General features: G+C 67.1%; 57 protein-coding genes and 1 tRNA gene (2 of these 58 running past the window's edge). 30 read left to right on the plus strand and 28 right to left on the minus strand.

Annotated features, from left to right (window positions below):
* Both ACPVPU_RS02705 and msrB read right to left on the minus strand, forming a co-directional pair.
* Positions 1–1,712: the 5' portion of a PBP1A family penicillin-binding protein gene (locus tag ACPVPU_RS02705; protein ID WP_448659384.1), read on the minus strand. Its footprint begins 421 nt before the window's first position; the window shows 1,712 of its 2,133 coding nt (coding positions 1–1,712); the start codon lies at positions 1,710–1,712; its stop codon lies beyond the left edge, outside the window.
* A 63-nt stretch (positions 1,713–1,775) separates the two neighbouring features.
* The gene (msrB, locus tag ACPVPU_RS02710; RefSeq protein WP_448659386.1) at positions 1,776–2,177 is read right to left on the minus strand and encodes a peptide-methionine (R)-S-oxide reductase MsrB; all 402 of its coding nucleotides are present in this window, start codon (positions 2,175–2,177) and stop codon (positions 1,776–1,778) included.
* Between the two features lie 83 nt (positions 2,178–2,260).
* Here msrB and ACPVPU_RS02715 point away from each other — a divergent pair, with 83 nt between their 5' ends.
* Together ACPVPU_RS02715 and ACPVPU_RS02720 are read left to right on the plus strand one after the other, a co-directional pair.
* The gene (locus ACPVPU_RS02715) at positions 2,261–2,581 is read left to right on the plus strand and encodes an antibiotic biosynthesis monooxygenase (RefSeq protein ID WP_448659387.1); all 321 of its coding nucleotides are present in this window, start codon (positions 2,261–2,263) and stop codon (positions 2,579–2,581) included.
* On the plus strand, positions 2,578–3,858 hold the full coding sequence (locus ACPVPU_RS02720; RefSeq protein WP_448659388.1) for an MFS transporter: 1,281 nt from the start codon (positions 2,578–2,580) through the stop codon (positions 3,856–3,858). The genes ACPVPU_RS02715 and ACPVPU_RS02720 overlap by 4 nt, the downstream gene beginning before the upstream one ends.
* Positions 3,859–3,862: 4 nt before the next feature.
* On the opposite strand, the gene ACPVPU_RS02725 is transcribed toward ACPVPU_RS02720, so the two are convergent.
* A complete protein-coding gene (locus ACPVPU_RS02725; protein ID WP_448659389.1) occupies positions 3,863–6,151 on the minus strand; it encodes a CDC48 family AAA ATPase in 2,289 nt (762 codons plus the stop codon).
* 322 nt (positions 6,152–6,473) lie between these two features.
* Between ACPVPU_RS02725 and ACPVPU_RS02730 the strand changes: the two genes are divergently transcribed.
* A complete protein-coding gene (locus ACPVPU_RS02730) occupies positions 6,474–7,358 on the plus strand; it encodes a LysR substrate-binding domain-containing protein (protein ID WP_448659390.1) in 885 nt (294 codons plus the stop codon).
* A 60-nt stretch (positions 7,359–7,418) separates the two neighbouring features.
* On the opposite strand, the gene ACPVPU_RS02735 is transcribed toward ACPVPU_RS02730, so the two are convergent.
* A complete protein-coding gene (locus ACPVPU_RS02735) occupies positions 7,419–7,874 on the minus strand; it encodes a peptidylprolyl isomerase (RefSeq protein WP_448660394.1) in 456 nt (151 codons plus the stop codon).
* Positions 7,875–8,068: 194 nt separating this feature from the next.
* Between ACPVPU_RS02735 and mgtE the strand changes: the two genes are divergently transcribed.
* Together mgtE and ACPVPU_RS02745 are read left to right on the plus strand one after the other, a co-directional pair.
* Positions 8,069–9,478 (plus strand): magnesium transporter, encoded by a 1,410-nt coding sequence (gene mgtE / locus ACPVPU_RS02740; RefSeq protein ID WP_448659392.1) that lies wholly within the window; start codon positions 8,069–8,071, stop codon positions 9,476–9,478.
* Positions 9,479–9,510: 32 nt separating this feature from the next.
* Entirely contained in the window at positions 9,511–9,915 is a 405-nt protein-coding gene (locus ACPVPU_RS02745) for a DUF1489 family protein (protein ID WP_448659393.1), read from the plus strand.
* Between the two features lie 13 nt (positions 9,916–9,928).
* Here the strand turns inward: ACPVPU_RS02745 and msrA are convergent, their stop codons facing one another.
* The 4 genes from msrA to pabB form a co-directional block, all read right to left on the minus strand.
* Positions 9,929–10,531 (minus strand): peptide-methionine (S)-S-oxide reductase MsrA, encoded by a 603-nt coding sequence (gene msrA, locus ACPVPU_RS02750; protein ID WP_448660395.1) that lies wholly within the window; start codon positions 10,529–10,531, stop codon positions 9,929–9,931.
* A gap of 125 nt (positions 10,532–10,656) precedes the next feature.
* Entirely contained in the window at positions 10,657–10,803 is a 147-nt protein-coding gene (locus ACPVPU_RS02755; RefSeq protein ID WP_448659394.1) for a hypothetical protein, read from the minus strand.
* Between the two features lie 165 nt (positions 10,804–10,968).
* Positions 10,969–12,168: a pyridoxal phosphate-dependent aminotransferase gene (locus tag ACPVPU_RS02760; RefSeq protein WP_448659395.1), complete on the minus strand. Its 1,200-nt coding sequence runs from the start codon at positions 12,166–12,168 to the stop codon at positions 10,969–10,971.
* A gap of 49 nt (positions 12,169–12,217) precedes the next feature.
* On the minus strand, positions 12,218–13,993 hold the full coding sequence (gene pabB, locus ACPVPU_RS02765; protein ID WP_448659396.1) for an aminodeoxychorismate synthase component I: 1,776 nt from the start codon (positions 13,991–13,993) through the stop codon (positions 12,218–12,220).
* 78 nt (positions 13,994–14,071) lie between these two features.
* Between pabB and ACPVPU_RS02770 the strand changes: the two genes are divergently transcribed.
* Positions 14,072–14,734, plus strand: coding sequence for an MBL fold metallo-hydrolase (locus tag ACPVPU_RS02770; protein WP_448659397.1), 663 nt, complete (start codon positions 14,072–14,074; stop codon positions 14,732–14,734).
* Between the two features lie 50 nt (positions 14,735–14,784).
* Here the strand turns inward: ACPVPU_RS02770 and ACPVPU_RS02775 are convergent, their stop codons facing one another.
* Positions 14,785–15,219 (minus strand): MAPEG family protein, encoded by a 435-nt coding sequence (locus tag ACPVPU_RS02775; protein ID WP_448659398.1) that lies wholly within the window; start codon positions 15,217–15,219, stop codon positions 14,785–14,787.
* Between the two features lie 228 nt (positions 15,220–15,447).
* On the opposite strand from ACPVPU_RS02775, the gene rpmF reads away from it, so the two are divergent.
* The 5 genes from rpmF to ACPVPU_RS02800 all read left to right on the plus strand — a co-directional run bounded on the left by rpmF (position 15,448) and on the right by ACPVPU_RS02800 (position 18,452).
* Positions 15,448–15,627, plus strand: a complete 180-nt coding sequence (gene rpmF / locus ACPVPU_RS02780) for a 50S ribosomal protein L32 (RefSeq protein ID WP_326523280.1) — start codon at positions 15,448–15,450, stop codon at positions 15,625–15,627.
* 31 nt (positions 15,628–15,658) lie between these two features.
* Positions 15,659–16,690 (plus strand): phosphate acyltransferase PlsX, encoded by a 1,032-nt coding sequence (gene plsX, locus ACPVPU_RS02785; protein WP_448659399.1) that lies wholly within the window; start codon positions 15,659–15,661, stop codon positions 16,688–16,690.
* Between the two features lie 5 nt (positions 16,691–16,695).
* Positions 16,696–17,658, plus strand: a complete 963-nt coding sequence (locus ACPVPU_RS02790; protein ID WP_448659400.1) for a beta-ketoacyl-ACP synthase III — start codon at positions 16,696–16,698, stop codon at positions 17,656–17,658.
* Between the two features lie 107 nt (positions 17,659–17,765).
* Positions 17,766–18,095, plus strand: a complete 330-nt coding sequence (locus ACPVPU_RS02795) for an integration host factor subunit alpha (protein WP_448660396.1) — start codon at positions 17,766–17,768, stop codon at positions 18,093–18,095.
* Positions 18,096–18,101: 6 nt separating this feature from the next.
* Positions 18,102–18,452, plus strand: coding sequence for a MerR family transcriptional regulator (locus ACPVPU_RS02800; RefSeq protein ID WP_448659401.1), 351 nt, complete (start codon positions 18,102–18,104; stop codon positions 18,450–18,452).
* Positions 18,453–18,465: 13 nt separating this feature from the next.
* On the opposite strand, the gene ACPVPU_RS02805 is transcribed toward ACPVPU_RS02800, so the two are convergent.
* From ACPVPU_RS02805 to ACPVPU_RS02820, 4 genes are read right to left on the minus strand one after another with little or no spacing between them, the layout of a single operon-like run.
* On the minus strand, positions 18,466–19,005 hold the full coding sequence (locus ACPVPU_RS02805) for a SixA phosphatase family protein (protein WP_448659402.1): 540 nt from the start codon (positions 19,003–19,005) through the stop codon (positions 18,466–18,468).
* Positions 19,002–21,746, minus strand: coding sequence for an ATP-dependent DNA helicase (locus tag ACPVPU_RS02810; protein ID WP_448659404.1), 2,745 nt, complete (start codon positions 21,744–21,746; stop codon positions 19,002–19,004). Before ACPVPU_RS02810 ends, ACPVPU_RS02805 begins: the two co-directional genes overlap by 4 nt.
* 49 nt (positions 21,747–21,795) lie before the next feature.
* A complete protein-coding gene (locus ACPVPU_RS02815) occupies positions 21,796–22,185 on the minus strand; it encodes a hypothetical protein (protein WP_448659405.1) in 390 nt (129 codons plus the stop codon).
* A gap of 51 nt (positions 22,186–22,236) precedes the next feature.
* The gene (locus tag ACPVPU_RS02820) at positions 22,237–23,127 is read right to left on the minus strand and encodes a bestrophin family protein (protein ID WP_448659406.1); all 891 of its coding nucleotides are present in this window, start codon (positions 23,125–23,127) and stop codon (positions 22,237–22,239) included.
* A gap of 105 nt (positions 23,128–23,232) precedes the next feature.
* Between ACPVPU_RS02820 and ACPVPU_RS02825 the strand changes: the two genes are divergently transcribed.
* The gene (locus ACPVPU_RS02825; protein ID WP_448659407.1) at positions 23,233–24,810 is read left to right on the plus strand and encodes a lysine--tRNA ligase; all 1,578 of its coding nucleotides are present in this window, start codon (positions 23,233–23,235) and stop codon (positions 24,808–24,810) included.
* Positions 24,811–24,813: 3 nt separating this feature from the next.
* On the opposite strand, the gene ACPVPU_RS02830 is transcribed toward ACPVPU_RS02825, so the two are convergent.
* Positions 24,814–26,292: a DUF389 domain-containing protein gene (locus ACPVPU_RS02830; RefSeq protein WP_448659408.1), complete on the minus strand. Its 1,479-nt coding sequence runs from the start codon at positions 26,290–26,292 to the stop codon at positions 24,814–24,816.
* Between the two features lie 75 nt (positions 26,293–26,367).
* On the opposite strand from ACPVPU_RS02830, the gene nhaA reads away from it, so the two are divergent.
* Complete coding sequence (nhaA, locus tag ACPVPU_RS02835) at positions 26,368–27,627, plus strand: Na+/H+ antiporter NhaA (RefSeq protein WP_448659409.1); 1,260 nt, start codon at positions 26,368–26,370, stop codon at positions 27,625–27,627.
* 16 nt (positions 27,628–27,643) lie between these two features.
* On the opposite strand, the gene ACPVPU_RS02840 is transcribed toward nhaA, so the two are convergent.
* The gene (locus ACPVPU_RS02840; protein WP_448659410.1) at positions 27,644–28,579 is read right to left on the minus strand and encodes a ribose-phosphate pyrophosphokinase; all 936 of its coding nucleotides are present in this window, start codon (positions 28,577–28,579) and stop codon (positions 27,644–27,646) included.
* 111 nt (positions 28,580–28,690) lie between these two features.
* Here ACPVPU_RS02840 and ACPVPU_RS02845 point away from each other — a divergent pair, with 111 nt between their 5' ends.
* The 8 genes from ACPVPU_RS02845 (at position 28,691) to ACPVPU_RS02880 (ending at position 35,177) form a co-directional block, all read left to right on the plus strand.
* On the plus strand, positions 28,691–30,016 hold the full coding sequence (locus tag ACPVPU_RS02845; protein WP_448659411.1) for a glutamate--tRNA ligase: 1,326 nt from the start codon (positions 28,691–28,693) through the stop codon (positions 30,014–30,016).
* Positions 30,017–30,106: 90 nt separating this feature from the next.
* Positions 30,107–30,778, plus strand: a complete 672-nt coding sequence (locus ACPVPU_RS02850) for an energy transducer TonB (protein ID WP_448659412.1) — start codon at positions 30,107–30,109, stop codon at positions 30,776–30,778.
* 66 nt (positions 30,779–30,844) lie between these two features.
* Positions 30,845–31,210 (plus strand): hypothetical protein, encoded by a 366-nt coding sequence (locus tag ACPVPU_RS02855; RefSeq protein WP_448659413.1) that lies wholly within the window; start codon positions 30,845–30,847, stop codon positions 31,208–31,210.
* Positions 31,211–31,244: 34 nt separating this feature from the next.
* Entirely contained in the window at positions 31,245–32,189 is a 945-nt protein-coding gene (ribD, locus tag ACPVPU_RS02860; protein ID WP_448660397.1) for a bifunctional diaminohydroxyphosphoribosylaminopyrimidine deaminase/5-amino-6-(5-phosphoribosylamino)uracil reductase RibD, read from the plus strand.
* 15 nt (positions 32,190–32,204) lie between these two features.
* Positions 32,205–32,810, plus strand: a complete 606-nt coding sequence (locus ACPVPU_RS02865; RefSeq protein WP_448659414.1) for a riboflavin synthase — start codon at positions 32,205–32,207, stop codon at positions 32,808–32,810.
* A gap of 70 nt (positions 32,811–32,880) precedes the next feature.
* On the plus strand, positions 32,881–34,170 hold the full coding sequence (ribB, locus tag ACPVPU_RS02870; RefSeq protein WP_448659415.1) for a 3,4-dihydroxy-2-butanone-4-phosphate synthase: 1,290 nt from the start codon (positions 32,881–32,883) through the stop codon (positions 34,168–34,170).
* A gap of 51 nt (positions 34,171–34,221) precedes the next feature.
* Positions 34,222–34,644: a 6,7-dimethyl-8-ribityllumazine synthase gene (gene ribH / locus ACPVPU_RS02875; protein ID WP_448659416.1), complete on the plus strand. Its 423-nt coding sequence runs from the start codon at positions 34,222–34,224 to the stop codon at positions 34,642–34,644.
* Positions 34,641–35,177: a GNAT family N-acetyltransferase gene (locus ACPVPU_RS02880; RefSeq protein ID WP_448659417.1), complete on the plus strand. Its 537-nt coding sequence runs from the start codon at positions 34,641–34,643 to the stop codon at positions 35,175–35,177. The genes ribH and ACPVPU_RS02880 overlap by 4 nt, the downstream gene beginning before the upstream one ends.
* A gap of 44 nt (positions 35,178–35,221) precedes the next feature.
* Here ACPVPU_RS02880 and ACPVPU_RS02885 read toward each other — a convergent pair.
* From ACPVPU_RS02885 to ACPVPU_RS02900, 4 genes are all read right to left on the minus strand, one after another.
* A tRNA-Thr gene (locus ACPVPU_RS02885) sits at positions 35,222–35,296 on the minus strand.
* 86 nt (positions 35,297–35,382) lie between these two features.
* A complete protein-coding gene (gene infC / locus ACPVPU_RS02890; RefSeq protein ID WP_448659418.1) occupies positions 35,383–35,919 on the minus strand; it encodes a translation initiation factor IF-3 in 537 nt (178 codons plus the stop codon).
* 134 nt (positions 35,920–36,053) lie between these two features.
* The gene (gene thrS / locus ACPVPU_RS02895) at positions 36,054–38,051 is read right to left on the minus strand and encodes a threonine--tRNA ligase (protein ID WP_448659419.1); all 1,998 of its coding nucleotides are present in this window, start codon (positions 38,049–38,051) and stop codon (positions 36,054–36,056) included.
* 132 nt (positions 38,052–38,183) lie between these two features.
* Positions 38,184–38,795, minus strand: coding sequence for a hypothetical protein (locus ACPVPU_RS02900; RefSeq protein ID WP_448659420.1), 612 nt, complete (start codon positions 38,793–38,795; stop codon positions 38,184–38,186).
* 148 nt (positions 38,796–38,943) lie between these two features.
* Between ACPVPU_RS02900 and ACPVPU_RS02905 the strand changes: the two genes are divergently transcribed.
* Positions 38,944–40,182, plus strand: coding sequence for an MFS transporter (locus tag ACPVPU_RS02905; protein WP_448659421.1), 1,239 nt, complete (start codon positions 38,944–38,946; stop codon positions 40,180–40,182).
* Between the two features lie 178 nt (positions 40,183–40,360).
* Here ACPVPU_RS02905 and ACPVPU_RS02910 read toward each other — a convergent pair whose 3' ends face one another.
* Positions 40,361–41,179: an LD-carboxypeptidase gene (locus ACPVPU_RS02910; RefSeq protein ID WP_448659422.1), complete on the minus strand. Its 819-nt coding sequence runs from the start codon at positions 41,177–41,179 to the stop codon at positions 40,361–40,363.
* Between the two features lie 149 nt (positions 41,180–41,328).
* Between ACPVPU_RS02910 and ACPVPU_RS02915 the strand changes: the two genes are divergently transcribed.
* The 6 genes from ACPVPU_RS02915 (at position 41,329) to ACPVPU_RS02940 (ending at position 45,783) form a co-directional block, all read left to right on the plus strand.
* Positions 41,329–42,747 (plus strand): UDP-N-acetylmuramate--L-alanine ligase, encoded by a 1,419-nt coding sequence (locus ACPVPU_RS02915; RefSeq protein WP_448660398.1) that lies wholly within the window; start codon positions 41,329–41,331, stop codon positions 42,745–42,747.
* Between the two features lie 63 nt (positions 42,748–42,810).
* Entirely contained in the window at positions 42,811–43,224 is a 414-nt protein-coding gene (locus ACPVPU_RS02920; protein WP_448659423.1) for a hypothetical protein, read from the plus strand.
* The gene (locus ACPVPU_RS02925; protein WP_448659424.1) at positions 43,221–43,430 is read left to right on the plus strand and encodes a helix-turn-helix transcriptional regulator; all 210 of its coding nucleotides are present in this window, start codon (positions 43,221–43,223) and stop codon (positions 43,428–43,430) included. The genes ACPVPU_RS02920 and ACPVPU_RS02925 overlap by 4 nt, the downstream gene beginning before the upstream one ends.
* Positions 43,427–44,290, plus strand: coding sequence for an alpha/beta fold hydrolase (locus ACPVPU_RS02930; RefSeq protein WP_448659425.1), 864 nt, complete (start codon positions 43,427–43,429; stop codon positions 44,288–44,290). The genes ACPVPU_RS02925 and ACPVPU_RS02930 overlap by 4 nt, the downstream gene beginning before the upstream one ends.
* Before the next feature lie 48 nt (positions 44,291–44,338).
* The gene (locus tag ACPVPU_RS02935) at positions 44,339–45,052 is read left to right on the plus strand and encodes an alpha/beta hydrolase (protein ID WP_448659427.1); all 714 of its coding nucleotides are present in this window, start codon (positions 44,339–44,341) and stop codon (positions 45,050–45,052) included.
* Positions 45,049–45,783, plus strand: coding sequence for a tetratricopeptide repeat protein (locus tag ACPVPU_RS02940; RefSeq protein ID WP_448659428.1), 735 nt, complete (start codon positions 45,049–45,051; stop codon positions 45,781–45,783). Before ACPVPU_RS02935 ends, ACPVPU_RS02940 begins: the two co-directional genes overlap by 4 nt.
* 9 nt (positions 45,784–45,792) lie before the next feature.
* Here the strand turns inward: ACPVPU_RS02940 and rlmN are convergent, their stop codons facing one another.
* From rlmN to ACPVPU_RS02955, 3 genes are read right to left on the minus strand one after another with little or no spacing between them, the layout of a single operon-like run.
* Complete coding sequence (gene rlmN, locus ACPVPU_RS02945) at positions 45,793–47,001, minus strand: 23S rRNA (adenine(2503)-C(2))-methyltransferase RlmN (protein ID WP_448659429.1); 1,209 nt, start codon at positions 46,999–47,001, stop codon at positions 45,793–45,795.
* 42 nt (positions 47,002–47,043) lie between these two features.
* Positions 47,044–47,529: an invasion associated locus B family protein gene (locus ACPVPU_RS02950; protein WP_448659430.1), complete on the minus strand. Its 486-nt coding sequence runs from the start codon at positions 47,527–47,529 to the stop codon at positions 47,044–47,046.
* Positions 47,526–48,164 carry a histidine phosphatase family protein gene (locus tag ACPVPU_RS02955; RefSeq protein WP_448659431.1) on the minus strand — a complete coding sequence of 213 codons (639 nt, stop codon included), beginning with the start codon at positions 48,162–48,164 and terminating at the stop codon, positions 47,526–47,528. The genes ACPVPU_RS02950 and ACPVPU_RS02955 overlap by 4 nt, the downstream gene beginning before the upstream one ends.
* Before the next feature lie 141 nt (positions 48,165–48,305).
* On the opposite strand from ACPVPU_RS02955, the gene ACPVPU_RS02960 reads away from it, so the two are divergent.
* On the plus strand, positions 48,306–48,962 hold the full coding sequence (locus ACPVPU_RS02960; RefSeq protein WP_448659432.1) for an outer membrane protein: 657 nt from the start codon (positions 48,306–48,308) through the stop codon (positions 48,960–48,962).
* Between the two features lie 174 nt (positions 48,963–49,136).
* Complete coding sequence (gene dnaN, locus ACPVPU_RS02965; RefSeq protein ID WP_448659433.1) at positions 49,137–50,249, plus strand: DNA polymerase III subunit beta; 1,113 nt, start codon at positions 49,137–49,139, stop codon at positions 50,247–50,249.
* 43 nt (positions 50,250–50,292) lie between these two features.
* On the opposite strand, the gene ACPVPU_RS02970 is transcribed toward dnaN, so the two are convergent.
* From ACPVPU_RS02970 to ACPVPU_RS02990, 5 genes are all read right to left on the minus strand, one after another.
* Entirely contained in the window at positions 50,293–51,465 is a 1,173-nt protein-coding gene (locus tag ACPVPU_RS02970; RefSeq protein WP_448659434.1) for a dipeptidase, read from the minus strand.
* A gap of 79 nt (positions 51,466–51,544) precedes the next feature.
* Complete coding sequence (locus tag ACPVPU_RS02975; RefSeq protein WP_448659435.1) at positions 51,545–52,021, minus strand: dihydrofolate reductase; 477 nt, start codon at positions 52,019–52,021, stop codon at positions 51,545–51,547.
* Positions 52,018–52,812, minus strand: coding sequence for a thymidylate synthase (locus tag ACPVPU_RS02980; RefSeq protein ID WP_448659436.1), 795 nt, complete (start codon positions 52,810–52,812; stop codon positions 52,018–52,020). The genes ACPVPU_RS02975 and ACPVPU_RS02980 overlap by 4 nt, the downstream gene beginning before the upstream one ends.
* A gap of 41 nt (positions 52,813–52,853) precedes the next feature.
* A complete protein-coding gene (locus tag ACPVPU_RS02985; RefSeq protein WP_448659438.1) occupies positions 52,854–54,026 on the minus strand; it encodes a murein hydrolase activator EnvC family protein in 1,173 nt (390 codons plus the stop codon).
* On the minus strand, positions 54,023–54,348 hold the 3' portion of the coding sequence (locus tag ACPVPU_RS02990; RefSeq protein ID WP_448659439.1) for a 23S rRNA (pseudouridine(1915)-N(3))-methyltransferase RlmH. It continues 97 nt past the right edge of the window; the window shows 326 of its 423 coding nt (coding positions 98–423); its start codon lies off the right edge, out of view; it ends in the stop codon at positions 54,023–54,025. The genes ACPVPU_RS02985 and ACPVPU_RS02990 overlap by 4 nt, the downstream gene beginning before the upstream one ends.

Consider the following 54,348-nt stretch of genomic DNA (forward strand, 5'->3'; position numbering starts at 1 on the left):
CCGACGGCCCGGGCATCGTCGCGGCCCATCCAGACGCCCGTCGTCAGGCCGCTCGAAAAGCCGAGGAACCACCCGTCCTTGTTCGACGTGGTCGTGCCCGTCTTGCCCGCCACCGGCCGGCCGATCTGCGCCGCCTTGCCGGTGCCGGTGTTCACCGCCGTCTGCAACAGGTCCGTCATCTGCGCCGCGACGAACGGGGCGACCAGCACCCGCGACGTATCCACTTCCTGCGTATAGATGGTGACACCGTTGGCGGTCACCCGGGTGATGCCATAGGGGGAAACCGCGACCCCGTTCTGCGACACGGAGGCAAAGGCGCGGGTCATGTCGATCAGCCGGACATCGGCGGTGCCCAGCACCATGGCCGGCTGGGTATTGATCGGCGTGGTGATGCCGAACCGGCGGGCCATGTCGGCGACGGTGCCGAAACTCACTTCCTGGCCCAGCTTGGCGGCGATGGTATTGAGCGAATAGGCAAAGGCGGTGCGCAGCGACACCTCGCCGACGAAGCGGCCATTGCTGTTGCGCGGGCTCCATCCGTTGATGGTGACGGGTTCGTCCACCACCATGTCGTCGGCCTTGTACCCGGCCTCGAGCGCCGCGAGATAGACGAACAGCTTGAACGCCGATCCCGATTGCCGCTGCGCCTGCGTCGCGCGGTTGTAGATCGAGGTGACGTAATCGGTGCCGCCGACCATCGCCCGCACCGCGCCGTCGGCGTCGATGGAGACCAGCGCACCCTGTGCGCCTGCGGGGACATTGGCATCGATCGCCGCATCGGCGGCGCGCTGCATCGCCGGATCGATCGTGGTCCACACCTCCAGCGGAGCGTCGCGCTCGTCGATCAGGAGTTCCAGCTGCGGCAGCGCCCAGTCGGTGAAGTATCGCACGCTGTTTTCGCGGGGCTGGGGGATCAGCCGGACCTCGCTCGGCACTGTCGCTGCGGCCTGGCCCGCGCTGATCGCGCCGGTTTCCACCATCAGGTCGAGCACCACGCCTGCACGGCCCACCGCCGCTTCGGCGTCGGCGGACGGGGAATAGCGGGACGGCGCCTTGACCAGCCCGGCGATCACCGCCGCCTCGCCCAGGCTCAGTTCGGTCGCCGGATGGCCGAAAAAGCGCCGCGATGCCGCATCGATGCCGTAAGCGCCGCCGCCGAAATAGACCTTGTTCAGATAGAGTTCGAGGATCTGTTCCTTGCTGAACTTGCGCTCCAGCGCCAGCGCCAGCACCATTTCCTGCACCTTGCGGCCGACATCATATTTGTTGGACAGGAAAATCGTCCGCGCCACCTGTTGCGTGATGGTCGACGCCCCCTGCAGCCGGCGGCCATTGCCCCAATTGTCCCAGGCGAACTTGGCGATGCGGGCCAGCGCGACCGGATCGACGCCGGGGTGGCTGTCGAACCGCCGGTCCTCCACCGCGATCATCGCATCGCGCATCACCGCCGGGATCTGATCGTGCGGAATCCATTCGCCATAGCTGGGGCCAAGCGACAGGATGATCGATCCGTCGGCGGCGCGAACCCGGATCATCTGGCCGTTTGGCGACGACTTCAGCGCCTCGTAACTGGGCAGCGAGGCGCGGGCGCTGTAGACCGCGATGGCCAGCGCGATCAGTCCGGCAATGCCGATGGCCGCGCCGATGCCGAGCGTCCAGCCAAGGATCCGCCGCCAGCGGGAAGGGGATGCGGATTTGCTGCGCCTAGCCATGGATGACCCGGTGAATAGGCTCCCCACCGACCGGCGACAAGCGCCGTTTCAGGGGGTTGGCGATCAATCCTCGTCGCGCGGCTGGAAATCCATGGCGACCGAATTGATGCAATAGCGCAGGCCCGTGGGCGGCGGCCCGTCGGGAAACACATGCCCCTGATGCCCGTCGCACCGGGCGCACACCACCTCCACGCGCACCATGCCGTGGCTGGCATCGCGGTGGTTGATCAGCGCGTCCTCGGCAATTGGCTGGGTAAAGCTGGGCCAGCCCGATCCGCTGTCATATTTGTCCGCGCTGTCGAACAGCGCCAGGCCGCATCCGGCGCAGTGATAGGTGCCGTCCGCCTTGTTGTCGGTCAGTGCACCGGCAAAGGCCCGCTCGGTACCGGCGTGGCGCAGCACCTGATAGGCGGCGGGGGACAGGCGTTCGCGCCACTGGTCGTCGGTCAGCATCAGTTTTTCCATGGCCCAAATGTGTGGTGCCGGGCGGGTGACGTCAATCGGCCATGCGACTTGAATTCGGGCGTCGGCGGGTTCATCGCACGACCATGCAGAGCCGCAAGGGCCAGATCGCCGTCATCTTCCTGTCCGAACGGACGGGCGACGATCCGGCGGGCTATGCCGCGGCGGCCGATGCGATGGACCGGCTCGCTGCCCGGCAGCCTGGCTATTGCGGGGTCGATCATCTGTCCGACGGGCAGGGGCGCTCGGTCACGATCAGCTATTGGGCCGATGACGCCGCCGCCATCGCCTGGCGCGATCATCCCGATCATGCAGCGATGCGGGATGCCGGGCGGGATTGCTGGTATCGCGCCTATCGGCTGCACGTCACCCGCGTCGAGCGCAGCTATGGCTGGGACCGGCCATGACCGGGCGGTTCGACCGGGATTTCGCGCTCCTGTTCGCGGTCATGCTGGTGATTGCGGCGGGCAATACCGCGCTGCAATCGGTGCTGCCGGCACTCGGGCGGTCGCTGGGCGTGGCGGACAGTGCGGTCGCGGCGGCCTTTTCGGTGTCGGCGCTGCTCTGGGTCATGGCCGCCCCCTTCTGGGCGCGGCGGGCCGACCGCCAGGGGCGCCGGGCCATGGTGCTGCTCGGCATCTGGGGCTTCACCGCCTCGATCCTTTTGTGCGGCCTGTTCCTGATGGCCGGGATCAATGGCTGGATCGCGCCTGTCACCGCCTTTGTCCTGTTCGTCGGCGGGCGGCTGATCTACGGCATCTTCGGTGCCGCTGCCCCGCCTGCGGTGCAGGCCATCGTCGCTGCCCGCACCAGCCGCGAAGACCGCACCCGCGCGCTGGCGCTCATCGGATCGGCCTTTGGTCTGGGCACGATCATCGGACCGGCGCTGTCGCCCTATCTGGTGCTCGGCTCGGTCGGCGGGGTCCAGCTGGGACTGGCAGGACCGGCTTTCGCCTTTGCGGCGGTCGGCGCTCTGGTAGGGCTGACGGTCATGCGCCTGCTGCCCGCACAGGCCGTGGGCGACCCGGCGGCGAAGGGCGCGGCCAACAGCTATCCCAGCATCGGCGGGCAAAGCTCCGGCGCGGCGGTGACGGCGGCGCTGGCGGATCCGGGCGACGCGGTCGGCTATTTCGATCCGCGCATCCGCATCTGGACGATCATCGGCCTGGTGGCCGGCCATGCGCAGGCAATGGCGGGGCAGGCCATCGGCTTTCTGGTCATCGACCGGCTGGCGCTGGCTCCGGCGGCGGCGCTGGAGCCGACGGGCATCGTGCTGATGATGGGGGCGGGGGCCGCGCTGCTGGTCCAATGGGGCATCATCCCCACGCTGAACCTCGGCCCTCGCCCGCTGGTGGTCTGGGGCAGCCTGCTGGCCGCCATCGGCTGTGCCTGGATCGCGGTGGCGGACGGGCTGTATGCGATCGCCACGGGCTTTGCGGTCGCGTCTATGGGCTTCGGATTCGTCCGCCCCGGTTTCACCGCCGGAGCGTCGCTGGCGGTGGGCGCATCGGCGCAAGGGTCGGTGGCGGGCAAGATCACGTCGATCAACGGCGCCGCCTTCGTCCTCGGCCCGTCGGTCGGGGTGGCGATGTACGAACTGTGGCGGCCGCTCCCCTATGCGGTGGCGGCCGCCGCGCTGATCCTGCTCCTGGCCTACGCGCTCGCCCGGTTCCGCCGGGCCTGATCGTTTAGCCCTTGGGTCCGCGCCCCTCGACCATGCCGGGCGCGATGAAGCCGATGGGCTGGACCGCCATCGCCCCCAGCTTCAGCCGGTCGGACATGGCGCGATATTCCTCCTCCATCTCCTCGGTCACCGAAGCGCGCGACTCGTCGATCGCGGCGTCGAAATGCGCCGCCGTCACGGCCACGGCATCCAGCCGCTCGCGCAGCGCGACCAGCCCGGCCCGCCGCACGACATCCTCCAGATCGGCCCCCGTGTAGCGCGGCGTCCGACGGGCGATGTCGGCCAGGTCGACATCGTCGGCCAGCGGCATCCGTGCCGTCTGGATCGTCAGGATGCGCAATCGCCCCGGCTCGTCGGGCACGCCGACATAGATCAGCTCGTCGAACCGGCCCGGCCGCAACAGGGCGGGGTCGATCATGCCCGGCCGGTTGGTCGCGCCGATCAGCACCACCGACTGCAGATCCTCCAGCCCGTCCATCTCGGCCAGGATCGTGTTGACGACGCGTTCCGTCACCTGCGGCTCGCCCATGCCGCCGCCACGCGCCGGCACGAGCGAATCAAGCTCGTCGATGAAGATGACGCAGGGTGCCACCTGCCGCGCGCGAGCGAACAGCCGGGCAATCTGCTGCTCGCTCTCGCCATACCATTTGCTCAGCAGGTCGGATGACTTGGTGGCGATGAAATTCGCCTCCGCCTCGCGCGCCACGGCCTTGGCGAGCAGCGTCTTGCCGGTGCCGGGCGGGCCATAGAGCAGGAATCCCTTGGCCGGGCGGATGCCCAGCCGCCGGAACGCCATCGGGTCGCGCATCGGCAGCTCGACCCCTTCCTTCAGCCGCATCTGCGCTTCGTCCAGCCCGCCGACATCGTCCCAGCGGACGGTCGGCGCCTGCACCATCACCTCGCGCATCGCGCTGGGCTGCACGCGCTTCAATGCCTCGACGAAATCGCGCCGCTCGACGCACAGGCTGTCCAGCACCTCGGGCGGGATGGTCTGATCGGCCAGGTTCAGGCGCGGCATGATCCGGCGCACCGCCTCGATCGCCGCTTCCCGCGTCAGCGCGGCGATATCGGCGCCGACAAAACCAAATGTCGTGCGGGCAAGCTCGTCCAGGTCGATATCGGTATCCAGGGGCATTCCGCGGGTATGGATCGCAAACACCTCGCGCCGCCCGGCCTCGTCCGGCACGCCGACGATGATCTCGCGGTCGAACCGGCCCGGCCGACGCAGCGCCTCGTCGATCGCATCGGGGCGGTTGGTCGCCGCGATGACCACGACATTGGCCCGCGCCTCCAGCCCGTCCATCAGGGTCAGCAGCTGGGCGACCAGCCGCTTTTCCGCCTCGCCCGATACGCGGTCCCGCTTGGGCGCGATCGAATCGATCTCGTCGATGAACACGATGCTGGGCGACGCCTTGGCCGCTTCCTCGAACACCTGGCGCAACCGGCCTTCCGATTCGCCATAGGCGCTGCCCATGATCTCCGGCCCGTTGATCAGGAAGAATTGCGCGTCCGATTCGTTGGCGACGGCGCGGGCCAGCCGCGTCTTACCCGTGCCCGGCGGCCCGTGCAGCAGCACGCCCCTGGGCGGATCGACGCCAAGCCGCTGGAACAGCTCGGGATAGCGCAGCGGCAGTTCCACCATCTCGCGCAACTGGTCGATGGTCGGGCCCATGCCGCCGATATCGTCATAGGTGACGTCGGCCCGGCGCGCGTCCGCCGGTTCCTCGTAATCGGGGCGCAGCTCGATCTCGGTATCTTGGTCGATATGGACGACGCCGCGCGGCGTGGTGGCGATCACCGACAGGCGGATTTCCTGAAGCGCATAGGCGGGGGCGCGCAGATGCTGCGCAACCTGGGGCGGAATGTCGGACACCCGCTGCTGGCCGACGGTCGCCACAATGTCGCCCTGGCACAGCGGCCGCCCGAAAAAGGTGCGCTTCAGCGCCTGGCTCGATCCCTGCAGCCGCAGATTCTGTTGCGCGGGGGCCAGCACCACCCGGGTCGCGGCCTTGCTCTCGGCCTTGCGGATTTCGACGAAATCACCCGAGCCGACACCGGCATTGGCCCGCTGCAACCCGTCGATGCGCAGGATCGCCAGCCCCTCATCCTCGGGATAGGGATAGACGGCGCGGGCAGGCGTGGTGCGCTTGCCGACGATCTCGATGACATCGCCCTCGCCGATCGCCAGCGTCGCCATCAGCGTGCGCGGCAGATGGGCCAGGCCGCGCCCGCTGTCTTCGGCGCGCGCATGGGCCACCTGCAATCGGTGAACCGGCTTGTCCTCGTCCGCCATGACCGCTGTCTCCTTGTGCCGCCGGGTTGCGATACCGGGCAATCAACGGCCCAAATAGGAAGATCGCACCCCTGGGGCGAGCTTGGCACAAAAAAAAGGCCGACCCAGTGAACGGATCGGCCGAATTAGTTTAGGAGAGGATGCCTGAAAGGCACGACCTGTGTGCGGTGCAGCACGAGATTGTGCAAGTGCGAAATGAACACACATTGTTGCAAAAGTTGCAACACTCACTGTTTTGCATCGTTAATGGGCGGAACAAGCCCGGAAAAAACCCCTGTTTCTGCCTCTTGCCAGCGGCAATGATGCACCGCAATATCGCAGGATGCGCCGCCTGCCCCCCCTCACCGCCATCGAGGCCTTTGTGCAGGTCGCACGGCTCGGCTCGCTAAAGGCGGCGGCAGAGGAATTGTCGCTGTCGTCGCCAGCGCTCAGTCGGCGGGTTCAGGCGCTGGAACGCTTTGTCGGACGCGCGCTGTTCGAACGGCGGCATCAGGCGCTGCGCCTGAACGAAGATGGCGAACGGCTGCTGATCCAGATTGCACCGGCGATCGATCGATTGTCGGATGCGGTGGAATCGATGATCAGCGGCAGTGAGATGATGCGGCTGCGCCTCAACGTCCTGCCGTTGTTCGCGGCCCAGCGGCTGATCCCCAAAATACCGGCATTGCGGGAAAAACATCCCCGGCTGCATCTGGATGTCGATACCGGCGGGCACAGTCTGGCGCGGCTGGGCGATGGCATCGATGCGGCGATCATCTTGGCCCCGATGGTGGAGCCGACCTATTATGCGCGGCGGCTGGACCGCAACAAGGTCTATGCCATCGCCTCGCGCCGCCTGATCGAGGGGAATGCGCCGCTGGTCGATCCCGCCCAGCTGGCCGGTCAGACCGTTCTGGTCCACCGGGACATGCCCGACACCTTCGTTGAATGGTGCAAGGCGGCGGGGCTGGACGAACTGACGCCCATGGCGATCGACCATTTCGATTCGGGGTCGCTGATGCTGGAGGCTGCGGCCCAGGGGATCGGCGTCGCCTTCATGCTGGAAAGCCATTATGCCGATGCGCGCGACGACCGGCTGGTGCGGCTGTTCGATATCGATGTCGACAGTGCGTACAGCTATTGGTTCGTCTGCCGCCCGCGGGCGCTCAACCAGCGGCCGGTGCGCCTGTTCCATGACTGGCTGATCGAAACGCTGGGGACGGTTTAGGCCGATCCCTTGCGTCACCCCGGCATTGAGCCGGGGTGACGTCGGTTTCTGACGATCGCTTCAGCTCGCGCGCGCGGACAGGATCTTGCCGGGCTTCGCCGGCGGCTCGCCCTTGGGCAGCGCGTCGACTGCGTCCATGCCCTCGGTGACTTCGCCCCACACGGTGTACTGCTTGTCCAGGAACGGCAAGTCGGTGAAGCAGATGAAGAACTGGCTGTTCGCGCTGTTCGGCGCGGCGGTGCGGGCCATGGAACAGGTGCCGCGGACGTGCGGCTCGCTGTTGAACTCGGCCTTCAGGTCCGGACGGCTGGAACCGCCGCTGCCCCGGCCGGTCGGGTCGCCGCCCTGCGCCATGAAATCGGCGATCACGCGGTGAAAGACGACGCCATCGTAGAAACCTTCATTGGCCAGCTCGCCGATCTGCTGGACGTGATTGGGTGCCAGGTCGGGACGCAGGCGGATGGTCACCTCGCCGGTGTCCAGTGTCAGCGACAGGGTGGAAAATGGTTCGGACATCATTGGCTCCGCAAAGGGGGATGAAAACAGGAACGCCGCCCCTTACGATGCGCCTGCCCGGCTGGCAAACCATGCCCTGCGCGCCGTGCCCGATCAGGGACAGGCGGTGCGGACAAAGATGCCAGGCGATGATTGGCACCGTGCCATGCAGCGGTTAGGGACGTCAGGGTGCGGCACATGACGGGAGGCGGCCGATGAGCGACACCGAACTGCCCGACACTGCCGAAGGCGAAGGCCGCGAACTGGACGAGGACGACCGGCTGAAACCTGAATTCGTGCGCGCCGTGCTGGACGCGGTCGAGGCCGGGGACACCGAAACCGCCCGCGACCGGGTGGAACCCCTGCACCCCGCCGATATCGCCGACCTGATCGAACTGACCCCGGCCGATCAGCGCGCGGCGCTGGCGTCTGCCATCCACGGCCTGATCGACGGCGACGTGCTTGCCGAGCTGAACGACTGGGTCCGCGACGAACTGATCGAGGCGCTGACCGCGACCCAGGTCGCCGATCTGGCGGCCGAACTCGATACCGACGATGCCGTCGCCATCATCGAGGACATGGCGGAGGCCGACCAGCAGGCGGTGCTGCGCGCGCTCGATCCCGACGACCGGGCCGCCATCGAAGAGGCGTTGTCCTATCCTGAGGAATCCGCCGGCCGGTTGATGCAGCGCGAACTGATCGCGGTGCCCGAACACTGGACGGTCGGCGACGTGCTGGATTTCCTGCGCCAGGACGAGGAACTGACCACCGATTTCTGGGAAGTGTTCGTGGTGGATCCCGCGCATCATCCCGTCGGCACCTGTCACCTTTCCTGGGTCCTGCGCGCGCCGCGCAGCGTGTCGATCGGCGACGTCATGAAGCGCGAACAGACGCTGATCCCCGTCGACATGGATCAGGAGGAGGTCGCGCTTCGTTTCCAGAAATACGGCCTGATCTCTGCCGCCGTGGTCGATGACAATGGGCGGCTGGTCGGCATGATCACCGTCGACGACGTGGTGCACATTATTTCCGAAGAGGCGGGCGAGGATATTCTTCGCCTGTCCGGCGCGGGCGAAGGCGACATCAACGAGCCGGTGATCGAAAGCTATCGGGGCCGCATCCGTTGGCTGCTCGCCAATCTGCTCACCGCCAGCGTCGCATCGGCGGTGATCTATTTCTTCGGCGGCGCCATCGAATCGATGGTCGCGCTCGCTGTGCTGATGCCCATCGTCGCGGGGCTTGGCGGCAATGCGGGGACGCAGACGCTGGCGGTGACCGTGCGCGCGCTGGCGATGAACCAGCTGACGTCATCCAACACCTGGCGTGCGGTGCGGCGCGAAATGTCGATCGCGGTGCTCAACGGCCTGACCGTCGCCGGGGTCAGCGGCGTTGTGGTCGGCACGATTTTCCATGACGCGATGCTGGGGGTCGTCATTGCGCTGGCCATGCTGGGCAACATCGTCATTGCGGGATGTGCCGGGGTGATCGTGCCGCTGACGCTCGACCGGTGGCGGGCCGATCCCGCCATCGCATCGTCGATCTTCGTCACGATGACGACCGATTCGATGGGCTTCCTGGTGTTTCTGGGGCTGGCCAGCCTGTTCCTGCCGCTTGCCGGCGCTTGATCCGCAGGGGGTCGGTTCCCCAGATAACGGCCATGGCCCTCCATCTGACCAAGGTCGCCTTCGGCGCCACCAGCCTTGACCATCTGACCGACCGCCTGAACGCGCGCGGCCCCGGCCCGATCGGGCTGACGACCCGCTATCTGCCCAAGCGGCACGAGGAGATTGCGGGGCAGGGGTCGCTGTTCTGGATCATCAAGCACCAGCTGGTCGCGCGCAATCCGATCCTGGGCTTTGCGGAGGCAGAGGGCGGGCGCGTCGACATCCTGATCGGACTGCCGCTTGTCCGCATCCAGCCCGCGCCGAAACGCGCGCATCAGGGCTGGCGCTATCTGAACGGGGCCGATGCGCCCCCGGACATGGGCGGCGGCAACGCGACCGGGTTGGACGTCATGCCGACCGCGCTGGTCGGCGAACTGGCCGGGCTAGGCCTGATCTGAGTGGCACCAGGCGTTACCGCGCCAGCGACGGGAACCCGGCCTTGAACGCCGCCACCTTGGGCTTGTCCCATCGCACGATATAGCCGTGATTGGGGTTCCGCCGGGCAAAATCCTGATGATAGGCCTCGGCCGGATAGAATTGCCCGCGCTCGATCTTCGTCACGATCGGCCCACTCCACGCCTTGGCCTTGCCCAGCTGCGCGATATAGGCCGCGGCCACCCGCTGTTGCTGCGCATTCTGGGGAAAGATCGCGCTGCGATAGCTCGGGCCGCGATCCGGTCCCTGCCGGTTCAGCTGCGTCGGATCGTGCGCGACCGAGAAATAGACGCGCAGCAGCGTACCATAGCTGACGACGGCGGGATCATAGGTGATGCGGATCGCCTCGGCATGGCCGGTCGTCTCGGTCAGCACCTGATCGTAGGTCGCGGTCGCCTTGGTGCCGCCGGCATAGCCGCTGACCACGTCCTTGACGCCCTTCACCTGCTCGAACACCGCCTCCATGCCCCAGAAGCAGCCGCCGGCCAGTACCGCCGTCTGCAATCCGCCGGCACGCGGCGCATCGGTTGCGGGGACAGGGATCGGCACCGCCTTTTCGGCATGACCGGCGACCGGCATCAGGGTGATGGCGGCAATCGCAGCGCCGCCAAGGGCAAGGGGCAGGGTCCAGCGCATCGTCATTTCTGTCTCCGGCGGATCGGCGGCATCATTGCCCGGCTCGATCCCATCGACAACAGGTTCGGTCAGCGCCCGCTGGTGGTTTCAGCCGCCGCCTGCGGAATCGACGGATCAAGGTCGATTCCCTGCTGGGCACCCAGCACGAGCACGGCGCCCAGCGCAAAGCCCGCGAAAAATCGATGCGTGAACGAACTGGCCAGCAAGCGGCGCATAACTCACCTGTGATCTTTTGTTGGTCCGGTCGGCGGTCGCGCACAATCAGTGCGCATCGGGGCCGGTGATAGGGGACAGATCGTGACTGTCAGATGTATGGGCAAGGGCCGGGCGGCCGCTTTTCCCTATCAACCCTGAAACAATGCGTTTCGTCGGTTTCCGGGTCAGCGCAGTTTGCTGACGGCATCCTGGATGCGGGTGCACGCTTCCTTCAGCACGGCGTCGGACGTCGCATAGCTGATGCGGAATGCGGGCGACAGGCCGAACGCCGCACCCTGCACCGCCGCCACGCGGTAGTCGTCGAGCAGATAGGCGATGAACTGCTCGTCCGTTTCGATCCGCATCCCGCCCGGCGTCGACTTGCCGATGATCCCGGAGATGTCGGGATAGACATAGAACGCGCCCTCCGGCACCGGACAGGTAAAGCCGGGCGTGTCGTTCAGCATGCCCACCACCAGATCGCGGCGCTTCTGGAACGCGGCATTGCGTTCGCCCAGGAACGACTGGTCGCCGGTGAGCGCAGCCGTCGCCGCCGCCTGCGCGATGGAACAAGGATTGCTGGTCGATTGGGACTGCAGCTTGGCCATCGCCTTGATCAGCCAGGGCGCACCCGCCGCAAAGCCGATGCGCCAGCCGGTCATCGAATAGGCCTTGGAACAGCCGTTCAGGATCAGGGTACGGTCGTACAGGCCGGGGCACACCTGAGCGATGGTCGCAAACTCGAACCCGTCATAGACGATATGCTCGTACATATCGTCGGCCAGGATCCAGACATGCGGGTGCCGGTCCAGCACCTGGCCCAGCGCGCGCAGCTCGTCGGCGGTATAGCCCGCGCCGGTCGGGTTGGACGGGGAATTCAGGATGACCCACTTGGTCCGCTGGGTGATCGCTGCTTCCAGCTGTTCCGGCTTCATCTTGTAATTCTGGTCGGCGCCCGCCGCGACAAATACCGGCGTCCCGCCTGCAAACTGGACGACATCGGGATAGCTGACCCAATAGGGTGCCGGGATCACCACCTCGTCGCCCGCATCGATGGTCGCGACCAGCGCGTTGAACAGCGTGTGCTTGCCGCCCACGTTCACGCTGATCTGATTGGGCGCATAGGTCAGGCCGTTGTCGCGCTTGAATTTGGCGACGATCGCGTCCTTCAATTCGGCCGTGCCGTCGACATTGGTATACCGGGTCTTGTTCTGGCGAATGGCCTCCATCCCCGCTTCCTTGATGAAGTCCGGGGTGTCGAAATCCGGCTCGCCGGCGCCCAGCCCGATGACGTCCACGCCTTCGCGCTTCAATTCCAGCACGCGCGACGTGACGGCGAGCGTGGGCGAAGGCTGGATGCGGTCGAGCGCGGCGGAGGGCTTCATCGGTTTGGCCTGACGTTGGATGGGAAGGAAATGGCGCGGCGCGCGCTTATCAGCCGCTGCCCGGTTTCGCAACCAGCCGCGCAACATTAAGTCCGCGCAGGCTGTTTCCCACGCAAAATCCTTGCGCCAGATCGGCACGGGTCAGTGAACGCTCCACCGCCAGCCCCGCCTCGATCATCTCGGCGCGCAGCACACCGGACAACAGGCCATCGGTCAGGGGCGGCGTGGCGTAGCGGCCATCGGTCAGGGGCACGAACAGGCTGGTAAAGCTTCCCTCGGTCAGCAATCCGTCCGGTCGCTCGAACAGCACCTCGAACGTCCCGGCCGCCCGGCGCGAATCGTCATAGAATGCGCGGTCGCTGGTCTTGTGGGCCAGGCGAAAGTCGTCCGGCACGACTTTCATCGGCACGATGGCGACATCGACCGGTCCGTCGGGGGCGGGCGGCATCGGTCCCGTCTCGATGGCGATGGCGCCGCTTGCCCCCAGCAGCAGGCGGATGCGCGCTGCCCCGTCCAGCCGGAATGTCGCCGTCTGCAGCGCGTTGCGGGCTGCATGCCGGTCGAACGGGCGGCCCAGTGCACGCGCGCTTGCCCGCATCCGGCGCAGGTGATGGTCCAGCCGCACGATTCCCCGGTCGGGGTGAAATCCCATCGTCTCGATCAGGTCCACGGGCCGCTGCCCGGCGGTCAGGAACCGCGCCTTGGCCAGGCATTCGTCCCATTCATCCGCACCAGTGGAATCGGCGACTACCCCCGATCCCAGCCCCAGCATCGCGCGACCCGCACCGGGTTTCAGGTGCAGGGTGCGGATGGCGACGTTGAACGTGGCATGCCCCCCCGGCGCGATGGCACCGATGGCGCCGGTATAGGCCCCGCGCGGCCCAGCCTCGACCGCATGGATCACTTCCATCGCCCGGATCTTGGGCGCACCCGTCACCGATCCGCAGGGAAACAGCGCGGTCAGGGCGGAAACCGCATCCTGATTCTCGGTCAGGTCGGCGGTCACGGTCGACACCATCTGATGCACCGTCGGATAGCTTTCCACCCGGAACAGCTCCGGCACGCGCACGCTGCCCGGCACCGCGACCCGCGACAGGTCGTTGCGCATCAGGTCGACGATCATCAGGTTTTCGGCGCGCTGCTTTTCGTCCGCCCGCAACCCTTCCATCGCAGCACGGTCTGCATCCGCATCGGCACCCCGCACCGCCGTCCCTTTCATCGGCCGCACCGTCGCGGTTCGTCCGTCCAGCGTGAAGAACAGCTCGGGCGACAGGCTGATCAGCCAGTCGTCGCCGGTCCATACCAGCGCGCCGTGCCCCGCCAGCGACCGCGCGCGCAGCCGGGCATAGATGGCCAGCGGATCGCCGATCACCGGCGCGGCGGCGGGAAAGGTCAGGTTGGCCTGATAAATATCGCCTGCGCGGATGAAATCCTGCACCCGCTTGAACACCGCCAGATAGGCGTCCCGGCGAATGGCCGGTTCCGCCGCGCCGATCCAAGCGCCCTCCGCATCGGGCAGGAGGGTGGCGGCATCGACCGGTTCCGCCACCTCGAACAGCCCGAACCAGATGAGGGGCAGGCCGCCCGCCGGCGCGCGGATCAAGGGCGCAAAGCGCGGCTCCAGTGCGTGCCCGGCCTCGTAACTCACGAACCCGGCGGCGTGCAGGCCCTGCGCCCCCGCCTCCCGGACCTCGGCAAGCGCTGGCCCGACCGCATCGGGGCTTGCCGCCAGGATCGTCCGCCTGGGCCGCGAATACAGCATGGCCCGGCCGCCCGGTCGCGCATCGTCGATCAGGACAAAGGGCTGGGAACGGTCGATGGCCATGCGCCCCGCTTGGCCCGCACGCGGCGTCAGGGCAAGCCCCGGTTGTCCGCCGCGGCCCAAGCCTCTACTTCACCCGCCATGACCCAGCCCCCGATGCGCGTCGCCATCCTCCCCGTCTCGCCGCTGCAACAGAATGCGACGTTGCTCTGGTGCACGAAAACGATGCGCGGCGCGTTCACCGATCCCGGCGCGGAAATCGAGAAGCTGGTCGCCGCCGCCGAGAAGCTGGGCGTGGCGGTCGAAAAGATCCTGATCACCCATGGCCATATCGATCATTGCGGCGAGGCCGGCACGCTGGCGAAGCAGCTGGGCGTGCCGATCGAAGGGCCGCACGAGGCGGACCGGTTCTGGATCGCGCGGCTGAAGGATGACGGCCCGGCTTACGGCGTGCGCGGCGAACCCTTCGAACCGGACCGGTGGCTGGTGAACGGTGATCAGGTGACGGTCGGCGACCTGGTGCTCGACGTCTATCACTGCCCGGGCCACACGCCGGGTCATGTCGTGTTCCATCACGCGCCGTCGAGTTTCGCGGTGGTGGGCGACGTATTGTTCCAGGGATCGGTCGGCCGCTGGGATTTTCCGCTGGGCAATTTCGACGATCTGATCGCATCGATCACCGGTCGGCTCTGGCCGCTGGGCGATGCGACTCACTTCGTGCCCGGTCACGGCCCCACCAGCAGCTTCGGTCATGAACGCCGTACCAACCCAATCGTCGCCGATTCGGTGCTTGCCGGGCGCTAGGGTGGGGCGGGGATGACCCGCGACCCGATTCGCGACCGCGGTCGGGCAACTTATTGCGGGGGTGTGATCGTCACCTCGACCGCACGGGGCGATGCCGGCGTCAGATAGGGGATGGCCATCGCGGCTGCGGCCAGCAGGATCATGGTGGTAAAGGTCGCGGCCGTTCCAGCCTGTCGGCCGGGCAGCCATCCGTCCATGCCGAATGCGTGCAGCACCCGTCCGACCACATAGATGCCGCCCGCCAGCCACAGCCACGGCGACGTGCCCGCGCCCAGCTCGATCAGCGCGATCAGGATGAGCACAATCGGCGTATATTCGGCAAAGTTCAGCTGTGCCCGCATCCGCGCGGCCATGCGTTCGTTGCCGCCATCGCCGTACAGGATCTTGTCCTTGAACCTGAATTTCAGGATGCGGGTGGCCAGCCAGAAATTAATCAGCGCACAGGCAGCCGTGGTCGTCAGCGCCACCGGCAGGACGATGGTCATTTCGGTGCTTCCCCCCGCAACAACTGGTTTTCATTCGCCACCGATGCTGGCACAGCCCCCCTGCGCTTGCAACCGCGCGGAAAATCGGTATAGGCGCTCGCTCGTTCCGCGACCTGCCTGACCGCTGGTCGGGCGAGCGGCGCGTTGAACGTGCGGCTTGCCCGGTTGATGGACTGGGCGTATCGCGGCCTGAACCCAAGCTGCTGTTGCGAATTAGAAGGTGCCGAGATGGCCGTTCCCAAGAGAAAAACTTCGCCCTCCCGCCGTGGCATGCGCCGTGCGCATGACGCGCTGAGCGTTGAGGCGTTCCAGGAATGCCCGAATTGCGGCGAACTGAAGCGTCCGCACAATCTCTGCAATGCCTGCGGCCATTACAATGGTCGTGAAGTGGTGTCGGTCGAGGGCTGATCCCTTACCGGACAACGGGGTTTTCTGAACGATGACGCAAGGCTCGTGGCTCGCCGTCGATGCGATGGGCGGTGACAAGGGCCTGGATGTCATGCTGGCGGGGGTTGCTGCGGCACGTCGCCGGATGGACGGCCTCCGCTTCTATCTGGTCGGCGACGAAGCGGCGATCCGCGCCGGTCTGGCCGATCACCCCAACCTGTCGGCCGCATCGCAGATCGTGCACGCGCCCGAAGTGATCGGCGGTCACGACAAGCCCAGCCAGGCGATTCGCCGGGCCAAGACCAGTTCGATGGGCATGGCGATCGATCTGGTGAAGCAGGGCAAGGCGGGGGCGGCGATCTCGTCTGGCAACACCGGCGCGCTGATGGCGATGGCCAAGCTGTCGCTGCGCACCATGCCCGGCATCGAACGGCCCGCGCTGGCCGCGCTGCTGCCCAGCCTGGGCGATACCGATACGGTGATGCTGGATCTGGGCGCCAATGCCGAATCGGACGCGCGCAACCTGGTTCAGTTCGCGGTGATGGGCGCGGCCTATGCCCGCACCGCACTCGATCTCGCCCGGCCCCGCGTCGCCCTGCTGAACATCGGGACCGAGGAGCTGAAGGGGAACGACGTGGTGCGCGATGCCGCCGCTGCCCTTCGCGCCGCGCCGCACCTGCCGCTTGAATTCACCGGGTTCATCGAGGGCGACCGGCTGTCGCGCGGCGAAGTGGATGTCATCGTGTGCGACGGCTTTACCGGCAACATTGCGCTGAAAACGGCGGAGGGTACCGCCCGGTTCGTCGCCGATCTGCTGAAACGCGCCTTTCGGTCGTCGATCCGATCGAAGATCGGCTTCCTCATCTCGCGGCCGGCGACTGAATTGCTGCGGCATCACCTGGATCCCAACAATCACAATGGCGCGGTGTTTCTGGGGCTGAACGGCCTGGTGGTCAAAAGCCATGGCGGCGCGAACGAAGTCGGCGTCGGCCATGCCATCACCGTCGCTGCCAAGATGGTGCGCGACGATCTCGCCCGCCGGATTGCCGAGGATCTTGGCAATTTCGAAGCGCGCGCGGCCTGACCGACATGTCGATCCGCTCCGTCATCCTGGGCACCGGCTCCGCGCTTCCCGCCCGCCGCGTATCCAATGCCGATCTGGCCGCCACGGTCGACACCAGCGACGAATGGATCGTCGAGCGCACGGGCATCCGCTACCGGCACATCGCGGGCGAGGGGGAGACGACCTCGACGCTGGCCACCGATGCCGCCCGCGCAGCCCTGGCCGCAGCCGGTCTGGATGCGCAGGGGATCGACCTGATCGTGCTGGCCACGGCAACGCCCGATCAGACCTTTCCGGCTACGGCGACGCTGGTTCAGGCAGCGCTCGGGATCGACGATTGCGTCGCGTTCGACGTGGCAGCGGTTTGTTCGGGCTTTCTCTATGCGGTCCAGGTGGCCGACAGCATGATCCGGGCCGGGGCGGCCGCCCGCGCGCTGGTGATCGGTGCCGAAACCTTCAGCCGGATCGTCGATTGGGAGGACCGCGCGACCTGCGTCCTGTTCGGCGACGGCGCTGGCGCGATCGTGCTGGAGGGGCAGGCGGATGCCGATAACGGTATCCTCGCCACCCGTCTCCATGCCGATGGCCGCCACAACGGCCTGCTCTATGTCGATGGCGGGCCGTCGACCACCGGGACGGTCGGCAAGCTCAGGATGAAGGGGCGGGAGGTGTTTCGCCACGCCGTCGTCAACCTGGCTTCGGTGATGAACGAGGCGCTGGGTGTCGCCGGGCTGACCGCTGCCGATGTCGACTGGGTGGTCCCGCACCAGGCCAATGCCCGCATCCTCGACGCCACGGCCCGCAAGCTCGATCTGGCGCCGGAAAAGGTGATCGTGACTGTCGACCGCCATGCCAATACGTCGGCGGCCTCGGTCCCGCTGGCGCTGGATACGGCGGTGCGCGACGGGCGGATCCAGCGCGGCGACCTGTTGGTGCTGGAGGCGATGGGCGGCGGCTTTACCTGGGGTGCGGCGATCGTCCGCTATTGATCCGTCCCGCCCTGGGACAGGATCGGGCCGGACCTGCCGGCCGCTACAATGACCGCCCGAGCCACAGCTTTGTGTTCGCATCTCGTTATGTTACCACCGCTTTTAGGGTGCAAAACAAAGAACAGAGGATGAAGCACATGACGTCAGGGGGCACATTGACCCGCGCCGACATTGCCGAGGCGCTGCATCTGCAGGTCGGACTGTCCCGCACCGATTCCGGCAAGCTGGTCGAACAGATCCTGTCCCATATGTGCGATGCCCTGGCCAAGGGCGAGAATGTCAAGATTTCCGGCTTCGGCAGCTTCATCCTGCGGGACAAGGGCGAACGCATCGGCCGCAATCCCAAGACCGGGGTCGAGGTGCCGATCGCGCCGCGCCGCGTGCTGACGTTCCGTCCCAGCCAGACGATGCGCGATACGCTGGCGAGCGCAGGCTGATCCACGGTGCGTGGGGTGGGTGCCAAATCGGACACCGCATTTCGGACCATCGGTGAACTGGCCGACGAACTGGGGGTGCCGCAGCATCGCCTGCGTTTCTGGGAAAGCCGCTTTCGCCAGTTGCGCCCGCTGCAACGCGCCGGGCAGCGCCGTTACTATCGGCCGGAGGATGTGGCGCTGGCCCGCCGCATCCACGCCCTGCTGACGCAACAGGGCTATACCATCCGCGGCGTGCAGCAATTGCTGGCGACAGAGGGGCGGCCCGGCACCATCGCCGACGGCACGTCCGCAACGGATTCCCGTTCGGCGCTCAGGGCGCTTCGCAACCGCATGGCCGCGCTGCTGGCGGCCGACTGACGACCGGTCCGGTTCAGTCCCGGTCGGGGCCGAGCGACGGATCGACGTCGCGCGGTCGGACGAACCGGGCAAGCCGGGCGCTGCCGGTACCCGCATCGCTCCAATGGTCGCCCACGTTCATCACCGTGATCGCGGCGGTCGGGTATTTCAGCTCGACAAGCGCGCGCAACCGGTCGTCCCCGCCCTCCGGCACCAGGTCGAGCACCAGTTCCTCCAGCCCCGGATTATGGCCGACGATCATCAGCCGATCGATGCTGTCGGGTTGCTCGTGAACGATGTCGAGCAGCGTGCCGGGCGAGGCGAGATAGACGCGCCGATCCCATTCCGGCGCAATGGCCGCGCCATAGCCGGTGGCGAAATGTTCGAGGGTTTCGCTCACCCGCTTGGCCGGGGATGCGATCATCCGGTCGAACGTCAGCCCGATGGCGCGGGCATGGCGGCCCATCGCCTCTGCCGCGCGTTCGCCCTTGGCATTGAGCGGCCGGTCGAAATCCCGCGCGACCGGATCGTCCCAGCCCGATTTGGCATGGCGAAGCAGGATCAGCGTTTTCATTCAAGCTCCGGCCGGACATCCTCTGTGCGGCGCGGTGCCGCCGTCTCCGTCGCCTCATGCCCCAGTGCGGGCGCAATTGAAAGCCGCCTTGCCGCCGCAACCGCCTCGTCCAGCGTCACCCGGCGAACCGGCGTGCCGTAGGGGAAAGCGCTCAACAGGCGCGACGGCATCGCAGCGGACAAGAGCACGAACAGCCCCCGGTCGTCCGCCCGCCGGATCATCCGCCCGAACGCCTGGGCCAGCCGCGCCCTCACAATCCGGTCGTCATAGGCGCTGCCCCCGCCCGCCAGCCGCCGCGCCGCGTGCAGCACGCCCGGCCGGGGCCAGGGCACGCCCTCCATCACCACCAGCCGCAGCGAATGGCCCGCCACGTCCACCCCGTCGCGCAGGGCATCGGTCCCGATCAGGCTCGCGTGGGGATCGTCGCGGAAAATGTCGACCAGCGTGCCCGTGTCGATCGGGTCGATATGCTGCGCCAGCAGCGGCAGCCCCTCGCGCGCCAACCGGTCGGCAATGCGCGCATGCACCGCGCGCAGCCGCCGGATCGCAGTAAACAGGCCAAGCGCACCGCCCCCCGATGCCAGGATCAGCTTGCCATAGGCATTGGCCAGCGCCGCCATGTCGCCCCTCGGCACGTCGGTCACGATCAACACCTCGGCCTGGCGCGCATAATCGAACGGGCTCGCGGCCTCGAACCGTTCCGCCGGGCGGGGCAGGTGGACGGCACCACTCCGCGCCTCCGCCACCGGCCAGTCGCCGCCCGCGCGCAGCGTCGCCGACGTCACCAGCACCCCGTGCGACGGCTCCAGCACCGTTCGCGCCAGCGGCACCGTCGGATCCAGCCAGTGCCGGTGCAGCCCCACATCTACCTCGCGTCCGTCGATCCGGTCCACCGCCAGCCAGTCGACGAACTGCGCATCCGCCGGCCCGCCGATCCGCGCATTCAGTGCCGCCCATGCCCCGACCAGATCGACCCGCCAGCCCAGCGAAGCAATCGCGCCCTCGATCCGCGCCCGCGCCGGGCCGTCCATCCAGTCCGGCCCCTCCTCGACCAACGCTTCCAGCCGCCGCCCCAGCACGACCAGCGGCCGCATCAGCGCCTCCAGCGCGTCCGCCGCCGGTCCCGCCGCCTCGATCAGTGCCGCCGATGGCTCGGCCAAATCGGTCTCCAGGCCGTATCCGGCCTCCACATTCTTCTCGGCGCGCGCATAAACCAGGCCCCGCACCTCGGCGAGCAGCCGTTCGACCGGCCCGAACGGCTCGCCTTCGTTCAATCGCTGCAACCAGCCATCGCCGGGCAGCGCCTGTGCCGCGTGCACCGCATCGCCGATCGCCCGCGCCCCCTCGGCATCATAGCTGGCGACATCGGACAGCCGCGCGGCAAGGCCGCGGCGCCGCCCGCGGCTCGTCCCCTCCGGCCCCATCACCCATCGGCGCAGTTCGATGGCCTCCTGCCCGGTCAGCGCGGCGGAAAACATCGCATCGGCGGCGTCGAACAGATGATGACCCTCGTCGAAGACATAACGGGTCGGCCGGTTCGCCGTCTCGCGCCCGCGCGCCGCGTTCACCATCACCAGCGCGTGATTGGCGATCACCAGGTCCGCCTGCGCCGAATCGCGCGCCGCGCGTTCGATGAAGCATTTCCGGTAATGCGGGCACCCGGCATAGATGCATTCGCCCCGCCGGTCGGTCAGCGCGGTCGATCCGTTGCGCCGGAACAGCGTCGGCAACCATCCGGGTAGGTCGCCGCCCACCATGTCGCCATCGGCGGTATAGGCGGCCCATCGCGCGACCAGATGCGCCAGGATCGCCGCCCGCCCCGCAAAGCCGCCCTGCAGCGCGTCCTCAAGGTTCAGCAGGCACAGGTAATTTTCCCGCCCCTTGCGCGTCACGATCCTTTGTCGCCGGATCGCGGGATCGGGGAACAGCCGTTCTCCCTCCGCCGACAATTGCCGCTGCAGCGCCTTGGTAAAGGTGGAAATCCACACCGCGCCGCCCGCCTTCTCGGCCCAGAGCGAGGCGGGGGCGAGGTAACCCAGCGTCTTGCCGATGCCTGTCCCCGCCTCGGCCAGCACCATGTTGGGCGCATCGCGCCGGTCGCGCGGGGCAAAGGCTTGCGCGGCGGCGGCGGCATAGGCGCGCTGGCCCTCACGCTGCTCCGCACCCGCCCCGGTCAACTGACGCAGCCGAGCGACCGCCTCTTCCGGCTCGATCGCGATGGTCTTTGCGGGCGGGCGCGGCGGTCCTTCCTCCCATTCGGTCAGCTTGGTGAACAGCCATCGCTCGGCTGTCTTGGGCTTGCGTACATGCGCGGCCAGCACCGGCGCCCAGGGCCATCGCGCGCGGGCCAGCGATTCCAGCGCGTGCCACGCCCCTTCGCGCTCCGGCCAGTTCTCGCCCGCCCGCTCGATCAGCCGCACGGTCGCCGCTCGCAGCATCGCAGCGATGCCCGAATCGTCGCCGGGCATCGCCAGCGCCAGTTCCCGCGCCAGTCCGGCTGGCGTCGGCACCAGGAACCGGGCCGGATGCAGGAACGCGAACAGCTCCAGCACGTCCAGCCCGGACAGGTCGGCATAGCCCAGCCGGGCGGCGACCAGCGGCGCGTTGAGCAGGATCACCGGCGTATCCGCCGCCATGCGGATCGCCTCGCCCCGGCCAATGGCCCGCGTGCCCTCGCCATCGCTGACCCACACCCCCGAATGGCTGGCGTGAAGGGCGGGGTGGGGCAGGGCGACGTTCACCCCCTGCTTGTGCGTTTGCCGGAACAGATTGGCAACGGAAAATCCCGGATCAGGCGGGTTCGATCAACCGCATCAGCCGCCCGCGCTCATGCCAGGTGAGCGCCAGCCACCAGATCGCCCAGATGCTGCCCCAGACATAGCTGTGGGTCAGCACCCAGTGAAACGCGGTGATCAGCGCGATTGCGGGGGCCAGCAAGACCAGTCCCAGTGCCGCCGTCCGCTTGAACAGCAATGCCGTTCCCGCGACCAGGAACAAGGCGATCAGCATGGGATTGGCAAATCCGCTGCGGTTCAATGCGCCGGTGAAATCTGCGGCCTCAGCCACGGCCTCCGGCGGATGGTCGCCGCCGAAACGGACGATGATCATGACCGTGGACAGGATGAAGAACAGCCCGAACAGGATGCGCGCCGTTGCCCAGACGATGTTTCCCCATGCCATGCCCTGCCCCCGCACATCCGGCCTGAATCATGCGATCGATAGCAGATTTCCCTACCACAGCACATTCTTGATGGGCGTGACCGGCGGGGGTGCCTCGTCGCCGATGGATTGCTTCAGGTCGATTTCGATCGTCCCGCACATCGCGGTCATCGGCACGTCATGTTCGGTATTGCTGAACGGATCGGTCAGGTCGTCGCCGATGCGCAGCGCTGCCAGGAACATCAGGCCGGCCAGCGTCGATCCGACCGGCGTCGCCCAGCCCAGCGTCTCGACCAGGCCGATGGGCAACAGGACGCAGAACAGCCGGGTGAAGAACGCCGGAAAAAACCGGTACTGCATCGGCAGCGGCGTGTTCTTGATCCGCTCCATCCCGCCTTGTGCGTTTGAGATGTCCACCATCACGCTTTCGATCTGCGCCTGCTGGATGGTGTCGATCCATCCATTGCGGCGCGCCTCGTCGATGCGGCGGGCATTGCCGGTGTTCAGCGCATTGGCCGGGTTGGCAAAGGACAGCGCCTCGGCCGCCTCTTCCCGGCCCAGGATACGGTGCACGTCGGGATGCTCGGGCAGGCGACGCAATTGCCCGCGCAGCGCGTGGACATAGGCGACGTGGCGCAGGACGATCGATCGCTTCAATTCGCGGGCCGCATCGGGCGTGTCGGGCAAAAACGCGATGACGCTGCGCGACAGGCTGCGCGATGCGTTGATCATCGCGCCCCACAGCGTCCGCCCCTCCCACCATCGCTGATAGGCCGAATTGGCGCGGAACCCAATGAACAGGCCGAGCGCGGTACCGAAAATGGTCAGCGGCAGCTCCGGTGCCCGGAACGGCAGCTCGAAATAGGCGATGGTGACGATGATGTCCCAGACCGCCAGCACGGTCAGCGGACGCCACACATCGCGGACGATTCGGCTCAGGCGCGGGCTGCTGGAAATGATCATGGCTGGGGCACAATTCGCTGCGCTGCAAAATGTTCCGGGCTCGCAACCCTTGGCCGCAGGCCGGATTTGCGATTCGGCCCGCAACGCGGCAAAGGCTCCCGCATCATGACCAGCATCGATCCTGCCCTGCGCGAAGCAGCCCTCGTCTCCAAGGCCTGGCCCTATGAAGAGGCGCGCAAGCTCCTGAAACGCTATCCCGATGGCAAGGGCGAGGCCGTGCTGTTCGAAACCGGCTATGGCCCCTCGGGCCTGCCGCATATCGGCACCTTCAACGAAGTGCTGCGCACCACCATGGTCCGCCGCGCCTTCGAAACCCTGTCAGATCAGCCGACGCGCCTGATCGCGTTTTCGGACGACATGGACGGGCTGCGCAAGGTGCCGGACAATGTGCCTAATCAGGCGATGCTTCAGGGCTATATCGGCCATCCGCTGACCCGGGTCCCTGATCCGTTCGAAAAGTTCGAAAGCTTCGCCGCGCACAACAATGCGATGCTTCGCGAATTCCTCGACCGGTTCGGCTTCGATTACGAGTTCGCCTCCTCGACGGATTACTACACCTCCGGCCGCTTCGACGATGCGCTGCGTTCGGTGCTGCGCCACTATGACGCCATCATGGGCGTGATGCTGCCGACGCTGCGCGCCGAGCGTCAGGCGACCTATTCCCCCGTCCTGCCGATCAGTCCGAAGACGGGCGTGGTGCTTCAGGTGCCGGTTCAGGTGGTGGATGCAGAAGCAGGGATCGTCCGCTTCACCGATAACGGCGATGTCATCGAACAATCCATCCTGTCGGGCGGTGCCAAGCTGCAATGGAAGGTCGACTGGGCGATGCGCTGGGTCGCGCTCGGCGTCGACTATGAAATGGCAGGCAAGGACCTGATCGATTCGGTCACCCAGTCGTCCAAGATCGCCCGCGTCCTCGGCGCAAAGCCGCCCGAGGGCTTCAATTACGAGATGTTCCTCGATGAAAAGGGCGAGAAGATCTCCAAGTCCAAGGGCAATGGTCTCAGCCTGGAACAATGGCTGACCTATGGCTCGGACGAAAGCCTTGCCTTCTACATCTACCGCGAACCGAAAAAGGCCAAGGCGCTGCACATGGGCGTCATCCCCCGCGCGGTGGATGACTACTGGCAGTTCGCGGGCAATTATGCCGATCAGCTGGTCGAACAGCGGCTCGGCAATCCGGTGCATCACATCCATAACGGCCCGCCGCCGGTCGCGACGCTGCCGGTCACTTTCGGCCTGCTATTGAACCTGGTTGGCGTCATGGGTGCGGCCGCCACGCGGGAACAGGTCTGGGGCTATCTCGGCAATTATGTCGCCGATGCCACCCCCGAAAGCCACCCGGCGCTCGATGAACTGATCGGCAAGGCGCTCGCCTATAACCGCGATTTCGTGGCCCCCACCCTGGTCCGCCGCGCACCGGAGGGGGTGGAGGCGGACGCGCTGAAGCGGCTGGACGCGGTGCTCGCCACCCTGCCCGCCGATGCCAGCGCAGAGGATATCCAGAACGAGGTCTATGAGATCGGCAAGACCGGCGGGTTCGACAATCTGCGCGACTGGTTCAAGGCGCTCTATGAAACCCTGCTCGGATCATCCCAAGGGCCGCGCATGGGCAGCTTCATCGCGCTCTACGGCACCCAAAACACGCGCACCCTGATTGCGGAGGCGCTGGCCAAAGCCTGACGGCTATTCGCTGTCGGGGGCGAGCCAGGTCAGGGTGACCGCGTCGCCATTCCCGGCGCCGTCCGTGACCCGCGATTGCGCCCCGGCGGCGGTCAGCGCGGCCGCCACCGCCTCGGCGCGCTCGGCCGGCCCGGAAACGCCGATCGGCGCTGCGATCCGCTGGCCCGCCCATGCCGCCAGCGCGAGTGCCGCGACATTGGGCTCGTCCTCGATATAGGGGATTTCGGGTAGCGGCAGGGCGGGGGGGACCAGTTCGACCCGCCACCCCTCGGCGGTTCCCGCAATCCGCTGTTCCAGACCGCGATAGGTGGCCAGGCTCGCCCCGGGCAGCACGACCGCCCGCACCATCGCCCGCCGCGCATCCCGGTCGATCAGCACCGCACCCCGCTCGACCCCCGCGACCAGCGCCAGTCGGTCGGTCATCGCCGCGATGGTCGCTTCCCGGTTCTGCGCCGTCGCGCTGGCGGCCGCCAGCTGTGCGGCCTCCGCCTCGCCGCCGGCCACCTGCACCTGTTCCAGTGCGACGGCGACCGGCCGGTCGAACAGCCGGGTCAGCGTCGCCGCCGCCGCCGGCTCGGCCTGACCCCGCAATTCCGGCGTCAGCATGGTGGCGGTGACCCGGACCGTTTCCCCGGCATAATTGACCTCGATCTGGCTGACCCGCGCGTCCTCCGGAAACTGGCTGGCCACCACTTCGCGCACCTGCCGCGATGCCGCCGCCTCCCACGCGATCTGGCGCAGCGTCAGCCCCAGCGGCACGGCCAGCGCGGCAAACACGATCAGCAGTACCACCGTCTGCACCAGCGTATGCTGCGGCGACAGGTGCGCGCCGAAACCATAAAGCCGGGCGACGATGGCTGCCGCCAGCGCAATGGTCATCAAATTGGTGAAAAACAGGAGCAGCGACCCGCCGAACACCGTCCAGTTCGCCGTCGCCAGGCCAAATCCGACAACGGCCAGCGGCGGCATCAATGCCGTCGCAATGGCCACGCCGACAATGGTGCCCGCCCGCCCGCGCACCATCGCATAGGCACCGGCGAGCGCGGAAAACAGCGCGATCAACAGGTCGTACAGCGTGGGCCGGGTCCGCGCCGCGATTTCCTCCGTCACATTCTGGAGTGGCGACAACAGCACGATGGCTGCGGTAAAGGCGACGGCCAGCACCACGCCCAGCGCCAGCGCGGTGGCGGAGGTGCGGATCTCGCGCGTATCGAACGTCGCCAGCCCGAACCCCAGGCCGATGATCGGTCCCATCAGCGGCGAAATCAGCATCGCCCCGATCACCACGGCCGGCGACGACAGCAGCAGCCCCAGCACGGCGATCCCCGCCGACATCAGGGTCATGAACGCATAGCGGCCCGACCATCCGGCTTCATCGCGCACGCGTTCCACCACATCGACATGATCGACATTGGCGATCGCCCGGGTGCGCCACCATTCGGTCAATGGATTGGCGCTATGGCGGGAATAGGAAGTGGCCATGTTCGCCCGATAAGGGGTTTGCCCCGCCTGATCCAGCCGTTAGGGCAGGGCACGGGGCAGAAACGGGAGTTCCAGATGGCCGCAGACAGTCGCGCCCGCTCGGCATTGCGCGCGTTCCTGAAAAGCGAGGCGACGGGCGGCATCGTCCTGATCGTCGCCGCCGTGCTGGCCATGGTGGCGGCAAATCTGCCCGCGACGGCAGAGGGGTATCAGCACTTTCTGCACCTCGATACCGGCCCCGTCATCTCGCCCAAATATGGCTCGATGACGATCCATCTGTGGATCAACGATGCGCTGATGGCGATTTTCTTCTTGCTGGTCGGTCTGGAAATCAAACGCGAGTTCACCGACGGGCGACTGGCCCGCTGGTCCGACAGGCGGCTGCCCTTCATCGCCGCGGCGGCGGGCATGGCGGTGCCGGCGGCGGTCTATCTGTTCGTTACCGGCTTCGATCCCGCGCTGGTCAATGGCTGGGCGATCCCGGCGGCGACCGACATCGCCTTTGCCATCGGGGTACTGGCGATCCTTGGCCGTCATGCGCCGGCCTCGCTCAAGCTGTTCCTGACCACGGTGGCGATCGTCGACGATATGGGCGCGGTGGCGATCATCGCCTTCGTCTATACCGCCGGCCTGTCCTCGCTGGCGCTGGCAGCGGCGGGCCTGGTGATGGGCGGCCTCTATTTCCTCAACCGGTCCAACGTAACCCGGCTCTGGCCCTATCTGCTGCTGGGCGCGCTGCTCTGGTATTTCGTGTTCCTGTCGGGCGTCCACGCGACCATCGCCGGGGTGCTGACCGCGTTCATGATCCCGGTAAAGCCGACCCCGGGCGCGCCGGACGCGGCCGATTCGCCGCTGCACCGGCTGGAACATGCGCTGCACAAACCGGTGGCGTTCCTGATCGTCCCGCTGTTCGGCTTTGCCAATGCCGGGGTGCCGATGGCGGGGCTGGGGCCGGAAATCATGTTCGAACCGCTGCCGCTGGCCATCGCGCTCGGCCTGTTCCTGGGCAAGCAGTTCGGCATTTTCGGCAGCATCTGGATCAGTTGCCGCGCGGGTATCGCCGAAGTGCCGGGCGGGGCGAACTGGCGGCAGATCTACGGCGTCGCCCTGTTGGCGGGCATCGGCTTCACCATGAGCCTGTTCATCGGCGGCCTTGCCTTTCCCGGCAACGAACTGTTCGTGAACGAGGTCAAGATCGGGGTGCTGGCCGGATCGATCCTGTCGGCGATCGGCGGTTATCTGCTCATCCGGTTTGCCGGGGGCAGGGCGCCCGTCCGCCCGGCGCAGGTCGACGACGATGCGGATGATCCGCTGAAGGAACCGTTCAAGGCCTGACCGGCCGGGCGGCGGTTCAATCGAACAGGCTGGACACGCTCGCTTCTTCGGCGATCCGGCGAATGGCCTCTGCGATCAGCGGGGCGATGGTCAGGTGGCGGATATGCTTGGCATCGGCGATCACCGTGTGGTTACCGATGCTGTCGGTGATGACCAGCTCCTCCAGCTGCGACGCCTCGACGCGCGCCACGGCCCCGCCCGACAGCACGCCGTGGGTGCAATAGGCGACGACGCCTGCCGCGCCCCCGGCCTTCAGCGCGGCGGCGGCATTGCACAGCGTGCCGGCCGAATCGACGATATCGTCGATCAGGATGCAGAACCGCCCCTCCACTTCGCCGATGATGTTCATCACCTCGGATTCGCCCGCGCGCTCACGCCGTTTGTCGACGATCGCCAGCGGGGCATTGTCCAGCCGCTTGGCGAGCGACCGGGCACGCACCACGCCGCCGACATCGGGCGACACGACCATCAGGTTCCGGTCCCCGAACCGGGTCTGGATATCCGCCGACATCACGGGGGCGGCAAACAGGTTGTCGGTGGGGATGTCGAAAAACCCCTGGATCTGGCCAGCGTGCAGATCGACCGACAGTACCCGGTCGGCGCCGGCGGTCGTGATCAGATTGGCGACCAGCTTGGCCGAAATCGGCGTACGCGGACCCGGTTTCCGGTCCTGGCGGGCATAGCCGAAATAGGGGAGGACGGCGGTGATCCGCTTGGCCGATGCGCGTTTCAGCGCATCGATCATGATCAGCATTTCCATCAGATTGTCGTTCGCCGGATAGGCGGTGGATTGCAGGACGAACACGTCCTCGCCCCGCACATTTTCCAGCACCTCGACAAAAATTTCCTCGTCGGCAAACCGGCGGACATTCGCGCCGGTCAGCGGAATTTCCAGATAGCGCGCAATGGCCTGCGCGAGCGGAAGATTGGAATTGCCCGCCAACAGCTTCATGTCGCGCCCCACGCTTGATGACCGATTTCTGACAGCCGCCCTTTAGGCGGGGGGTGCCATCCCCGGCAAGACTCGATTGCGGGGCGTGCATCCCCGTCTTAGATGCCGGGGATGAGCGTCGTCACCCGTTTCGCCCCCAGCCCGACCGGCCGCCTGCATGTCGGCAATCTGCGCACCGCGATCCACAACTGGCTGGCGGCCAGGGCGGCGGGCGGCCGGTTTCTCCTGCGCATCGACGATACCGATGCCGAACGGTCCCGGGAGGCGCATGTCGAGGCGATCCGCGCCGATCTGGCCTGGCTGGGGCTGACCCCCGATGCCGAGGTGCGCCAGTCCGCCCGATTTGCCCTGTACGAGCGGGAGTTCGACCGGCTGCGCGCGGCGGGCCGCGTCTATCCCTGTTACGAAACGCCGCAGGAACTGGACCTGCGGCGCAAGATCCAGCTCGGCCGCGGGCTGCCTCCCATCTATGACCGCGCGGCCTTGAAGCTGACCGACGATCAGCGGGCTGCGCTGGAAGCGGAGGGCCGCCGGCCGCATTGGCGGTTTCTGCTCGCCCCCGGCATTATCGAATGGGACGATGCGGTGCGCGGCCCGCAACAATTCGATGCCGCGTCGATGAGCGATCCCGTCATCCGGCGCGGCGACGGCAGCTGGCTCTATCTGCTCCCCTCGGTCATCGACGATATCGACATGGGGGTGACGCTGGTCGCGCGCGGCGAGGATCACGTCACCAACACGGCCGCTCAGGTTCAGATGTTCGATGCGCTGGGGGCCGCCCCGCCGCGCTTTGCCCATGCCGCGCTGCTGACCGGGGCGGAGGGCAAGCTGTCCAAGCGGCTGGGCTCGCTCGGCATCGATCATTTCCGGGAAACCGGCATCGAGCCGATGGCGATCCTGTCGCTGCTGGCCCGCATCGGCACCAGCGATTCCGTCGAGCCGTTTGCCGATCCCGCGCCGCTCTTGGCCGGATTCGACTTCGCACGGTTCGGCCGCGCCCCGGCCCGTTTCGACGAAGGGGAACTGGCCCAGCTCAACGCCCGCATCGTGCACCAGCTGCCCTTCGATGCCGTGTCCAACCGGCTGCCGGCGGGGATGGATGCGGCTGCATGGGACGCCGTGCGCCCCAATCTGTCGGTCGTTGCGGATGCGGCGGACTGGTGGCCGGTCATCGCAGGGACCATCGATGCGGCGGAACAGCCGGGCGAGGCGGATTTTCTGGCCCAGGCGGCGGCGGTCGCCCGGGGGATCGACTGGTCCGCCGATCCGTGGGGCCAGCTGACCGGCGCGCTGAAGGCAGCGACGGGGCGAAAGGGCAAGGCACTGTTCCTGCCGCTGCGCCTGGCATTGACCGGGCGCGACCATGGGCCGGATATGAGCGCGATCCTGCCCCTGATCGGCCGCGAGCGCGCGCTGGCCCGGCTGGAGCATCATTGAACTCGCCTTTCGCCAGCCATAGCGAAAGCCTTTGACAATGGCGGGTGATGTTGTAACATCATCCTTCTCCACTGGAGAGGAGAAGATGCCATGTATGCTGACCGCAAAAAGGGGCTGAACCCCGCGGCACTGGGCGGGGCGTTGCTGATCAATGGCGGGATGATCGCCATGCTGGCCACGCTTGGCGCCATCACCGTCATGCCGCGCGGACCGGAGTCCATCGAAACCTATCCCGTCCGCGCCGACCCGCCGCCGCCTGCCCCGCTGCCCGAACCAGAGCCTGTCGAGCGGCGGATCGACACCGCCCCGCCCGCGCCGCGCCCCGATCTGGTCATTCCCCGCCCAGTCATCGATCCGGTGCCGGCCGGCCCGGTGCTGACCGGCACCGACGCCGTGCCGCCGGGCCCGCCCCAGCCAGTGCCCGGCGGTCTGGGCAGTGGCGGCGTCGGCACGGCGACACTGCCCCAGCCTGCGCCCGTTTTGGTCGATGCGGCGATCGATCAGCGCTTTGCTGGCGGGTTTCAGCCGCCCTATCCGGGCCGCGAACTGGGGCTCGGCCGCGAAGGACGGGCCGTCGTGCGGGTGCTGATCGGCGTCGACGGGCGGATCAAGGCGGTGGAGCGGATCGATGCCGACAGCGACGGCTTTTTCGAAGCGACGCGCCGCCATGCGCTTGCCCGTTGGCGATTCACCCCCGCGACGCGTGACGGCGTGCCCATGGAAAGCTGGAAACGGCTGACGGTGCGCTTCACGATCGACTGATCGGCGGCGCAGGCCGTTTCGGGGCGGGGACTGGTCGCGCGGCCCCGCCCTGCCTATGTTGGGTCCATGCTTTCGCCCAATCATTTCCGCATGATGAAACAGGTGCAGCCACGCACCGCCATCCGCGACGTCTATGAACTCTTCATCCGGCCCCGGCCGCACAAATGGGGGTTCATGGGGCTGGCCGCGACGATCACCGCGCTGGTGATCAGCGGGTTTGTGTCCGACAGCCGCCAGGAACGGCCCTACAAGCGCGACATCGTCTATGTTCAGGACTGGCGGCTCGACCGCACCGATGAACAGATCATCGCCCAGCAGCAGGTGGACGAGGCACGAAAGCTGGAGCGGCTGAAGAAACTGAACGCCGAAAAGGAAAAGCGGCGTCAGGAATGGCAGAAGATCGACGACGGCCTCAGCCGCTGGGGCCTGTAGCGCGGTCATGACCTGGGGGCCGGATGCGCGCTGGATGGCGGTGGCCGTCGCCCTGTCCGAACGGACGCGGGGCCTGTCCGATCCCAATCCCAATGTCGGCTGCATCATCGTCGATCCCGACGGACGAGTGGTGGGGCGCGGCTGGACCCAGCCCGGCGGCCGTCCCCATGCCGAGGCGATGGCGCTGGATCAGGCGGGGGATCGGGCGCGGGGCGCCACGCTGTACACCACGCTGGAGCCGTGCTGCCACCAATCGCCGCGCGGGCCCGCCTGTGCCGACCGGATCATTGCAGCCGACGTGGCCCGCATCGTCGTCGCGCTTCGCGACCCCGACCCCCGTGTCGATGGCGGCGGCATCGCCCGGCTGCGCGCGGCGGGCATCTCGCTCGACATCGGCCCGGCGGCCGATGCCGCCCGCCGCGCCATGGCGGGCTTCCTGATTCGGCAACGGCTGGGCAGGCCGCTCGTTACCTTGAAACTTGCGCTGTCGCTCGACGGGGCGCTGGCGCTTGCCGATGGGCAAAGCCGGTGGATCACCGGTCCCGATGCGCGTGCCCATACCCATCTGGAACGGGCGCGCCACGGCGTCATCATCGTCGGGCGCGGCACGATGGCGGCGGATCGGCCCAGCCTGGACGTCCGACTGGCCGGGCTGGCGCACCGCTCGCCCCGCAAGATGGTGCTCAGCCATGGGCAGGGAGATGGACCCGAGCGGATAACCTCGCCCGAAGCCATCGATAGGCTCGCCACCAATCATGTCATGGTCGAAGGGGGGGCAGGCGCCGCCGCTGCGTTTCTCGCCGCCGACCGGGTCGATCGGCTGCTCCTCTACCGCGCGCCCATCCTGATCGGGGGCGGGTTGACCCTCCCCGATATCGGACTGGCCGATCTGGCGGCGGCGCATGGTCGGTGGCGCCTGGTCGAATCGCGGATGCTTGGCACGGACCGGGCCGAGCTTTACGAGCGGACGGCGGACTAAAGGGAAAAACAGGCCATGTTCACGGGCATCGTCACCGATATCGGTGTCATCGAATCGGTTTCGGACGGCGGCGACCGCCGGGTCTGGGTCACCACTCGCTACGATGTTGCCGGGATCGACCTGGGCGCATCGATCGCCTGTTCCGGCGTCTGCCTGACGGTCGTCGACAAATCGCCCGGCCGGGTCGGCTTCGACGTTTCGGGCGAAACCGTCGCGCGGACGGCTCCGGGGATGTGGACGGCGGGCCGCCGGCTCAATCTCGAACGCGCCTTGCGGCTGGGCGACGAACTGGGCGGGCACATCGTCACCGGGCATGTCGACGGGATCGCAACCGTTGCAGACATCACGCCCGACGGGGATTCGCACCGCGTCCGCCTTGCTCTGCCCGCTGCGCTTGCCCCCTTTGTCGCGCCAAAGGGGTCGGTGACGCTCGACGGGGTATCGCTGACGGTCAACCAGGTGGAGGACGGCCCCGACGGAACCGCATTCACCGTCAACCTGATTCCGCACAGCTGGGCCGTGACCACCTTTGGTGCGCTTCGGGTCGGCCAGTCGGTCAATGTCGAAATCGACGTGCTGGCCCGGTATCTGTCCCGGATGCGGCAAGTCATCACCGCGTGATGTGAGGCGCGGCTAGCGTATCACATTGTGATGTGATAGGCGCACGGCTCCGAAGCGGAGTCGTTTGCCCATGTCCACCGATCTGATTGCCCGTATCCGCAAGCTGGTGCTGGACGGCGGCATGTCGCGATCCGGGCTGGCCCGCGCCGCCGGGCTTCACGCCAACACCCTGCGCGATCTGGATCAGCCCGACTGGAACCCCACCGCCGACACGCTGCGCAAGCTGGAGGCGTTCGCCTTCGCCAATGACGATTCCCCGGTGCTTGTGCCGATCGAGGAGATCATCGACGAGGCGCGCAACGGCCGCATGTTCATCCTGGTGGATGACGAGGACCGGGAAAATGAGGGCGATCTGGTCATCCCGGCCCAGATGGCGACCCCTGCGGCAATCAATTTCATGGCGACGCATGGCCGCGGCCTGATCTGCCTGGCGCTGGCCAAGGACCGGGTCGACCAGCTCGGCCTCGATCTGATGAGCCGGGCCAACGGCACCCGCCACGCCACGGCCTTTACCGTGTCGATCGAGGCGAAAAGCGGCGTCACCACCGGCATTTCCGCCGCCGATCGTGCCCGCACCATTTCCGTTGCGATCGACGCGTCGAAGGGGCCGGACGAAATCGTGACGCCGGGCCATGTCTTTCCGCTGGTCGCGCGCGAGGGCGGGGTGCTCGTCCGCGCCGGCCATACCGAGGCGGCGGTCGATGTCTCGCGGCTGGCTGGGCTCAACCCGTCTGGCGTGATCTGCGAGATCATGAAGGATGACGGCACCATGGCCCGCATGGACGACCTCATTCCCTTCGCGCGGCTACACAAGCTCAAGATGGGCACGATCCGCGACCTGATCGCCTATCGCCGCCGCCACGATCACCTGGTCGAACGCCGCGCCGAAACCAGCTTCACCAGCCGCTGGGGCGGGGAATGGCGGCTGATCACCTTCTGGAACAAGGGGGCGGGCACCGAACAGGTGGCGCTGATCAAGGGGCGGATCGATCCAGCCCGGCCGACACTGGTGCGGATGCACGCCCTGTCGCCGTTCGGCGACCTGTTCGGCGAGGCGGGGGATCGCGGCGCGCTGCTGCAGCGCTCGATGCAGATCATCGGCGAAGAAGGCGCAGGCGTCATCGTCGTCATCAACAAGCCGCGTGCCGACGCCTTCACCCTGGCCGTCGAACACCGGGCCGGCATCCGGCGCCCGGCGGAGATGGAGGAATTGCGCGACTACGGCGTCGGCGCCATGATCCTGACCGATCTGGGGGTGGAGGAAATGGTGCTGCTGACCAACACGCATCACACTTTGGTCGGGCTCGACGGCTATGGCCTGTCCATCGTCGGTGAACGGCCGATCGATCTGGACGCCTGATTTATCGCCTCTAGGTGGGGCAGACCCCCTCTCATTCCTGCGGAGCATCCCATGGCCACCATCCTGATCGTCGAAGCGCGTTTCTATGACCATCTGAACGACATGCTGCTGGCCGGCGTCCGCGCCGCGATCGAGGCGGCGGGCCATGACCATGAAACGGTCACCGTCCCCGGCGCGCTGGAAATCCCCGGCGCCATCGCGCTGGCGGACGCGTCGCGCCAATATGACGGCTATGTCGCGGTCGGCGTCGTCATCCGGGGCGAAACCTATCATTTCGAGATCGTCGCCGGTGAAAGTGCGCGCGGGATCATGGCGCTGACCATGGATGGCCTCGCCATCGGCAACGGGATCCTGACCGTGGAAAACGAGGCGCAGGCACTGGTCCGCGCCGATCCGGCGCAAAAGGACAAGGGCGGCGAGGCGGCAAAGGCGGCGCTGGCGATGCTCGCGCTGCAGGACCGGTTCCGCCAGTGACCGAACCGGTCCTGGTCACGGAACGCCTGTTGCTGCGGCTGCCGCAGGCGTCGGACCTGGACGGCTGGGCCGAAATGAACGCCGATGCCGATACGATGCGGTTCTTGGGCGGGGTGCGGCCGCGCGCCGTCACCTGGCGGGATTTGTGCACCATGCGCGGGGCCTGGGCGATTCGCGGCTTTGCGATGTTCTCGGTCATCGAACGGTCGACCGGGCGCTGGGTGGGCCGGATCGGGCCGTGGCAACCCGAAGGCTGGCCGGGGCGGGAAGTGGGATGGGGCGTCCATCCCGCATTCGCCGGGCGCGGCTATGCCCATGAAGCGGCGGTCGCGTGCATGGACCATGTGGTCGACGGGCTTGGATGGGACGCGGTCATCCACACCATCGCGCCCGACAATCATCGCTCGATCGCGCTTGCGCGGCGACTCGGCTCGACCAATGGCGGGCCGGTCTCCCTGCCCGCCCCCCATCAGGACGTCCGCGTCGACGCCTGGGGCCAGACCGCAGCTCAGTGGCGCGCCCGCCGGGCCTGATCACCGTCCGACGGCGTTCGCCGGTTGCACTGAAGCGGGAAAAATGGTGCTGCCGGCGAGGATTGAACTCGCGACCTCAGCCTTACCAAGGATGCGCTCTACCACTGAGCTACGGCAGCACGATCGACGGCGGACCGTCGGTGGAGGCGGCCCTATGGGCCGGGGGATGGCCGGTTGTCAAGCAACCGCGCATCCCGCCTTCCGGTCATTTCGGGGCAAGCACCATCAGCATCTGCCGCCCTTCCATCCGGGGATAGGCTTCGACCTTGCCGTCCTCGGCGCAATCTTCCTGCACCCGCTGGAGCAGGCGCATGCCCAGCTGGCCGTGGCTCAGTTCGCGACCGCGAAAGCGCAGCGTCACCTTGACCTTGTCGCCTTCGCCCAGGAACTTGTGGATCGATTTCATCTTCGTATCATAATCATGATCGTCGATGTTCGGACGCATCTTGATCTCCTTGATCTCCTGCGTCTTCTGGCTCTTGCGGGCGAGATTGGCCTTTTTCTGGGCCTCGTACTTGAACTTGCCGACATCGAGGAACTTGGCGACCGGCGGGTCCGCATTGGGGGACACCTCGACCAGGTCAAGCCCGACCTCTGCGGCCTGAGCCATCGCCTCGCGCGTGTACATAACGCCGAGATTTTCGCCATTCTCGTCGATCACGCGCACTTTGGGCGACTGGATGAATTCGTTATACCGCGGGCCGTTCAGCGGCATCTGGGGCGCGAGCGGGCGCCTGGTCATCGGGGGACGTATAGAGATTCTCCTGTTCAGTTCCGGACTTATCGCCCCAATATAGCGACGAATGGCGGCGAGCGGTAGTGCACCGCCGCCACGCGTCAATCAAAAACCGCGGGCAAACACCGCAGGTCGATGGATCAGCGCAGGTCCGGCGGCGTCGCCTCGCTCTTCAACAACGCGACCAGATCGTCGAGCGGCATCACCCGCTGCCCCTCGCCGCCCAGCACGCGCAGCGCCACGGTCCGCTCCTCGGCCTCGCGCTTGCCGACCACCACCAGGTTGGGAACCTTGGCCAGCGAATGTTCGCGCACCTTGTAGTTGATCTTCTCGTTGCGCAGGTCGGTATCGGTGCGGATGCCCGCCCCCTTCAGTGCCTCGGTCACTTCGCGGGCATAGTCGTCGGCATCGGACACGATCGTCGCCACCACCGCCTGTACCGGCGCCAGCCATGCGGGCAGCTTGCCGGCGAAATGCTCGATCAGAATGCCGATGAACCGCTCGTACGATCCAAAGATCGCCCGGTGCAGCATCACCGGCCGGTGCCGCTCGCCGTCCTCCGCCACATAGCTGGCGTCGAGCCGTTCGGGCAGCACGCGGTCCGACTGGATCGTGCCCACCTGCCACGTCCGCCCGATCGCGTCGGTCAGATGCCATTCCAGCTTGGGGGCATAGAATGCCCCTTCGCCGGGCAATTCCTCCCAGCCATATTGCTCGGTGGCGAGGCCGGCGCGCACCACCGCATCGCGCAGTTCCGCCTCCGCCTTGTCCCACATCTCCTCGCTGCCGAACCGCTTCTCCGGCCGCAGCGCCAGCTTGATCGAATAGGTAAAGCCGAAATCGCGGTAGATCCGGTCGGCGAGTTCGCAGAACGCCTGCACCTCGGCGACGATCTGGTCCTCGCGGCAGAAGATATGCGCATCGTCCTGCGTGAACTGGCGCACCCGCATCAGCCCGTGCAGCGCGCCATGCGGTTCGTTCCGGTGGCAGCAGCCATTCTCGTACAGGCGCAGCGGCAGGTCGCGGTAGCTCTTGATCCCCTGGCGAAAGATCAGGACATGCGCCGGGCAATTCATCGGCTTCAGCGCCATCCAGTCCGCGTCATTGCTGACGATCGGCCCTTCGTCATCGACGTTCGGCACCTCGTCGGGGATGACGAACATGTTCTCGCGGTACTTGCCCCAATGGCCGGACTGTTCCCACTGCCGGGCATCCATCACCTGCGGCGTCTTGACCTCCCGGTATCCGGCCGCGTCGATCGCGCGGCGCATATAGGCCTCCAGCTCCCGCCAGATCAGATAGCCCTTGGGATGCCAGAAGACCGACCCATGCGCCTCCTGCTGCAGGTGGAACAGGTCCATTTCCTGCCCCAGCCGCCGATGGTCGCGCTTGGCCGCCTCCTCCAGCTTGGTGAGGTGCGCGTCGAGCTGCTTCTTGTTCAGCCAGCCGGTGCCATAGATGCGCGTCAGCTGCGCATTCTTCTGGTCGCCGCGCCAATATGCGCCCGAAACGCGGGTCAGCTTGAAAGCATCCGCCGCCACCTTGCCCGTGCTGGCCAGATGCGGCCCCCGGCACATATCGAGCCACTCGCCGCCGGACCAATAGACGGTCAGTTCCTCGCCCTCCGGCAATTCCGCGGCCCATTCCGCCTTGAACGTCTCGCCCTCGGCAGACCATTTCTCGATCAGCGCCTCGCGGGACCACACCTCCCGGCGGAGCGGCTTGTCCGCCCGGATGATCTCGCGCATCTTTTCCTCGATGGCGGGCAAATCGTCCATGCCGAACGGCTCGCGCGAAGGCGGCGCCTTCACGTCATAATAGAAGCCGTCATCCGTCGCCGGGCCGAAGGTGATCTGGGTGCCGGGATACAGCGCCTGCACCGCCTCGGCCAGGATATGCGCATAATCGTGCCGCACCAGCTCCAGCGCATCCGCCTCGTCCTTCACGGTGATCAGCGCGAGGCTCGCATCGCCCTCGAACGGGCGCATGATATCGCGCACCTCGCCATCGACGCGCGCCGCCATCGCCGCCTTGGCAAGGCCGGGCCCGATCGCGGCGGCGATGTCCGCCGGGGTAGTCCCCGGGGCTACCTCGCGGACGGAACCGTCGGGCAGCGTAATGCGGAACATCTCGGACACGGGAAAAACCTTCTCGAACGCCCAGGATTGGGCCGCGCGGCTTATGCCCCCGCATGGGGCAGGGTGGCAAGCGGCCATCGGACGGGGCCGGGATGGGCGCGCAACGTCCTGCTTATGCCGCTTTCTCCCTGGTCAGTCGAAATGGCAGGACCAGTTGCGGTCATCCAGTGCGTTGCACGACCTGATCCGCTCACCGGTCAGGTCGACCATCAGCGACTGATCGAACGTGACTGGATTCCGGCCGGGCGACCGGACGATGGCAACGCCCCCATCGGGAATGCCCTCGACATAGGTAACCGCCTTTGGCGCGGGTCCAGAAAGGGCTTGCTCATGTGCCGCCGCAAACGCCAACTTGCGGTTCATCTCGATCACCTCGCCCAGCGTGAGCGTAAGGATGATCGCCAGCAGCAAGGCGGCGATCGGCAAAAACCGGCCGGCCATTTGCCGCACCGGTGACGGGTGGCGATCCGGTTTCAGCACCAGAGCCGCAACCGCGCCGCAGAACGCCCCGAAAAGGGCCAGCGCCCAGAATATGTACCACAGAATCATCGCCGCGCTGATGCCGACGCCTGCAATCTCGATGCGGATTGCATCGCCGATCAGATAGATCGGGCAGAATAATGCCAACAATACCAACGACGTCTTTTCGTTGGCTGTCAGCGGGGACAGTCCACCCATCGTCGGTGCTCCGCGCCTTGTTCGGAAGGCAAGCTCCAGATACGACCGAATGCGCCCGACGGGCAAGAAGCGCTTTGTGGGTCATCCGGCCATTGTTTGGCAAACTCTCGTCATTGCGCACGCCTGCTTGCCGCCACGCATACGTATCCCGCCTTGCCAAGGCGTGGGAGCGCTACCATCTGCCGCGATTGTGCATTGCAGCAGAGTTTCGGCCATGACCCCGACCGTCCGTTCCGATCTTGCCCCGGCCCCCGCCGCCCGAACCGCGCCGGTGGCGCTGATCATGCTGGCGTTGGCGATGGGCGGTTTCGCGATCGGCACCACCGAATTCGCGGCGATGAGCCTGCTGCCCTATTTCGCCGAAGGGTTGGGGATCGACGCCCCGACCGCCGGCCATGTCATCAGCGCCTATGCGCTGGGCGTCGTGGTCGGCGCACCGATCATCGCCGTGCTGTCCGCCCGCGTCGCGCGCCGCACGCTGCTGATCGGGCTGATGGCGGTTTTCGCGCTCGCCAACGGCCTGTCCGCCTTTGCCCCCGATTATCATTGGATGCTCGTTTTCCGGTTCCTCAGCGGCCTGCCGCACGGCGCCTATTTCGGCGTCGCCGCGCTGGTCGCCGCGGGCCTGGTGCCGCCCAATCGCCGGGCACAGGCGGTGGCGCTCGTCCTGTCGGGACTGACCGTGGCCACCATCATCGGCGTGCCCGCCGCCAATCTGCTCGGCCAGTGGCTGGGCTGGCGCTGGGGCTTCGGCATCGTCGCAGTACTGGCGCTGATCACCGCCGCGATGGTCTGGCGCTTCGCGCCCCACGACAAGCCCCAGCCCGGGGCCAGCCCGCTCAAGGAACTGAACGCGCTGCGCAAGCCGCAGGTTTGGCTGACGCTCGGCACCGGCGCGATCGGCTTTGGCGGCATGTTCGCCGTCTATACCTATGTCGCCTCCACCCTGATCGAGGTGACGGGCGTGTCCGCCGGCTGGGTACCGGTCGTGCTGGCGATCTTCGGCACCGGCATGATGATCGGCAATCTGGGCGCGGCCTGGCTGGCCGACCGCGCGATGGTGCCCACCGCCATCGGCCTGCTGCTGTGGAGCGCGGTCACGCTGGCGCTCTATCCCTTTGCGGCGGGCAACATCGTCACCCTGTCGCTGTCGGTGTTCCTGATCGGCATGGGCGGCGGCCTGGGCAGCGTGCTGCAGACGCGGCTGATGGACGTGGCGGGCGATGCGCAGACGCTGGCCGCCGCGCTTCACCACAGCGCCTTCAACGTCGCCAATGCCCTCGGCCCGCTGCTCGGCGGCGCGGCGATCGCGGCGGGCTATGGCTGGACCTCGACCGGCTGGGTCGGGGCAGGGCTCGCGCTGGGCGGGTTGGCGATCTTCGCCGTCTCGCTGCTCCTCGAACGGCGTCAGGCAATTGCCCCCGTTGCCCGCCCGGCACCCCTGGGCTGCTGACGCCCGGCAAAAAAGGCTGGCAATGTAGGATATTGGCGGGTTGGGTGAAGCGATGCGCGACCCGATCCAGCCCGCTTCCCGCCTTCGGATTGCCGGTGACGCTTCGCAGGCGCATGCCTGTCGCGTACCTGTCGCTTCGCTTCGCAAACCGGGTCTTTTCGTCAAAACCGTCAACCGATCACGCCACCCCGAACGGCACCACCCGGTTGAGTTCGACATGCCCGATCTCGGCCCGGCCCAGAAACGGCACGCCCATCGTCCGGCACCACCGCTCTACGATCTGCTCCACGCTCTCGCCGAACGGCACGTCATTCTCGACCACAGCCGTCACCGCGCCCAGCCTTATGCCTGCAATGCCCTTCAACTGAGTGGCGTTCGCGACCTGGAACAGCATCCGGTCGATCCGGTACAGCGGTTCGTCAACCTCCTCGATCATCAGCACATGGTCGGTCAGGTCGGGCAGCCACGGCGTGCCGATCATCGCGGTCAGGATGGCCAGGTTGAATGCCGCCGCCGGGCGTCCGTCGGCCAAGCTCGGCTCCAGTGCGCGCCGGTCCCGGTCGATCAGCCAGCCCAGCGCCCATCCCGTGCCCTCGCCCGTGTCGTTGCGGCCCAGGCTCGATGCCATGCTGGCATGCACCGGCCGTCCGATCCGCCGGGCATAGAGCGCGCCCAGCACGAACCCCATGTCGGAAAAGCCCATATAGGTCTTGGCCCGCGCCGCATCGGACAGGTTGGGGATCACGCGGTCCAGGATGCGGTTCGACCCGTATCCGCCCCGCGCGAACCAGACCGCGTCGATGCCCGGGTCATTGGCCACCTCCAGAAACGCCGCCGCCCGCTGCGCGTCGGTGCCCGCGAAATGACCCGCCGACAGGAAGCATTGCGGGTGATAGATCAGCTCATGCGCCGGATAATGGAGCGCCATGAACGCCTGCATCCGCAGAGAGCCTTCCTCGCTGACCTTTCGCGCCGGTGCGACAACTCCGATCCGCATCTTCTTAAGTCCTCGCAACCACCGTTCGGGCTGAGCCTGTCGAAGCCCTGTCCTTTCTTGCAAGGAAGGGGAGCCCTTCGACAAGCTCAGGGCGAGCGGGGAATAAGGGGAGCCTTGCCCCCCGTCCTTTCCCCCGATAGCCCGCGATGATGGACAACGGCAAATCATACTATCTGGTCGGCATCGGCGGCAGCGGCATGATGCCGCTGGCCATGATCCTGGCCGGGCGCGGCGCAACCGTGGCGGGATCGGACCGGGCGCTGGATGCCGGCCGCGTGCCTGCCAAGTTCGACGCGCTCCGGGCGCTGGGCATCGCGCTCCACCCCCAGGATGGCAGCGGGATCGTCTCGCCGGACCAGATCGTCGTCGCCTCCGCCGCGGTGGAATCGACCGTGCCCGACATGGTGCGCGCGGCCGAACTCGGCTGTGCCCGGATGACCCGCGCCGGCCTGCTCAGCCGGCTGTTCAACGACAGCCGGTTGCGCATCGGCGTGGCGGGAACCAGCGGAAAATCGACCGTCACCGGCATGATCGCCCATATCCTGGCTGCCAATGGCCATGACCCTACGGTGATGAACGGCGCGGTGATGAAGAATGTCGTCACGCCCGACACCCCCTTTGCCAGCGCAATGGTTGGTTCGGGCGATCCGTTCGTCACGGAAGTCGACGAAAGCGACGGATCCATCGCGCTCTATCGCCCCGATATCGCGGTGCTCAACAATGTCAGCCTCGACCACAAGTCGATGGAGGAGCTGCGCGTCCTCTTCGGGGACTTCATCGCCGGGGCCGGAACGGCGGTGGTCAATTCCGATGATGCGGAGGCGGCGGCGCTGCTGGCCGCTCGCGCCCCCGCCGCAACGCTGACATTCGCCGTCGACGGGGATGCGGACCTGACCGCTCGCAACATCGTCGAACAGCCCTTTGCCATCGCATTCGACCTGATGGCCGAGGGTCGGTCGGAGGGACGCGTGACGCTGGCGGTGCCGGGCCGGCACAACATCGCCAACGCGCTGGCGGCATTGGGCGCAACGCTCGCCGCCGGGTTGCCCTTGGCCGATTCGATGGCTGCGGTTGAGGGATTTACCGGCCTGCGCCGCCGGTTCGACCGGGTGGGGGAGGCAGGCGGCGTCACCGTGATCGACGATTTCGGGCATAATCCGGAAAAGATCGCCGCGACGCTCGATACGCTTCACGCCTTTCCCGGCCGGTTGCTCGTCCTGTTCCAGCCGCATGGCTATGGCCCGCTCAAGGTGATGCGCCGCGAACTGGTCGCCATGTTCGCCGACCGGCTGTCGACGGACGATGTGCTGGTGCTGCCCGATCCCGTCTATCAGGGCGGCACGGTGGCGCGGGAAGTGACCAGCGCCGACATCGCCGCCGATATCGCCGGATTCGGCCGCGATGCCCGCCACATCCCCGTGCGCGACGATGCCGCCGCCGCCCTTGTCGAACTTGCCCGGCCCGGCGACCGCATCGTTGTGATGGGTGCGCGCGACGACACGCTCAGCCTGTTGGCTGCTGAAATGGTCAGCCGACTGGATAGCAGGCTTTCCAATATGGAAAGCTGACTTGACTTTCTGGTTTCCAGTCATGTAAAGCTCCCTTGTCGATACGGAAAGGGAGGTTTCCAGATGTCCAAGCTGCCACCGGCCACGCGCCGCTATATGCGCCGGTTCATTCCCACGATGACCGCCTATGTCGCCGCCCTGCTGACCGCCAACTGGGCGATGGCGGCGTGGCAACCGACCGGGGTGGCGCTGATCGCGCTGTCGGCCCTGCCTGCCCTGCCGATCCTGGTGCTGCTCTGGGTGTTCGGCCGGTTGATCGTCGAAACCACCGACGAATATCTTCGCCAGTCGATGATCACCGCCATGCTGGGCGGACTGGGACTGCTGCTGGCGGTATCCACCATCTGGGGTTTCATGGAGGAAGGCGGCCTGCTGCCGCACCTGCCCGCCTATTGGGCCTTTGTCCTGTGGTGTGCCGGCTGGGGCCTGACGCAGTGCATCCTGTCGATCCGCGAACGGATGGGGATGGGCGAATGAAAAATCGTCTCCGCGTGCTGCGCGCTGAACGCGGCTGGAGCCAGCAGGATCTGGCCGAACGGCTGGAGGTGTCGCGCCAGAGCGTCAACGCCATCGAAACCGGCCGCTACGATCCGTCGCTGCCGCTGGCGTTTCGGATTTCCGACCTGTTTGCCCTGCCCATCGAAACCATCTTTTCCAACCCGTCCAAGGAGGATGCGCAATGATCCGCCGGCTGTTCGCCTTTGCCCTTGCCGCAATGCTGCCCGCCATGGCCGCAGCACAGCCCGCCACGTCCGAACGGATGGATCATGTCTCCATCACCGCAATCGGGTCGGGCGATCCCGTCATCCTGATCCCCGGCATGGCCAGCCCCAGCGCAGTTTGGGACGGCATCGCTCCCGAACTGGCCAAGCGGCACCGCGTTTTGCTGGTTCAGGTCAACGGCTTTGCCGGTGACGATCCGGGCAAGAATCTGGAGCCCGGCATCATCGACGGCATCGTCAGCGACCTCGCGACCTATGCCGAGCGCGAGAAGCTGACCAAGCCTGCGGTCATCGGCCATTCGCTGGGCGGCCTGGTTGCCATGAAGCTGGCGGCGGATCACCCGGCACTGCCCGGCCGCATCATGGCGGTTGACACGTTGCCGTTCTTTGGCGCGTTGTTCGGGGCACCGGATGCAGCGGCAGCGCAGCCACAGGCAGACCGGATTCGAGCCGCCTTGAGCGCCGCTCAGTCCCCCACCGCGTCGACAGAGGTTACGAGCGATCCCGGTGGCATCTGGTCCAATAGCCCTGCCGGCCGGATCCGGGTGGCCAACTGGTCGCGGATGGCCGATCCCCGCGTCGTGGGCCAGGCAACCTATGAGGATGTGCTGCTCGACATGCGGCCTCGATTGGGTGCGATCCGCGCGCCGTTCACCGTGCTCTATGCAACGGGAGCCGGCCCGATGGCCAAGACCTTGTGGGAACGGGAATATGCCGGATCGTCCGCCCGGCTGGTCCCGGTGGCGGACAGCTGGCATTTCATCATGCTGGATCAGCCCGAAGTCTTTGCCCGCGAAGTGCAGGCGTTCCTGGCTGACTGATCGGGCAGGGGGGTTGCGCCGCGCCCCGCAACCCCGCATCCCGCCCCGATGACCGACGCACGCATCGCCTTTTTCCACCGCCCGGGCAGCGGCCCGACCATCGTCTTCCTGCCCGGCTATGCCAGCGACATGAGCGGGGCCAAGGCGGTGGCGATCGAACGATGGGCGATGGCCCGGGGGCAGGGGGTCGTCCGCTTCGATTATCGCGGCTGCGGGGCGAGCGAGGGCACGTTCGAGGATTATGCGCTGGCCGACTGGCGCGACGACGCGCTGATGATCGTGGATCAGGTGGCGTCGGGGCCGGTGGTGCTGGTGGGATCGTCGATGGGCGGATGGCTGGCGTTGCTGGCGGCCCGCGACCGGCCGGACCGGGTGGCGGGCCTGGTGCTGATCGCACCGGCGCCGGACTTCACCGACTGGGGCTTTTCCCAGGACGAAAAGCTGGCCCTGCTGCAACAGGGGCGGATCGAGCGGGCATCGCCCTATTCCCCCCAGCCGACGGTGTTCACCCGCGGCTTCTGGTCCTCCGGAGAGGCGAACCGCCTGACGCATGGCACCGTGCCGGTCGATTGCCCGGTGCGGATCGTCCATGGCCAGCGCGATACCGATGTGCCTTGGGAAAGGGGCGTACATCTGGCCGGGCAGATCCGTTCAGCCGATGTGCAGACCTGGCTGGTCAAGGATGGTGACCATCGCCTGTCCCGCGACAGCGACATCGCGCTGATCTGTCGCGCGATAGAGGATGTGAGCACGCCCGAATGATCCTGTCCCTGTTGCTGCTGATCTCCGCTCAGTCCGTTCCGACCGCCGCCGATCTGGCGCGCTACGAAACCTGCCTCGACCTGGCGACGGACCAGCCGGATGCGGGCGAAAGGGAAGCGGTGGAGTGGCGGCTGGCCGGTGGCGGGTATCTGGCCCAGCAATGCCTGGGCATGGCCCATGCCAATCGCGGCAATTACCGTGCCGCTGCGGACGCGTTCGAGGGGGCGGCACGGACGGGCGAACTGGCGCAGGAACCGCGTACCGGCAATTACTGGGCGCAGGCCGCCAATGCCTGGGCCGCGGCGGGCGAATTGCCGCGCGCCCGTGCCGCCATCGATGCGGCGATTGCCGGTGGGCAATTGTCGGGACAGGCGCTGGGCGAGGCCTATCTCGACCGTTCCCGCATCCGCGTCGGTCAGGGCGAGCCGGAAAGTGCGCGCGGCGATCTGGATCAGGCGCTGAAGCTGGCGGACCGCGATCCGCTTGCCTGGCTGCTGTCGGCGACGCTTGCCCGGCGACTGGGCGATCTGCCGCTTGCCGCCCAGCATATCCGCAGGGCGACCGAACTGGCCCCGGACGATGCATCGGTGCAGCTGGAGGCAGGCAATATCTGGGCAGTGGTGGGCGAGGCGGACAAGGCGAAAGCTGCATGGACCGCCGCCGTCACGCTGGGCAGCGGCAAGCCGGCGGGCGAGGCCGCAGCCAAGGCGCTGGCGCAGTTCGAGCAGTAGCCCGTCGACCTAGCCCAGCGCCGCCTGCTTTTCCTCGGCCAGGCGATCCAGTTCGGCGCGGCTCCGCTTTTCCGATGCGGTTTTCAACTGGCCGCACGCCGCATCGATATCGCGTCCGCGCGGGGTGCGGGCCGGGGCCGAAATGCCTGCCGAGAACACGATTTCCTGAAAGGCGCGAATCCGCTCCGGCGTGGAACATTCATATGCCGCACCCGGCCAGGGATTGAACGGGATCAGGTTCACCTTGGCCGGCAGCTGGTACTTGCGGATCAGCCGAACCAGCTCGCGCGCATCCTCGTCGCTGTCGTTCTTGTCCCTCAGCATCACATATTCGAACGTGATCCGCCGGGCATTGTTGGCGCCGGGATAGTCGGCGCACGCCTGAAGCAGTTCCTCGATGCCGTATTTGCGGTTGAGCGGCACGATCTCGTCCCGCACTTCCTTCGTCACCGCATGCAGCGACACGGCCAGATTGACGCCGATTTCCTCGCCCGCCCGCGCCATCATCGGCACGACGCCGCTGGTGGACAGGGTGATGCGCCGCTTTGACAGGGCCAGGCCGTCGCCGTCCATGACGATGTGCAGCGCATCGCGCACCGCATCGAAATTATACAGCGGCTCGCCCATGCCCATCATCACGATATTGGTCAGCATCCGCCCCTCGGGCTGGCTCGGCCATTCGCCCAGCGCATCGCGGGCCAGCATCACCTGCCCGACGATCTCGCCCGCCGTCAGGTTGCGGACCAGCCGCATGGTCCCGGTGTGACAGAATCGGCAGTTCAGTGTGCAGCCGACCTGGCTCGACACGCACAAGGTCCCCCGATCGGCATCGGGGATGAACACCATTTCGTAATCCTGGCCATCGTCCGACCGCAGCAGCCATTTGCGCGTGCCGTCGGACGAAACTTGTGCCTCGACCACTTGCGGCCGGTCGATGACGAAGCGTTCGGCCAACCAGGGATGCTGCGCCTTGGCGATGTCCGTCATCTGGTCGAACCGGGTGGCGCCGCGATTATAGATCCAGTGCCAGATCTGCTTGGCGCGCAGCTTGGCCTGTTTCGGCTCAAGCCCTGCCGTCTCAAGGGCGGCGCGGATCGCATCCCGCGACAGGCCGACCAGGTCCACCCGGCCGTCCGCGCGCGTTGCATCGGTACGGGGCACCGGAACAGGATCGATATGCCCGGGAATGGGCATGGCCATGGACGCATTGTCGAGCATCGCGCGCACATAGGCGATTTGCGCGCCGAATACCAGCGGCGCTCAGCGGGTGGCAGGCACCGCACAGGCAAGACGGGCAGCGTCGATTGCCGCAGCAGCGCCGTTCAGAGGATAGCTGTCCGCAAAGGGGCGGCCATTGGCGGCGATGCTTTCCACGCTCATCGACCGGGCGGATCGCATGGCGGCAACGACGGCCCGGTCCGTCGATTCGTCGGGGGACCAGGCATCGGCCGGTCCGGCGATCAGGGTAAAGCGCCGTTCGCCCACGGCCAGCGTCACGGGCGCGCGCTCGCTTCGCGTCCGGCTCAACCGGATATAGAGCTGGTGACGGATGCGCTCGCCCGGCCAGTTTGCCACCGATGCAAAGGCATTGCCGCGCCCGCCGTTCGGCCGAGCGGTCGCAAAGCAGCGGCGCGGCATCGTGTCGGCAAACGCAGCCCAGGCGCCGTGCACGCCAATGACGTCGCGCGCCGCCAGCGGCCCTGCCACCGCCAGCGCAGCCAGGACTGCGGGCTTGGCCAGCTTCATGCCGGGGCGCTTCCCGTGCCGCGCAGGACGATTGTTTCTCGAATACCCTGCACCATGGCGATCGATCCCTGCGGCAGACCGGGCGCGATTGGCGCGCGATACCGCGGTTCCTCGGTCAGTCCGGTCAGCACGCCGCGAAGCACGCGGCTGGAAATGCCGTGCATCACCACCAGCCGGTCGCCCGGATCTTCCGCCGTCTCCGCCGCCCAGCCGCCGACGCGCGCGGCGATCCGGTCATAGGTTTCGCCGTCCGGGGCCGGGGACAGCAGCCCGGACAGGGGATCGACGATGGGGCCGTGTTCGGCGACGATGTCGGCATAGCTGCGTCCGCCCCAGCTGCCGGTATCGATTTCCACCAGCCGTTCGTCGGTCCGGACCCGGTGCCAGTCCAGCGACAGATGTTCGGCGATGATCGCCACTGTCTGCAGCGCGCGGCCGCTGGGCGACGACCAGAGGGTCATGTCGGGCGACGGGCCGAGCAGTTCCCGCAAGGCCGCCCCCATCGCATTGGCCTGAACAAATCCTGCCCGGGTCAGCGGGGTATGGACATGCGTTCCCTGCAGCCGTCGGGCGGCATTGAACACCGTTTCCCCGTGCCGGGCGATGAAATCCCGTCCCTGTCGCCTGTGCACCATGGTCCCCGTTTCAAGGCCCTGTGGCGGAATTGCAACGTTTTTCGGTGTTTAGGCTCCGTTCATGCAACGGACAGCCCGGTTCTGCGCTTAGAGCCGTCCCCGCGCCGGCCACGGTGCGGGCCGTTTTGACAAGGAGCAGTTATGCGTACTCTCACCCTCCTCGCGCTTGGCGCCGCAACGATCGCGACCCCGGCCATGGCACAGGAAGTCCAGCCGAACTGGACCGGCGGCCGCATTGCGGTGCTGGGCGGTTATGACAATATCCGTTCAGGCAGCACCGTGGATTCCGATATCGAGGGCGATGACCAGTCAATCGACGGTTTCCAGTACAGCGCCGAACTGGGCTTCGATTACCAGATCGGCGGCGCGGTGATCGGTGCCGAGGCCGAAATCGGCGATTCGACCGCAGGCGTCGATTTCAACAACGATGACCCGAACTATTTCGGATACGGCACGGTCCGTACTGGCCGCGACCTGTATCTGGGCGCGCGTGCTGGTGTGCTCGCCACGCCGTCGACCCTGGTCTATGCCAAGGCCGGCTATACCAACGCCCGGCTGGACGTGACGGCCAGCGACGGCACGACCGAGCTTGGCACGAACTTCAAGCTGGACGGCTATCGCCTGGGCGCCGGTGTCGAACAGGCCATCGGCAGCAATACCTTTGCCAAGGTCGAATATCGCTATTCGAACTACGGCGATGCCCGGCTCGAGTTTAACGAAGATGGCGGCACGATCGGCAATTTCGACGTCGATACCGACCGGCATCAGGTGGTGGCGGGCGTCGGCATCCGCTTCTGATCCAGGGGTGGGGAACATGATCCCCGCCAATTGAACCGGAAAGGGCCGGGGCCGCTTGCCCCGGCCCTTTTTGCCGTTAAGGATGCGTCGGTTATTACCACCTGTTAACCGAATCCGGTCCAGTCCGGGCGCGGTAATCAAGCAGGGCAGACGGCCCCGGGGGATAGGACGGACATGAAGGCCACGATCGAACGCGCGACGCTGCTGAAGGGGCTGAGCCATGTCCATTCGGTGGTCGAACGGCGCAACACCATCCCCATCCTGTCGAACGTCCTGATCGACGCGACCGGCGACGGCGTGATCCGGCTGATGGCCACCGACCTGGACCTGCAGGTGGACGAGACGCTGAAGGCGGAGATCCAGACGCCCGGCGCGATCACCGTGCCGGCCCATATGTTGTTCGACATTGCCCGCAAGCTGCCCGAGGGTGCCCAGGTGCAGCTGTCGGCCGCCGACGGCCGCATGACGGTGGTTGCGGGCCGGGCGCGGTTCAGCCTGCAGACGCTGCCGCGCGACGATTTCCCGGTGATTGCAGAAGGGGAGCTGCCGACGCAGTTCGAACTGCCGGTCGCCACGCTCAAGCAGATCATCGACAAGACCCGCTTTGCGATCTCGACCGAGGAAACGCGTTATTATCTGAACGGCATCTTCCTTCACGTCACCGACGATGCGCAGCCGGTGCTGAAGGCGGCGGCGACCGATGGGCACCGGCTTGCCCGCGTCACTGTACCGCGTCCCGATGGTGCGGAGGAAATGCCCGGCGTGATCGTGCCGCGCAAATGCGTCAATGAACTGCGCAAGTTGCTGGACGAGGTCGACGGATCGGTCGGCGTGTCGCTGTCCACGTCCAAGATCCGCTTCGATCTGGGCCAGGCGATCCTGACGTCCAAGCTGATCGACGGCACCTTCCCCGATTACAGCCGCGTCATCCCGACCGCCAACGACAAGCTGCTGAAAATCGACCCGAAGAGCCTGATGGCTGGTGTCGACCGCGTGTCGACCATCGCCACCGAAAAGGCGCGGCCGGTAAAGCTGGCGCTGGACCGCGACAAGGTGACGTTGTCGGTCACCAGCCCGGAAAATGGCACCGCGGCCGAGGAAGTGCCCGGCGAATATGCCGCCATGGGCTTCGAGATCGGCTTCAACGCCAAATATCTGCTCGACATTCTGGGCCAGGTAGAGGGCGATGCGATCGAGGTGCATCTGGCCGATGCCGGTGCGCCGACGTTGATCCGGGAGAATGACCGGTCGGCCGCGCTCTATGTCCTGATGCCGATGCGGGTCTGATCGGCACCCTGCCTGCTCCCGGCCCGTGCCGGGGAGCAGGTGGTTATTCCAGTGGTGCCATCCCGGCGCGCAGCACGCGAAGCACGTTGCCGCCCATCACCTTGGCAATGTCGCGCTCGGTCAGCCCGGCGTCCATCAGCCCCTGGGTGATCAGCGCCAGTTCGCTGGTGTCGAACCCGGTGGTCACAGCGCCGTCGAAATCGGATCCCAGCCCGACATGGTCGATGCCGACCAGATCGCGGACATGCAGGATCGACCGGACGATTGCCGATACGTCCACCGAACAGACCGCGCCGTCCCAATAGCCGATGCCGACGACCCCGCCGGTCCGGGCAACCCCCCGGATTTCCGCATCGGTCAGGTTGCGGTTCTCGCGGCACACCGCCTGGACCCCGCCATGGCTAGACACCACCGGACGGCGCGCCATCGCCAGCACCTCGGCGACGGCGGGATGGCTGGCATGGGCGATGTCGACGATCATGCCCAGCGCCTCCATCCGCCGCACCACCTGTCGCCCGAGCGGCGTCAGCCCGCCCTTGGCGATGCCGTGCATCGACCCGGCGACCTCATTGTCGAAGAAATGGGCAAGGCCCGCCATCCGGAACCCGGCGACGTGGAGCCGGTCGAGATTGTCCAGCCGCCCCTCCAGATTGTGCAGCCCCTCGATCGACAGCAGCGCGCCCGTCACCTTCACGCCGCGCCGCCGGTCTGCCAGCAATCGGTCGAGCGCCGCCGGACTGTCGATCACCCGCAGCGTGCCCGCCGATCCTGCCTCCGCCGCGCGCAGTTTATCGGCGTGGAACAGCGACCGTTCCAGCAGCGAGCCCCAAGTGCGCACCGGCTGCAACTGGCCGATGGCGAGCAACGTGATATTGTCCGTCTCGTCCGAATTTGCGGCGTAATTCTGGTTCTTCGGCGTCTTGGTCACGCTGGAAAACACCTGCAGCGCGACATTGCCCGCGCGCAGCCGGGGCAGGTCGATCTGGCCGCGATCGGCGGGTGCGATCAGGCTGCGTTTCCACAGCAAGGTATCGCCGTGCAGGTCGGCGACGGCCAGCCGCCGATGCAACGCGCGGGCGGCGGGGGTGATGGCGGGCCGCTGACCGGCGACGATCCGGTTCATGTCCCGCTCTGCCATGCCGGGGGCGAGCGCGAAAAAGAGGGCGGCAGCAATCAGGATCAGCGCCAGCGCGCCCAACAGCATCTTGCGCACCATCGCATCCTCCCGCCCCTTGTTCGGGGTGAATGCTAGCGTGGCGGCCGCAAAGGTCCAACGGCAACGCGCGCCGGGCGACTCAGCGGCGAACCAGCGTGACGAAGCTGTACCCCGGCCGGTCGCCGTCCGTGCCATGATCCTCGCGCGCTGCTTCTCGCCAGTCGGGACCGAAGTCGGGGACGGTCGCATCGCCCTCCGGCTCGGCATGAACCTCGGTCAGCTCGATCCGGTCGGCGATTGGCAGGAACAGCGCAAACACTTCCGCACCGCCGATCACCGCCACCTCGGCGACATCGCCCGCCAGCGCCAGCGCTTCATCGACCGAATGCGCCACCTCCGCCCCCGCAGCGGACCAGCCCGAATCCCGGGTCAGCACGATGTGGCGCCGTCCGGGCAGCGGGCTGGGGAAACTGTCGAACGTCTTGCGGCCCATCACCATCGGCTTGCCCATGGTCAGCGCCTTGAAACGTTTCAGGTCGGCGGGCAGACGCCAGGGCAGATCGCCGTCGCGCCCGATGACGCCATTGGTCGCGCGAGCAAGATAGAGCGCGATCAAACCGCCACCGGTGCCTTGATATGCGGCTGGGCCACATAATCGTGGATCACGAAATCCTCATATTCATAGCCGTCAATGGCATCCGGCCGCCGCAGGATTTCCAGCCGGGGCAAGGGGCCGGGCGTCCGGGCAAGCTGTTCGCGCGCCTGATCCAGATGATTCAGATACACGTGGCAATCGCCGCCGGTCCAGATGAACTCGCCGACCTCCAGGTCGCATTGCTGGGCCAGGATGTGCGTCAGCAGCGCATAGCTGGCGATGTTGAACGGCACGCCGAGGAAGATGTCGGCCGACCGCTGATAGAGGAGCAGCGACAATTTGCCGTTTGCCACGTGCGTCTGGAACAGGCAGTGACACGGGGCAAGAGCCATGCGGTGTAGCTCGCCGGGGTTCCAGGCGGACACGATCTGGCGGCGGCTGGCGGGCTGGGTACGGATCTGCTGCACCAGTTCGGCGATCTGGTCGATCACCCGGCCGTCGGGCGTTTCCCAGTGGCGCCACTGCTTGCCATAGACTGGGCCAAGATCGCCCGCGTCGTCGGCCCATTCGTCCCAGATGCTGACCCGCCGGTCCTGCAACCAGCGGACATTGGTGTCCCCGCGTAGGAACCATAAGAGTTCGATGATGATCGACCGCAGATGCAGCTTCTTCGTCGTCAGCACCGGAAAGCCGGCGGCCAGATCGAACCGCATCTGATGGCCGAACACGCTCAGCGTGCCGACCCCGGTCCGGTCGCGCTGTTCGACACCATGGTCCAGGGCGCGCTGCATCAGATCGAGATAGGGAGGCATGACGACGGCGTAGCGGGCGCGGGGACGCGCGCCAAGTCCCGTCAGTCGATCAGCGACAGCCAGTCCATCGGCCGCCCGCGCCGCCGCAGTTCGACGGTCAGTTCGGTGCTGCCCTGTAGCGCCATGCGGCCCAGCGGATGACCGGCCGCCACCTGTTGCCCGGGCCGTACGCCGACCAGGTCCAGCCCGGAGACCAGGCTGGTCCAACCGCCGCCATGGTCGATGATGACGACGCCGCCATAGCTGCGGAACCGCGCTGCATGGACCACCTTGCCCTGCGCCGGCGCCAGGACCGCGGTACCCGGCGCCACAGCCATTACCGGCCCGCGTCCCCGCACGCCCGAAGCCGATATCGCGCCAAAACCGGCCACGATCCGTCCCATCGCGGGCAGCCGGAACGGCGGCGGTGCGGCATCCGGTTCGGCCGGCGCCACGGCGGTTTCCGTCAGCGGGCGGGGCAGCGGATCGGGCAGGGCCAGCAATTCGTCCAGCACCGCCTGGGCCCTGTCGCCTTCGGCAAGCTGGTCGATCAGGTCGCGGGCGGTTTCGCCGAGCGCGATCGACCGATCGCTTTCGTTGAGTGCGACGCGGCCCAATTGCTGGGCGCGCAGCCGCTGGGCCGCCTCCTGCCGCGCCAGATCGATCCGCCGCGTTTCCAGCGTGGCGCGCGAACGGTCCAGCGCCGCGACCGATTGGACCGCCGCCACCCGCAGCATGCGGGACCGATCGATCTCGCGCCGGATGTCGGCCGTGCGCCGGGCGATCAAGGGGGTCAGCGTGCCCAGTACCGCCCGGACATGGACGATATCGTCGGTGCTGCCGGGCCGGGCCAACGCGAGGCTGGCGGGCCGCCGGGCCAGCGACTGAATCGCTGCGATCAGCCGGACGATGGATCGCTGTTGCCGGGCCAGCCGGTCGCGCTGATCGCCGATCAACCGCGCAGCCAGCGCCACGCGTGCCCGTGCAGTCTCCAGTTCCGCCTCCGCTTCGGCGATGCGGGCGATCAGCGCCGCCTGGTCCCGCTGCGCCGCGCGGGCCGCATCGCTCGCCTGTTTCGCCTCGGCCTCTGCCGTTCGCGCGCGGGCGGCGGCGGCATTGCTGGCCTCTCGCGCCCGCACCAGTGCAGCGCGCCGCTCGGCAACCTCGGCCGATGGCGCGGCACCCAGGGCGGCAAGCGCCAGCAGCGGCAGGATCAGGCGGCGGCCGCGCATCATCCCTCGCGGTGATAGGGGTGGCCGGACAGGATGCTGACCGATCGCCACAGCTGTTCCGCCAGCATCGCGCGCGCCATCATGTGCGGCCAGGTCAGCCGCCCGAACGCGATCAGCAGATCCGCCTGTGCCCGCTGGTCATCGTCGAATCCGTCGGCGGCACCGATCATGAACCGCGCCTCGCGCACGCCGTCGTCCCGCCATCGGCCCAGCGTTCCGGCAAGTTCGACGGAGCTCATGTCGCGGCCCTTTTCATCCAGCATCACGATGCGGGTGCCGGGATCGACCGGCGGCGTCCGGCCGCCGGTATCGGGCATTTCGGTGA

This window comes from Sphingomonas paludis (genome assembly GCF_053502515.1).

Excerpts from the sequence above, each read along its gene's own strand:
- ACPVPU_RS02725 (WP_448659389.1), bottom strand. The coding sequence starts at position 6,151 with ATGGCGGACGAGGACAAGCCGGTTCACCGATTGCAGGTGGCCCATGCG.
- ACPVPU_RS02915 (WP_448660398.1), top strand. The coding sequence starts at position 41,329 with ATGGACAACGGCAAATCATACTATCTGGTCGGCATCGGCGGCAGCGGC.
- ACPVPU_RS02735 (WP_448660394.1), bottom strand. The coding sequence starts at position 7,874 with ATGTCCGAACCATTTTCCACCCTGTCGCTGACACTGGACACCGGCGAG.
- ACPVPU_RS02755 (WP_448659394.1), bottom strand. The coding sequence starts at position 10,803 with ATGCGCCGCTTGCTGGCCAGTTCGTTCACGCATCGATTTTTCGCGGGC.
- ACPVPU_RS02830 (WP_448659408.1), bottom strand. The coding sequence starts at position 26,292 with ATGGCCACTTCCTATTCCCGCCATAGCGCCAATCCATTGACCGAATGG.
- ACPVPU_RS02715 (WP_448659387.1), top strand. The coding sequence starts at position 2,261 with ATGCAGAGCCGCAAGGGCCAGATCGCCGTCATCTTCCTGTCCGAACGG.
- ACPVPU_RS02960 (WP_448659432.1), top strand. The coding sequence starts at position 48,306 with ATGCGTACTCTCACCCTCCTCGCGCTTGGCGCCGCAACGATCGCGACC.
- ACPVPU_RS02910 (WP_448659422.1), bottom strand. The coding sequence starts at position 41,179 with ATGCGGATCGGAGTTGTCGCACCGGCGCGAAAGGTCAGCGAGGAAGGC.
- ACPVPU_RS02970 (WP_448659434.1), bottom strand. The coding sequence starts at position 51,465 with ATGGTGCGCAAGATGCTGTTGGGCGCGCTGGCGCTGATCCTGATTGCT.
- rpmF (WP_326523280.1), top strand. The coding sequence starts at position 15,448 with ATGGCCGTTCCCAAGAGAAAAACTTCGCCCTCCCGCCGTGGCATGCGC.
- ribH (WP_448659416.1), top strand. The coding sequence starts at position 34,222 with ATGGCCACCATCCTGATCGTCGAAGCGCGTTTCTATGACCATCTGAAC.
- ACPVPU_RS02980 (WP_448659436.1), bottom strand. The coding sequence starts at position 52,812 with ATGCCTCCCTATCTCGATCTGATGCAGCGCGCCCTGGACCATGGTGTC.
- ACPVPU_RS02985 (WP_448659438.1), bottom strand. The coding sequence starts at position 54,026 with ATGATGCGCGGCCGCCGCCTGATCCTGCCGCTGCTGGCGCTTGCCGCC.
- ACPVPU_RS02850 (WP_448659412.1), top strand. The coding sequence starts at position 30,107 with ATGTATGCTGACCGCAAAAAGGGGCTGAACCCCGCGGCACTGGGCGGG.
- ACPVPU_RS02940 (WP_448659428.1), top strand. The coding sequence starts at position 45,049 with ATGATCCTGTCCCTGTTGCTGCTGATCTCCGCTCAGTCCGTTCCGACC.
- ACPVPU_RS02845 (WP_448659411.1), top strand. The coding sequence starts at position 28,691 with ATGAGCGTCGTCACCCGTTTCGCCCCCAGCCCGACCGGCCGCCTGCAT.
- ACPVPU_RS02925 (WP_448659424.1), top strand. The coding sequence starts at position 43,221 with ATGAAAAATCGTCTCCGCGTGCTGCGCGCTGAACGCGGCTGGAGCCAG.
- ACPVPU_RS02840 (WP_448659410.1), bottom strand. The coding sequence starts at position 28,579 with ATGAAGCTGTTGGCGGGCAATTCCAATCTTCCGCTCGCGCAGGCCATT.
- ACPVPU_RS02930 (WP_448659425.1), top strand. The coding sequence starts at position 43,427 with ATGATCCGCCGGCTGTTCGCCTTTGCCCTTGCCGCAATGCTGCCCGCC.
- ACPVPU_RS02825 (WP_448659407.1), top strand. The coding sequence starts at position 23,233 with ATGACCAGCATCGATCCTGCCCTGCGCGAAGCAGCCCTCGTCTCCAAG.
- ACPVPU_RS02865 (WP_448659414.1), top strand. The coding sequence starts at position 32,205 with ATGTTCACGGGCATCGTCACCGATATCGGTGTCATCGAATCGGTTTCG.
- ACPVPU_RS02820 (WP_448659406.1), bottom strand. The coding sequence starts at position 23,127 with ATGATCATTTCCAGCAGCCCGCGCCTGAGCCGAATCGTCCGCGATGTG.
- ACPVPU_RS02955 (WP_448659431.1), bottom strand. The coding sequence starts at position 48,164 with ATGGTGCACAGGCGACAGGGACGGGATTTCATCGCCCGGCACGGGGAA.
- ACPVPU_RS02775 (WP_448659398.1), bottom strand. The coding sequence starts at position 15,219 with ATGACCATCGTCCTGCCGGTGGCGCTGACGACCACGGCTGCCTGTGCG.
- ACPVPU_RS02935 (WP_448659427.1), top strand. The coding sequence starts at position 44,339 with ATGACCGACGCACGCATCGCCTTTTTCCACCGCCCGGGCAGCGGCCCG.
- ACPVPU_RS02760 (WP_448659395.1), bottom strand. The coding sequence starts at position 12,168 with ATGAAGCCCTCCGCCGCGCTCGACCGCATCCAGCCTTCGCCCACGCTC.
- mgtE (WP_448659392.1), top strand. The coding sequence starts at position 8,069 with ATGAGCGACACCGAACTGCCCGACACTGCCGAAGGCGAAGGCCGCGAA.
- ACPVPU_RS02920 (WP_448659423.1), top strand. The coding sequence starts at position 42,811 with ATGTCCAAGCTGCCACCGGCCACGCGCCGCTATATGCGCCGGTTCATT.
- dnaN (WP_448659433.1), top strand. The coding sequence starts at position 49,137 with ATGAAGGCCACGATCGAACGCGCGACGCTGCTGAAGGGGCTGAGCCAT.
- ACPVPU_RS02730 (WP_448659390.1), top strand. The coding sequence starts at position 6,474 with ATGCGCCGCCTGCCCCCCCTCACCGCCATCGAGGCCTTTGTGCAGGTC.
- ACPVPU_RS02805 (WP_448659402.1), bottom strand. The coding sequence starts at position 19,005 with ATGAAAACGCTGATCCTGCTTCGCCATGCCAAATCGGGCTGGGACGAT.
- pabB (WP_448659396.1), bottom strand. The coding sequence starts at position 13,993 with ATGGCCATCGACCGTTCCCAGCCCTTTGTCCTGATCGACGATGCGCGA.
- ACPVPU_RS02905 (WP_448659421.1), top strand. The coding sequence starts at position 38,944 with ATGACCCCGACCGTCCGTTCCGATCTTGCCCCGGCCCCCGCCGCCCGA.
- ACPVPU_RS02855 (WP_448659413.1), top strand. The coding sequence starts at position 30,845 with ATGCTTTCGCCCAATCATTTCCGCATGATGAAACAGGTGCAGCCACGC.
- ribB (WP_448659415.1), top strand. The coding sequence starts at position 32,881 with ATGTCCACCGATCTGATTGCCCGTATCCGCAAGCTGGTGCTGGACGGC.
- ACPVPU_RS02770 (WP_448659397.1), top strand. The coding sequence starts at position 14,072 with ATGACCCAGCCCCCGATGCGCGTCGCCATCCTCCCCGTCTCGCCGCTG.
- nhaA (WP_448659409.1), top strand. The coding sequence starts at position 26,368 with ATGGCCGCAGACAGTCGCGCCCGCTCGGCATTGCGCGCGTTCCTGAAA.
- ribD (WP_448660397.1), top strand. The coding sequence starts at position 31,245 with ATGGCGGTGGCCGTCGCCCTGTCCGAACGGACGCGGGGCCTGTCCGAT.
- infC (WP_448659418.1), bottom strand. The coding sequence starts at position 35,919 with ATGACCAGGCGCCCGCTCGCGCCCCAGATGCCGCTGAACGGCCCGCGG.
- ACPVPU_RS02815 (WP_448659405.1), bottom strand. The coding sequence starts at position 22,185 with ATGGCATGGGGAAACATCGTCTGGGCAACGGCGCGCATCCTGTTCGGG.
- msrB (WP_448659386.1), bottom strand. The coding sequence starts at position 2,177 with ATGGAAAAACTGATGCTGACCGACGACCAGTGGCGCGAACGCCTGTCC.
- ACPVPU_RS02720 (WP_448659388.1), top strand. The coding sequence starts at position 2,578 with ATGACCGGGCGGTTCGACCGGGATTTCGCGCTCCTGTTCGCGGTCATG.
- plsX (WP_448659399.1), top strand. The coding sequence starts at position 15,659 with ATGACGCAAGGCTCGTGGCTCGCCGTCGATGCGATGGGCGGTGACAAG.
- rlmN (WP_448659429.1), bottom strand. The coding sequence starts at position 47,001 with ATGCTCGACAATGCGTCCATGGCCATGCCCATTCCCGGGCATATCGAT.
- ACPVPU_RS02745 (WP_448659393.1), top strand. The coding sequence starts at position 9,511 with ATGGCCCTCCATCTGACCAAGGTCGCCTTCGGCGCCACCAGCCTTGAC.
- msrA (WP_448660395.1), bottom strand. The coding sequence starts at position 10,531 with ATGCCGGTCGCCGGTCATGCCGAAAAGGCGGTGCCGATCCCTGTCCCC.
- ACPVPU_RS02790 (WP_448659400.1), top strand. The coding sequence starts at position 16,696 with ATGTCGATCCGCTCCGTCATCCTGGGCACCGGCTCCGCGCTTCCCGCC.
- ACPVPU_RS02950 (WP_448659430.1), bottom strand. The coding sequence starts at position 47,529 with ATGAAGCTGGCCAAGCCCGCAGTCCTGGCTGCGCTGGCGGTGGCAGGG.